Here is a 55,631-nt window from a genome sequence, read left to right on the forward strand (position 1 = left end):
AATTTCGATCTTGTCCATCAGTTTTCCCCGGAAGTTATTTCGAATTTGGAAGCAGTCTGAAACCTCAACCTTGGTTGAGGTCAAGCCGGCGACAAAGACAATTTTGCGGTTCTGAGAAGCGACCCCACACGTTCTTCGATCACCTCACAGAGCAACCGCCAATCGCTAGTTGGACGCTATTATGGCCGAGCCGCCCAACAAAAATGTGCCACCAGTATAGCCCATTCGCTTGCGCGCGCGCAGGCTCTGAAATGCTGTGCGGGCTTGCGCCGCCAATAGCGCATAGGCAGCAAGCACGATCAACACAATCGATGTAGAGGTGGCCATCAGTATGAGGAACTGTGGCGTCAGTGGGAATGCAGGATTCATGAACTGCGCGAGAAAGGCCACGTAGAACAGGATCGCCTTTGGGTTCAGAATACCTGTCAGGAATCCAGCCCTCAAACTTGCAACACGGATCGCCGATGTTGCGCACGGGGTCAGATCGGCTTCGACCATCCGGCGCGCTGCGAGAATTTGAGATAGGCCCAACCACGCCATATAGGCCACGCCTGCCCATTTTAAGACAAGATAGATACCGCTGGATGCCGCCAAGAGCGTCCCAAGCCCGACATAGGCAATCGTCATCATGACAATACCTCCCAGCAAATCTCCGGCAATGCAGTAAAACCCTGCACCAACGCCACGGGAAAGCGACTTACCGATCACCATAAAGACGCTCGGCCCTGGGATCAGCGAAAGCAGCGTGAACGCCGCTACATATGCTAACCAAACCTCAATACTCATCGCGATTGCCTCCTGCCGATGCGCTTTACAGTGCGCGCCCGCGTCCGACGGCGCAACTGGAAACCGGACATTGGTGCAGGGTGCAGCAATAAGTAATAGTGGGCTCAAACAAGTCATCTGACAGTTCCTGTCAGATTCTCGTCGCTGGTTTGGAAGCTGAAAATCGGCTGCGTGGAATTTGCAGCCGTTCGCAGCTGAGTGTCTTATGTTTTCTTCGCGAACATTCTGGAAAGATGTTCTCCTCTAGAAAAGCCGCTTGGAAGGGTTGCGTTTAATCTTCTGACGGCCTGACACGCTCGAACTCGATGACCTGAACTATGCTAGATAGCTCAATGTTCGGGTAATGCTCTTTCATACTTTCGAGCATGATATCATCTGGCCAATCTTCAGCTCTTCCGACGAATGATGCTGCGTCCGAAAGTAGCATATCCGTGCAACGCACCGCTATCACAGTGATGCACTGATCTGGATCATCGTCGTTAACAAACTTTAGAGGCCCGGGGCTGATCCGGCCTTCTTGCCAACGGATCGTCGCCATCTTTGTGCCATCGACGATGGACGAAAATAGCCGAGCTACTGAACCGAGAGTCTGGACGTCTTGAGTCATCCCAAGACGGTACATATGGCCCGTTCTGATGACAATAAGATGGCAGCCATATTTGGGTAATTCGACGAAAGGTAACCGGGGGCGGCGATGCACTGGCTTGTTCGTTTCAGTTGGCGAGTCCAAAGTGCTGCCGTTCATCCAAGTCGCAGCAACTGTCAAAATGGGCTCTTCCGGAACCTTCGCTGTGTAATCTACAAACGGCAAGCCTAGGATGAACCGCCTTTCGCTGCACCACGTATGAACTGGCAAGGTGCGGACCCCTAATTTAACATAAGATTGATTATGCGTTATGTCAGTATTGCTGACGCTTTCTGCTCTCCCCCGCCCTCACTCAGGTTCGGCCCTTAGCGGACCTTAAGTCCGGTGATGGAGTTCTGCGACTTCAGCCCCGTTTGCAGACATTCACGGTGTAGCACTACCGGCGAGGTGAGCGCTCAAAGCCCCAACCCACGGACGAACATGTCCACCGCTTCCTGTCGCATGGCGGCATGGCGCTTCGATGGAATACTAAACAACCCTTTGTGAAGGATCATTCCATCTATCAGACTGGCGAGGACGCGACCTAACTTCTTGGCATCCGCATCGCTACGGATTTGGCTAGCAATCTGTAGGTGCTTGATCTGACCCGTGTAGTGATCTCCCAATCGATCAAAGAAGCTCGCAACTTTTGCACTGAACGCATCTGACGCGAAGCTAGGACCAAAGACTTCGAAGAAAACGCGGATGAACTTCGCATGGTCATCTGGAACATTCATAGTCTGAGACAAGCCTTTGGCAAAGCCGTCGAGCGTTTCCGGCATCTTCTCTCGAAAAAACCGGTCCTCCATGCCTTTGAAGTGTCGATCGACCATAGAGATCGCAATCGCCTCCTTGTTCTCAAAATACAGGTAGGAGTCCCCTTCCCTAGCCCTGCGGCCTCGGCAACATCGGCAATAGTGGCGGCATGATAGCCCTTCTTTGAATACACTTGCATCGCAGCATCAAGGATCCCGTGCTGCATTTCTTCACGGTCAACGACCTTCGGCATCTTCCTACCTCAACTTCGGTTTTCGCGGTTCTGGCATATTTATGACTGGACGTCCAGTCATTCAAGATGTACATGACTGACCAGCCAGTCATAAAAGATTCGGAGATATGAGATGGAACTCACAGCCGAGAGAGACACGAAACAATCTATGATGCGCGGTTTCCGACGCACCTGTCCGAGATGCGGCAAAGGCCATATGTTTGATGGCTACCTGTCGGTGGCGAAGACATGTGATGTTTGCGGACTGGACCTCACACCGCAACGCGCAGATGACGGTCCGGCCTATCTGACGATTGTGATCGTCGGCCATCTGCTCGTGCCGCTCCTTGTTCCGGCTTACACGCTTTGGGATCTGCATCCGGCGTTGATGGCAACGCTATTTTCTGCGCTTGCCGTGGCCCTCTCCCTTTACCTTCTGCCCCGCCTCAAGGGTGCATTGATTGGCTTTCAATGGGCCAAGAAGATGCACGGCTTCTAGATTTTTTGACCGAACGTCCAGTCACTTATGGAGAAAACCATGACCTACTTTGACCAAACGCAACCGACGAACCCTTCCAGCAAGATTGCATGGGACTATTCTGGTCCGACTGACCCACTCGTCGGCAGCGGCGCGACGTCTGCAGAACGTCTGATGGGCTACGGCGGTGCCGGAATCGTCACAGCCCTCCTCATCTGGCTATCCTACACGAGCGGTGTTCCGGCGACCTCTGGCTGGCAATGGGCCGTCTTGGTCTTCTTTGCCTATGACATTGGCGGCGGCGCAGTCGCGAACATGCTGAACTCCTGCAAGCGCTTCTACCACACGCCAGCCAAACCGGGTGAAGGTGCCTTCATTCGTGCCACCAAAAACGTCCGGGTGTTCACTGCAATCCATGTGCACCCAATCATAGCAGCGGCTCTGCTTGGCGGATCAGTGGGCAACGCGGTCGCCTGGTATGTGGTTTTGCAGGTTTCTGTTGGGTTGGTTCTCGCGGCCCCACTCTACCTTCGCAGACCGCTAGCCACGTTGCTGACGGTGCTGGCTGTCATCGCCGCGTCGTCGCTGCTTCCCCTTGGTGCTGGTCTCGAATGGTTCATCCCTTGTCTCTTCATCAAGATGGTGATGGGCCACGCCGTTCCGGAAGAACCTTACGCACCCTCACAATCCTGACCAGCCCATCTGACATAAGGAGTAGTTCCATGTCCAAACGAATTTACGTCCTCAACGGACACCCTGGCGAGACTTCACTCTCCCGTAGTCTGACGCTCGCTTATGCTGAAGCCGCGCAAAGCGCCGGTCACGAAGTCCGCATCACACATCTCCATGATCTGTCCTTTGATAGTGATTTTGGCAAAGGTGGTTACCGGCACACCAAGCCACTAGAACCGGCCCTGGATCAGGTCTTGGAAGACCTCGTCTGGAGCGAACATGTTGTCCTCGCAACGCCCATGTGGTGGGGCGGCATCCCAGCCAAACTCAAAGGTCTGTTTGATCGGGTTCTGCTTCCAGGACGCACGTTCGATACCCGGAGGAAGAGCTTTGGACTACCAACTCCTATGCTCAGCGGCCGAACAGCGCGGGTCCTTCTGACCTCGGACACGAAAAGCTGGTTGCTGCGGTTCGTCTATCACAACGCAATCCTCAATCAGTTGCGCTGTCAGATCTTCAGTTTCATTGGGATCAAGCCGACGCGCTTCACACAGTTTGCCGATGCGAGCCACCCGAGCGAACGCACCATTAACCGATGGCTTTCGGATGTCCGTACTCTCGGTACCAAGGCCGCATAGCCCTCAATAGATTTTGAAAGGAATAGACAGATGAGTATCAGGACCGTTCTTGTTGCAGGTGCCACCGGATACCTCGGTCGCCATGTCGTAACGCAATACATGTCCATGGGTTGGCACGTGCGTGCCTTGGTGCGAAATGCTGACGCGGCGCGCGAATCTGGGCTCGACGCCACGGAACTGTTTGAGGGTGAGGCCACCAATCCGCTCACACTTTGCGGCGCGATGGATGGCGTCAATCTGGTCATCTCAACCCTTGGCATTACACGGCAGCGAGATGGGCTCTCCTATTGGGATGTCGACTATCAAGCCAACGCCAATCTGCTCACCGATGCGCTTGCCGCAAAGGTCGAACGTTTCGCCTATGTCCATGTTCTGAATGCACACAAAATGCAGAACATCCCGCTGGTCGCAGCCAAACAGGCCTTTGCCGACCGTCTACAAGCCTCTCCGATTAAGTCGACGGTGATTGCCCCCTCGGGCTTCTTCTCGGACATGGGCGACTTTCTAAACATGGCAAAGACCGGCCATGTCTTTCTGTTTGGCTCCGGCAATCTCGAACTCAACCCGATTGATGGCGCGGACCTTGCAGAAGCTATTGCCAGCGCGATCTGGGATGGCCGTGACTATGTGCCAGTGGGCGGTCCCGAAACGCTGACCCAGAACGGGCTCGCTGAGGCGGCCTTCACAGCGCTCGGAAAACCCGCAAAGATCACACACCTGCCAGACATCTTTCGGCGCGGTGCGCTCAAGGTGCTGCCGTATGTGACGCCGTCGGCGGTGCACGGACCTGCGCTGTTCTTCCTGTCAGCTCTTGGCATGAACATGGTCGGCGAGCCCCATGGATCAAAGCGCGTCTCAGAGCATTTTGCGGATCTCGTACGTTCGCAGCGGAATGAGCTAGACGCCAAACCCCAAACGCTTCTGAAACCGCAGAGCCTGACATGACCCAGTGCCCAAACCTCCATGAAAGCCCTCACATACGAGCGGTACGGTCCACCCGATGTCATTCGGGTGGAAGAGGTCCACCGCCCCTCCCCAAAGCCAGATGAGGTCTTGATCCGCGTCCACGCGAGCGCTGTGAACACAAGCGACTGGCGCGTCCGGGCTGCCGCCTTTCCGGGCATCACTGCTCTCCCGGCACGCTTGATCTTCGGGTTCTTTCGCCCCCGCAACTCCCGGCTGGGAAGCGAGTTCGCAGGCGTTGTTGAGGCTGTTGGCGCGGACGTGAAGCGCTTCGCTCCTGGTCAGCGGGTTTTTGGCATCACGTCCAAGGGTGGCGCGTCTGCGGAATATCTGACGATCCCTGAAAACGCTGCCCTCGCGGAAATACCCGACGACCTCTCATTCAAGGCCGCGGCCGCCCTGCCCTTTGGAGGCCTGGCTGCACTGGTTTTCCTCGAACAATTCGCGGCTTTGAAAGCAAATCAACGCACTCTAATCATTGGTGCGTCAGGCGGCGTAGGCATTTATGCCGTGCAGATCGCCAAAGCCCTCGGAGCCCATGTCACCGGGCATTCTGGTCCTGAAAGCCAGACACTCGTCAGCTCTCTTGGGGCGGATGTGACACTAAACTACAAGACGACCAAGCTTTCAGAAATCGTTGATCGCTTCGACGTCATTCTCGATACGGCTGGGGTCGTATCACCGGGCCAAGCGCGCAAACTGCTCAGTAGTGGCGGTCTCTTTCTTCCGCTTAACGTCGGAATGCGTGCGTTGGTGGCGGCACTCTTTAACCCTTTCTTCGACTGCAAAGTCCGTCTGGCTGTGAACCCAAACACCGCAAAGGACCTGCTACGCCTCGCAGGACTCGTGCGCGACGGGAAGGTGCAGCCGGTCATCGACACTGTCCACCCGATGTCAGAGGCATCGGCGGCTCATGCGCATGTTGAGACGCGCCACCGGAAAGGCGCAATCATCTTGTCGATCCAAAACCAAGGTGCAGCCGCTGCCCAGCTGAGAGCTCAATAGCCGGCCCACAGCGGACATCTTGCGTGCCGTCACGATGCTGCGGGTGCAGCCCGCTTTCCGGACTTTCGCTGCGTTGCGAAACTCGCAAACGGCTCAACCAGCCTGTTTCAAAGCCGCCCGCAGGAAATCTATCGTAACGCGGACTTTTCGCGGCAGGTACGTGCGCGAGGGATAGAGGACCCACGCGGCGGTATCGAATTCGGTCGCGGTGCATTCCATGTCCGGGAACACATCAACAAGTGCCCCGGTCTGGATGTCTTCCCTGACCAGCCAGTCCGCCAGCAATGTTGGGCCGAGGCCGTCGAGCGCAGCTCGGTGCAGTGAGAGCGCATTGGCGATGATCAGCTTACCAGTCACGGGGACTTCCATCAGGTCTTTGCCCGCAGCCCTAAACCGCCAGCGTGTGCGAAACTCGGGAAGCGCGAACCGTAGGCAATCGTGGGCCTGCAAGTCAGTTGGCATCGAAAGCGGGGCGCTTTCTGCCAGGTATTCCGGTGAAGCCACGACGTGATACTTCGTATCCATCAACTTTGTGCTGATGAGGTCGCCCGTCGGTTCCGGCGCGAGCCGAATGGCCAAGTCGATAGAATTTGCTGCCAAGTCCAGATTTGCGTCGCTGGGAAGAATTTCAAGCGAGATGTCAGGGTATTGTGCCGCGAAGGCCGCCAGATGCGGCACGATGCAGGTATGTGCAAAGGCAACCGAGGTGGTCAGTCGAACGGTACCTGCAGGGTGGCGAGACACCTCGCGGGCTTCATCCTGGGCATGGTCCAACTCCTCCAGCAATGGAACGAGCCGAGCGAGATAGACCTCCCCCTCCTCCGTGACGGACAAAGACCGCGTTGAGCGTTGGAACAGCCGCAACTCCAGATCCGCCTCCACCGCAGCAACGGTGCGTGACACCGATGAAGGGTCCACTGAGAGAACGCGCGCGGCGGCAGCAAAGCTCCCTTGCTGGGCAACAAGCGTGACGGTCTTTAGGGCTTCAGTATCCATTCGTGCGAATTTTGCACGACTGTAATTTGTAGGGAAGCATTTTTTGGTGACTTTGACATGAGTATCTCCGATGCACCGAAAAGCTTCTTGGAGAGCACCTATGCAAATCGAAAACTCAGTCGCGCTGGTCACCGGTGCAAATCGCGGCGTTGGACGCCAGTATGTCGCACAGCTGATCGAGCGCGGCGCAGCCAAGGTCTATGCAGCCGCCCGCAATATCGACTCCCTCAGCGACACGGTCGCCCTTGCCCCCGAGCGCGTTGTGCCGCTTGCACTGGATGTCACCGATACTGTCATGATCGAAGCGGCCGCGCGCACGGCAAACGACGTGACGCTTTTGATTAACAACGCCGGGTCACTGACTTTTGGCGGGGCACTTGATGTGACCGACGCGGGTCTGGCCCAAGACATGGCTGTAAACAACGACGGCCTCCGCGACATGACGCGGGCCTTTACGCCGGTCATCGAAGCGAACGGCGGCGGTGCTGTGGTCAACATGCTGACGCTGTTGTCCTTTGTCAGCGCGCCCGGCTTCGCCGGGTACAACGCATCAAAGGCCGCCGCGTGGTCGATGGCCATGTCCCTGCGCGCCTATCTTCGCCCCAAGGACATTCAGGTCATCAACGCGTTTCCCGCTGGCATCGACACCGACACGCTGGCTGGTGTCGATGCGCCAAAAGACAGCCCGGAGGCCGTTGTCCGCGATGTTCTCGCGGCGGTGGTGGCGGATCAAGAGGACGTCTACCCGGCTTCGGCCTTAGATGTTTTTGACGCGTGGCGCGCGGATCAGAAATCCGTCGAAGCCGCATTCGCCGAAATGATGTGATCCAAAAGAACGAAGGAATAGTCAGATGAACCAAGTCAGCAATAAGACCATCGTCATCACCGGTGCCAGCCGCGGGATTGGTGAGGCCGCTGCACGGCACTTTGGCAACGCGGACGCGCATGTCGTGCTTGCCGCTCGCTCTGAGGCGCAGATCAACGCGATTGCGAAAGAGATCAACGAGGGCGGTGGCACCGCAACTGCAATCCGCTGTGACGTGAGCCAGCCCGACGATGTTGAGAAGCTGATCAACACGGCTGTTGAAGAGACCGGCTCAATCGACGTGCTGATCAACAATGCTGGCATGATTGATCCGATTGCACGGCTCGCAGACAGCGACCCGGACGCCTGGGGCCAGATTGTCGATGTCAATTTCAAGGGCGTGTACCACGGGCTGCGCTATGCCATCCCAGAGATGGTGCGCGCTGGAGGCGGCACAATCATCAATATCAGCTCCGGCGCAGCGACGAGCGCGCTCGAAGGATGGAGCCACTACTGTGCGACCAAGGCCGCGGTTCTGTCGCTGACGCGTGTCGCACACAAGGAGTACGGCGATCAGGGTGTACGGGTTGTTGGACTGAGCCCTGGGACGGTTGCAACGGGTATGCAAGTCGCCATCAAAGCCTCCGGCATCAACCCGGTGAGCCAGCTTGACCTCGATGTACATATTCCACCGGAATGGGTAGCCAAGGCACTGATGTGGCTCTGCGGTCCTGAGGCCGATCCACATCTTGGAACCGACTTCTCCATCAAAACCGACGAAGGCCGCAAAGCTGTGGGACTGTCCCCAACGGCTCAAGAGCAAGCCACCTCCGCTCTTTCGAAACAAGGGCCGCCTCGCTAGCGGCCCATAGCCGACATCCAGCAGCCAACTCGTATGCTGCGGTCGCAGCCCGCTTAGCGGCCATTCGCTTCGATAGCAAAATCTCAAAACCTACGAATGGGAAATGAGCGGCCAAGACGGATTGTTGCAGTTTGGGCAAGCTTTTCCGAGCGTTGGAAGCTATCTAAAATGCGCTTGTGTCAATCTGCCGCTTCAGGCACTGGCGCGTGTTGTAGAGCTTGATACTGCCGCCAACCACCCAGATGGGTGATGTCGTCAGCGCCTTGGACACCTGTTGTCTCAACGAGGAAACCATGTGCCTTCGCACCACTTTCCAGCTCGACTGTGCCGATTGACAGGGGCGCTGGAATTCCTTCCAGAAATCCACCCACCGCCGTTTTTGGAAGCGCCCATACTTCCAGATCGATATGCGATCCCTTTTCAATTCTTAACAGTCCTGGCCGCTGCGGTGGTCCGCCAGCAAGCGCATACAGCCGATAGCGCGGCGCGGTGCGTGTTGCGTTGAGTAACCGCCCGCCTCGCGACGTCAATTCACTGTTCAGTGCCATGCCGGACATATGCGCGCCGCAGACCGCGAGGGCGATTTCCTCATCTGTCGCTTGTATCGGCGTATCTGCGATAGTTTCCCCGGCAAATGCTGCTGCGACACCCGCGATTTTCGCGTCATCTCCACTGGGAGCAAGCAGTGTGACAGACCCTGGACGCCCGTCACTTCGTCGGTCGGCCGGGACCGCGATGCCGCACATATCGAGCAGATTCACAAAGTTCGTATAGGTGCCAAGGTTGGAATTTGGTGTGACGGGGTCCGCGTCGAGATCGGCTGTGGAATAGAAGGTCGGGATGGTGGGGACGCAGAGCATATTAACGCCTGCCATCGTATCGCGCGCCGCACGTTCAAGGTCTTTGAGGCGATACATCCCCCGAAAGGCATCGGCTGCGGAAAGCTGTTCGGCAGCGCCAATGATTTTGGCCGTGGTTGGATGGAGCGCATCAGGCTGATCGCGCATCAGATCTTCGACGACTGTATAGCGTTCAGCAACCCAGGCACCTTCGTAAAGCATCTCCGCGACAGCATAAAATGGGCTGAAATCAAGCTCAACAATTCTGGCTCCAAGCGACGTGAGCTTTGCGAGACTTACTTCAAAAGAGGCTGCTTGGACATCATCGCCAAAGAAAATGCGTGAAGCCGCGTCTGGGACGCCAATGGTCAGGGATGGCGGACAGGGCTGTACCTGTCCGGCTGTGATTGGCTTTGAATAAGCATCGTCAACGTCCTCGGCACAGGCCACCTGAAAAGCCGCAAATGCGTCTGTAACACTGGCGGCGAAGATCGAAATCGTATCAAGCGTGCGGCAGGCTGGTACCACGCCTGTAGCAGAAAGCGCCCCAAGCGATGGTTTGAGACCGACGATATTGTTCAGCGCTGCTGGCACACGGCCTGAACCTGCCGTGTCTGTTCCAAGGGAGAACGTGACGAGGCCGTGGCCTACCGCCACACCCGACCCGCTCGATGAACCGCCCGGAACGATTTCAGGGTCAACTGCGTTACGCGGCGCACCGTAAGGTGAGCGGACACCGACAAGGCCGGTTGCGAATTGATCAAGGTTGGTCTTGCCGATGACCAAGGCCCCTGCAGCACGCAACTTTGCCACGACAAAAGCGTCTCGCTCCGGCGTGTAAGCATAGGCGGGGCAAGCTGCCGTCGTCGGGATTCCCGCGACATCGATGTTATCTTTCGCCACGAATGGCACGCCCCAAAGGGGTTGCCCAGCCGCGCGTGCGGGCAAAGCGTCTGCCTCTGCGATCACGTCTTCCATGGGTCGCAAATGGATGAAGATTGCAGGATCGTTCACCGCGTCGATCCGACGATAGACTTCGCGGACAATATCAGATGGCGTTGCACCCCCCGAAAAAGCGTCTTGCAGGGCTGTTAGCGTCAAAGGCATGTCATGGATCATAGATCAGGGCTTTCGATATTTAGGCGGCAACGGGATTTGGCGGTTGGGGCGCGGCTTCAATCAAAGAACGGGTATATGCGTGACTGGGATTATCCATAACGGCAGCCGTCGGACCGCGATCCACGATTTCGCCGTGCTTCATAACGAGCACTTCATCGCAAAGCAGTCGGACCACATTCAGGTCATGGCTCACAAACAGATACGACATTCCCATCTGCGCGCGCAGGTCGACAAGCAAATTCAGAACGATCGCCTGAATGGAGACATCCAAAGCCGCCGTTGGCTCATCAAGGATCAATAGCTTTGGCTCCAATGCAATTGCGCGGGCGATGCCAACACGGGCCTTTTGACCGCCGGACAACTGATGCGCGAAACGGCTCAGAAGCGGCTGTGGCAGGCCGACCAGTTCTGCCAGTTCGGCGATCCGCGTATTCAGCTTGCCGCCACGCATTTTGGCGATCCGCGCAAGCGGTTCAGCAATTGCCGAGGCCGCCGTCCCGCGCGGGTTCAAACTGTCTGTCGCATCCTGAAACACCATCTGGATCTCGCCGCGCATAGGGTGACGCATGAACCGGGCTGAGGGTGTGCCCGCAATGTCCTGCCCATCGAACAGGATGTTTCCGGACGTCGGGTCCTGAAGGCGGACGACCATCTCGGACGTCGTGGACTTGCCACTGCCACTTTCCCCCACAAGGCCAAGGGATTGACCGCTTTTGATTTGGAAAGAAATGCCTTTGACGGCCTGCACCGGACCCGATTTGCCGGGATAGGTCTTTTCCAGATCACGCACCTCAAGAAGGGGGCGATCATGGACTTTATGCGCAGGCTCAGCGGTGCGGGACTCCGGGGGAAGCAAGTTGCGGATGGATGCGCCAACACGCGGCGTCGCGTCCACGAGTTTGCGGGTATAGGCGTGCTGCGGGTCCGCAAACAGCTTCTGCGGGTCCCCTTCCTCGACGATCAGCCCATCTTTCATAACAACAATCCGGTCGCAATATTGCGACGCAAGGCCGAGGTCATGGGTGATGAGGATCATGCCCATGCCACGTTCGCGGGCCAGATCGCCCACAAGGTCCATAACCGCCTTTTGTGTCGTGATGTCGAGCCCTGTGGTCGGCTCATCGGCAATGAGGAGCTGCGGCTTGCAGGCCAGTGCGATGGCGATGACGATCCGCTGGCACATACCGCCCGACAGCTCGAAAGGGTATGCATCATAGCGCGCCGTAGCATCGTTGATCTTGACCGCTTCCAAGGCTGCAATGGCCTTGGCTTTGGCGTCTTGCCTCGTGGCTTGCGCGTGACGGATCAGGACGTCCTCGACCTGATGGCCGACACGCCGGATGGGGTTCAAAGCCGCACGCGGGTTTTGGAAAATCATCGAGATTTCACGCCCGCGGATGTCGCGCATGTCCTTCTCGGACGCGGCACGCAGGTCCAACCCGCCATAAACGACTTTGCCCGTGCGGATTTCACCGCCCGCATCAAGGATGCGCATCAGCGCGTAGGATGTAACGGATTTGCCCGACCCGCTTTCGCCGACGATGCCAAGGGTTTTACCCTTTGGAACTTCAAGAGAAATGCCGCGCACTGCATTGACTTCGCCTTTGCGGGTCTTGAACGCGACAGAGAGGTCTTTGATCGACAGCATAGGCTTCAGGTCCTTTTCCGTGGATCAACGATGTCGCGCAGACCGTCGCCAAGCAGGTTGAATGTGAATACGGCCAGCATCAGCCAAAGACCGGGGAAGACCGCGAGCCACCATTCACCCGAAACGATGAAGTTTGCCCCTTCGGCGACCATGATTCCCCATTCCGGGGTCGGCGGTGCCACGCCAAGCCCAATAAAGCTAAGGCCCGCCGCATTTAGGATGGCCCAGCCAAGGTTCAGCGAGACCTGCACCATCATCGGTGGCAAGGAGTTCGGGAAAATATGGACCGCAAGCACGCGCAGATCGCTGTTCCCGGCCAGCTTCGCTGCCTGCGCAAATCCGGAATGGCGACGAATGTTGACTTCGGCCCGCACAAGACGTGCATAAAAGGGGATATTAATGATCGCCGTGGCGTAGATGATGTTCTCGACGGTGTTGCCAAGGGCCGCAACGACGCCCATCGCCAGCACAAACAGTGGGAAAGCCATGATCGTATCAAGGCAACGGTTCAGAACAGCATCCAGCCAGCCGCCCCAATACCCCGCGATGGATCCGAGGATTGAGCCGATCACAAAGCTGAGTGCAACTGCGGCAACCGAAATCGTGAGGTCCAGTCGCGTGGCGACGATGACCCGGCTGAATACGTCACGTCCAAGGTTGTCTGTCCCAAACCAGTGGTCCCAGCTTGGTGCCTCCAACGCGCGTGCGGCATTTGTGGCCAAGGGGTCGTAAGGGACAAGCGCCGGACCAAAAATGCACAGCCCAGGAAGAATGCGAGCATCGCAAAGGCTAGCATTGTGACTGGGTTGTCGCGCAGCACATAGACGATATGTCCAAGCGTCGTGTCGCCCTTGCGGCGCGTCGTGTCGGGAGTTGATGCAGTCATATCAGCCATCAGTTCAGCCCAATCCGCGGATCAATCAGCGCATAGGCGATATCGATCACAAGATTCAGGGCAACAAAAAGGAGTGCCATCGCAAGGACGAAGCCTTGCACGGCGGCATAGTCGGATACCACCAGGGCTTCGACCGCGTAGGAACCGATGCCGGGCCAGGCGAAGACCTTTTCGACCAGCACGTTTGCGCCGAGCGTAAAGGAAAAAACCATCCCGAGCGTTGTGACGACGGGCAAGAGCGCGTTTCGGAACGCATAGCCAAACAGCACTTTGCGGTCGCTGAGCCCTGCCGCGCGGGCGGTACGGATAAAGTCCGAGGACAGTGCCGACAGCATCGCAGCCCGGGTCATGCGTGCGATCGGTGCCAGTGTGAACAGCGCCAGAGTCGTCGCAGGCAGGATAAGCTGCTTCAGCGCACCCAGCCAGGTTTCCCAGTCGCCCGCAAGCGCGGCGTCGATCAGGTAGAAACCCGTCACATGCGGTGGCGACAGATAGATAAAGTCGAGCCGCCCAAGAGGTGAAGGTGCAAGGCCCGCAAGATAGTAGAAGATGTAAATCAGCAAGATGCCGGTGAAGAACGTCGGCATTGAAACCCCCGCCGTCACAAGGACACGGCAAAGGTGATCGACCCAAGTGCCCGGCCGAGTTGCTGCAAGAACGCCAAGCGGGATCGCAATGGCGCATGAGAGCAGAAGTGCCACCAGCGTCAACTCCAGCGACGCGGGCAGACGCGCGCCCAAATCTGTAAGAACGGCCTGTCCGGTTGTCAGCGACGTTCCCAAATCGCCACGGATCAGATCGCCAACATAGTAAAAGAACTGCTGAAAGAGCGGTTTATCGAGACCGAGGGTCTCGCGGATTTCTGCGATGGATGCCTCATCGGCGGCAGGACCGGCAAAATAGGCAGCCGGATCACCGGGAAGGGCGCGCGTGAGCAGGAATGAAATCACGACAACGCCCATCACCACGGGGATTGCCTGGGCCACACGGCCCAGGATCATTTTGCTGCGTGCGGCCATCAGCTTGTGGCCGTGTTCAGTGGACGCACGTCAAGCTGACGGTGGAACCAGAACTCATACCCTGCCGCATCGTTCATTGCGACGTTCAAGGCTGGCTGCCAAAGCGGAATACGCGGCAGGTCCTCAAACGCAATTTCAAACATCCGCTTGATGTTCGGCGCATAGGCAGGATCATCCATGGGGATGTGCAGCGTGCTGTCGACCAACGTCTCGATTTCTTCGTTGAGATAGTTGGATGAGTTGAACAGGTGACCGTTCTTATACGCCCAGAAGAAGTAGTAATCAGGGGTGTTCAGCCAGCCACCGAAGTTCTCAAGATGCAAAGGCAGGCGCTTTTCGACCAGCGCCGCAGTGCGCCAATTCGCTCCTGGGATTTTCTCGATCTGGGTGTTGATCCCGATCGCCCCAAACGCCTCTTGCAACAAAAGCGCTGTCGGTTCCATCCAGTCTGCCAGACCAAGGCTGATTGAAAGCGGCACTTCAAAACCAGAGGCAAAACCAGACGCGGCCATGTGTTCTTTTGCTTTGGCCAAGTCAGTCATATAGGGCGACTTGCGTGGCCATGCCGTATCGGTGATCTCAGCCTCACCTCCCACATGGGCGCACCCCGCCCATAGGCTGCGGTTTGGAAGATGGCTTCATAAGGAATGGCATATGCCAGCGCCTTGCGCACATTCGCGTCCTGAAAAGGCTCGAAATTGAAGTTCGGGCAGAGGCAGTGGATGCAGTTTTCAATCGGAGTGGAATAGACATCCACCCCGTCCATCGCATCAAGTTCTGCCGCGTCCTTGTTGGGGATGTTGAACGACATCTGCACATCGCCCCGTTCAATCAAAGCACGGCGGGTTGCCGGGCTTGGCACCTCGCGCACGATCACGCGCTCAAAGCTGGGCAGCGGTCCTCCGACCCAAGCGTCGTTGCGTTCATAAACAAGCTGTTGACCTTGATCCCAACGCGCGACCTTGAAAGCACCAGAGCCTGCAGGCGTCATGTGCAGGTATTCCATGGCCCAAGGATCGTCATCAGTCGCATTGGCCATTGCCACTTCGGAGTTGATGATGAACGGCACAGGCACGGCAAGGTCCGGCAGCGTCAATTTGGAAGGCTTGTCCAAAGTGATGACAAAGGTTTCGTCATCCACGGCCGCGAACTGATCCGGACGCTCGAGCCCGCCAGCCTTCATCTGCACTGTTGGGAAGCCCCCTGCGGAAACTGCGCGGTCGAACGACCACTTCACGTCCGCTGCCGTGACCTTGCGCCCATCCCAGAACGTCGCATCCGACTTGATCTTGAAGGTCATTGTGAGGCCGTCATCGGAGATGGTCCAGCTTTCGGCCAGCTCAGGCACAATCGTGTCATAGTCGTAAGACAGCCCGCCACCGGGCGCGTCTTTCGTGCCAAAGCTGACAAGCCGGTCATAGCAATTCACGGCCACCTGATAGGAGGCGCGATTGGTGCCGGTGCGGTGCAGGTCAAGACTGTTAATCGTTTGGCCTGAAACGACAACGATGGTGCCGCCGGTCTGCGCGTGAGCGGGCATGGCTTTGAGAAACGGCAACATTGCCGCGCCCATCGTAGTGCCGGTCAATTTGAGGAAATTTCTGCGAGAAGTGTCCGTCATGGCAAGTCCTTTGCGAGCAATGAGAAGATTGCCATTTGTTTGACACTGGCCAGTGCTGCACACAAATGCTAAAGCCGAAGCAGAGTGATGCAAAAAATGCAGCGCTTAGATGTCACTCCTGCCGGGACACGTATCATGCGCCATTTGCTCATCTACGACATGATCGAGGCAGTGCATCGCTCTGGGTCCATTCGGAAAGCTGCAGAGGATACGAACATTACCGCCTCCGCCCTCAACCGACGCATACAGGCGTTCGAAGAAGAGTTTGGCTCAGAAATTTTCGAGCGCCTTCCCAGAGGCATGAGGCTCAATCCTGCGGGGGAGCTGCTCCTTCACCATATCCGCCTTCAAAGGCAGGATCTGATACGCGTCCATAGTCAAGTGGCGGACCTGTCAGGTGTGCGGCGCGGGCACGTCAAGATCGCCTGCTCCCAGTGCGCTTCTCCCGTACTTTCTGCCGCGCGAGATTTCAAAGTATCGTGCCGAGTTTCCCGATGTCACATTCAGCGTGAACGTGCGCGACCGCATTCAGGCAGAACAGGATCTGGTGACCTTCGAAAGCGATCTGGCACTGGTCTTTGAACCAGCGCATATGGTCAACTTTGAAGTGCTGCACGCCGTCCATCAGCCGGTTATGGCCGTGATGTCGGCCGCGCATCCATTGGCTGATCGCAAGAGCCTGCGGCTGCGGGAATGCCTAGAATACGATCTCGTTTTGCCTGCCCGGCAATTTGGCGTGCGCGTTCTTCTTGATCAGGCCGCAGCGCGACTTGGTGGAAAGCTCGAACCTGCGCTTGAAACCGATAGTTTCGACATGGTGCGCCATTTTGCAGCCTACGGTCACGGGATCGGGTTTCAGATCCCCGTTGGCTTGAACGCTCTTGCCCGACCGGACATGTCTTTCGTTCCAATCGCAGAGCGAGACGTGACGGGAGGAGAACTCTACCTCGGACATCTCAAAGGACGCACCCTGCCAGTCGCCGCACTAAAGTTCGCAAATCAGGTCATGACGGCTCTATCGTAGGCATAAACGCGATGTCGGGTTAGGAGTGCTCTGCGACAACGTCATGCTCTTTGTAACTGCCGAACCTCTCTTACTGCGAAAGCATGCAGCATGATATCACTGTGATTGTATTGTGCTCTCTGTCGCCGCAAAGCCGATCGCGGCATGTGATCGGGATCAACGGACCGCCCCTGCTAACGGCCCATTCCTGCCGTTCACTGACCGCCCAAGATGCTGCGGTGCGGCTCAGCGGAAACGGACATTGGATTTGCTCCGCCATTGCATGCAAACGAACATCGGTGACTGCAAAAGCGCGAGAAAACCAAAAGTAGAAAAGGCTCGATTCTAAATCTTCACCCATGCAGAATTTCGTTTGGACGACCTGACACAGGCATCCACAAATTCAACGCCGCGTAACCCGTCTTGGACGGTTGGAAAGTGTAGATCGGGAGATGCCTTTTCGCCATTTCGGTGAGCGATTATCGCATCCGCAGCTTCGGAATAGATGTTCGCGAAACCCTCAAGGTAACCCTCAGGATGACCGGGCGGGATCCGACTTAAGCGCGCAACTGCTTCTCCGGCGCCCGCGCCATTGCGTGTAATCAGACGCTTGGGTTCACCAAAGGGCGTGTGCCAAAGATAGTTCGGATCTTCCTGCGCCCATTCAAGCCCGCCGGTTTCACCGTACACACGAATGCGAAGCGCATTTTCATTGCCCGGAGCCACTTGAGAGCACCAGAGCATGCCTTTAGCACCTCCTTCGAAACGCAGCATGACGTGGCCGTTGTCGTCCACGCGGCGCCCGGCACAAAGGCGTCAAGATCAGCAACCAAGCTCTCGACTTCTAACCCCGTGATGAAACGCGCCAAGTTATGGGCGTGGGTGCCAATGTCACCTGTTGATCCGCCCGCGCCTGACCGTTCGGGATCAGTGCGCCACTCAGCTTGTTTGAAATCCTGCTCGACCGTGAGCCAGTCTTGCGGGTACTCGACCTGGACAACCCGGATTTTACCTATCTCCCCTTTCGCGACCATCTCTCGCGCTTGACGGACCATTGGGTAACCGGTGTAATTATGCGTGAGGATAAAGAGAGCGTCCGAAGTCTCTGCCACTTTCACGAGCTTTTTTGCATCTGCCACGGTCGACGTCAGGGGCTTGTCGCAGATCACGTGAATTCCCCGCTTTAGAAACTCGCGCGCGGCGGCGTAGTGTACATGGTTCGGCGTGACAATGCTGACCGCTTCGATCCCGTTTTTCAACCGTGCCTCGCGGATCGCCATCTGTTTGAAGTCGTCATAAATGCGTGGCAACCCGAGCGCTTCGCCGGAAGTTTGAGATTTTTCGGGGGTCGAAGAGAGGGCGCCCGCCACCAACTCATACCGATCGTCGATGCGCGATGCGATACGGTGCACGGCACCGATGAACGCGTCATTGCCGCCACCGACCATGCCAAGTCTGATCCGTCCCATCATGAAATCCCCAGAATTTTGCGATTAGCCGCCTCATCCGTTCCACCATCAGCGAAATCGTCGAAAGCGCGATCCGTCACGCGAATGATGTGGTCCGCTACGAACTGAGCGCCTTCCCGCGCGCCGTCTTCTGGGTGCTTTAGACAGCATTCCCATTCAACAACAGCCCACCCGTCGAAATCATTGGCTGCCATTTTGGAGAAGATTGCCGCGAAATCCACTTGGCCGTCCCCAAGCGAACGGAAACGTCCGGCCCGATCAACCCAAGGTTGATAACCAGAATAGACGCCTTGTTTGCCAGTTGGATTAAACTCTGCGTCCTTGACGTGGAACATCTTGATCCGGTCTTTGTAGATGTCGATGTGGTCGAGATAGTCGAGGCATTGCAGTACAAAATGAGATGGATCGTAGAGCATGTTGCAGCGCGCGTGGTTGCCGACGCGCTCAAGGAACATCTCGAATGTAATCCCGTCATGCAAATCTTCGCCCGGGTGGATTTCATAGCAGATGTTTACGCCGTTTTCTTCGGCATGATCGAGGATCGGACACCAACGGTTTGCAAGCTCGTCAAATGCGGTCTCAATCAGTCCTGCAGGGCGCTGAGGCCAAGGATAGACGTAAGGCCAAGCCAAAGCGCCAGAGAATGTCACATGATCGCTGATCCCAAGATTGGCAGAAGCGGAGATGGCCTTCATCACTTGATCAACGGCCCATTCCTGACGTGCTGCCGGATTGCCATGGACGGACGGATCCGCGAACCCATCGAAGGCAGTATCATAGGCGGGATGCACAGCCACGAGCTGGCCCTGGAGATGGGTCGATAGCTCCGTCACTTCAATGCCGTTGGCGGCGGCTTGTCCCTTGAATTCGTCGCAGTAGTCTTTGCTTTCCGCGGCTTTCGCGAGATCGAAAATACGTTCATCCCAGCTTGGCACTTGCACGCCTTTGTAGCCGCAATCTGCGGCCCATTTCGTGATAGCGTCCCAAGAATTGAACGGTGCGTCATCGCCCGCAAATTGCGCCAGGAACAGCGCCGGGCCTTTGATTGTTTTCATGAGTGATCCTCCCAAATCAGTATGCGCCTAGCTCGGCATGTTTTCCTTCAGATAAATGTCGATCCGAATGCGCTCTTGTGCGGCGTTGATCGGAACGCTGGCGGCCTTTGCGCGCATTATGCGCACGGCACTGCGGACGAGATGGCCCGAGTCCTGGCTGATCACCGCATCAAGAAGCCGATTGTTTAATGCATCACGGGACAAGGGCGTAAGCTCATGCGCCACAACGTTCGGGCGCTGAAATTCGGGATTTTTCCTAAAGAAACTCAAGAGGCCTTCGTTGCCGGCCGCTGAAGAGTAAATGCCAATGATGTTTGGATTGTCCGCCAGAGTGCCCGGCATCAGTTTTTCTATGAGTTCAGGATCGTCCCGGCCTTCAAGGGAAGCAAGGATATTTAGTTTGGGAAAGTCCCGGGCCATGATTTCATCAAAACCAAGGCGCCTTTCAAGATGGTCGCGGGCCAGCATGCTGCCCGTGAGAACCAGGATGCTACCCTCTCGAGGACCGATAAAACGCCCCAAGAGCTGTGCCGCCGTGCGCCCTGCGGCGATGTTGTCTATGCCAACATAAAAGTCGCGCTCAGAGCTTGGAATATCAGCAACCAATGACACAACCGTTACGCCATTGGCGCGGAGATGGGCGATGGAATCTCGGACAGACGGGGTTTCCGGTCCGAAGATCGCCACGCCATCTGTGCGGTTCGTGTCGATTTGCTCTAGGGCGTTCGCCAAAGCAACCGGATCAAAGGCTGCGACACGCACAAAGGACAGGCGCGTGCGTTCGTGGCGAATACTCTGGCTCAGTTGCTCGATCTGCGTTTCAAGTGACGTAAGAAACTCGTTGTGGTTGGACGGCAGAATGAAAACGAAATTGTAGATGCGCCCGCGCGCAAGATTGGCGGCGGCCGTATCGCGCACATAGCCAAGATCAGCGATGGCTTTGTTCACCCGCGCGACTGTCTTTTCGCGAACACCGGGACGTGCATTCAGAACTCGGTCTACGGTGGCCAAGCTGACTTCAGCGACACGGGCGATGTCGTTTATTGTCGGAGCAGCCTTGGTGTGAGTGTCTTGCGTCATTGTATCCTGTTTGGTCGTTACATGGCTTTGGCCAGCCCTTCGAATAGACGCGCGACTGCCTCGGCGCCAGGGTCATTATAACCAATCAGATTCTCCTCGGGCACGTAAGACGCGCGCCCCGCCTTGGCACGGCCCATGGACGCTGTAGCATTCGCGCCGTCACGGGCAGCGCGCGCAGCATGCGCAATTCCGTCCGGCAAGGCCTTTAAGGCGGGCTCAAGTGCGTCGATCATCGTGCGATCTCCTTTGCTGGCTCCTCCAACCTGAGAGATGCGATCAAGCCCCGCAAGAAGCGCCTTGGGTATCGGTTTTCCACAGGCGCAGGCATCGCCCGCTGCCCCAAAGAAGATTGCGAGGATTACGCCGGAAGATCCCCCATAGTCTGGCTCAACTCTTCTCCAACGGCACGGAAGAGCTGCGTGGGATCGGCCAGAGGCATCCGGTCGAGCGCGCCCTTTAGAGCTTTGGCGGCGGTGGTGAGTGTGCTGCCGGTGTCCCCATCGCCAGATTTCGCATCAAGCTCGTTCAATTCAGTCTCTGCCGCCATCAAGAGATCACAGCACTGATCTAGCACCGCCTTCGTCTTGGGGTTTTCAGACGGGATCGGCTTGATCAGGCTCAACCCATCGGGGAGCGGCCTTATCGCAGGCTCGGAAATCGCGTTCATGCCAGGCCATGCGGCTGGGCCAACCGATGCCTCCAGATGGGTCTGATTGACGTCGTCTACGGGCAGAACCGAGACGGAGAAACCATGCATATCAAGCGAGGTCATCAAGGGCGCGGGTCCGATGATGTGTTTGATGTTCTTGGCTTTGGGTGACGTTGCAAGCTCATGCGCCAATACGCTCATCTCTAGCGGCGTCGTCGATCCCAGATTGTTGAGGATCGCGACATGCGGACCAGAGCCGATCTTTGGCTCCAGTTTCTCCAGTACCAGATCCATCGCATCTTTGGCATTCTTGAACACCACTTGCTGAACGCCCGCCTCCCCGTGAATGCCAAGTCCAAGTTCCGCCATGCCGGGCGCGATGCGGTCTTCCTTGGCGGAACCGGGAACCGTGCAGGTGTCTAGCGACTTACCGATGGAGGCCATATGCGTGATTGTCGTCTGCGCCGCTTGGGTCACTTTTTCCAGATCGGAACCGGCTTGTGCAAGTGCGCCTGCTATCTTGTGAACAAAAAGCGTGCCGGCCACACCGCGAGGTTGGGGCAGGTCAGGCAAAGCGATGTCGTCATCGACCACAACCATGGAGACCTTATGTCCGAAGGCCCGCGCGCGTTCAGCGGCAAGGCCAAAATTCAGCCGGTCGCCTGTATAGTTCTTCACGATCAAAAGGCAGCCTGCGGGGCCCGTGACGGCAAGAATGCCTGCCAATACCGCATCAACAGAGGGCGAGGCGAAGACTTCGCCACAGACTGCGGCGGTCAACATCCCCTCGCCCACAAAACCCGCATGGGCAGGTTCGTGCCCCGATCCACCACCGGAAATCAGAGCAACCTTTGACTTGTCCCAGTCGGCGCGGCACACAACCTTGATATGGGGATACCCATCGAGGCGGGCGAGCCTCCCCCGGAGGTTTCAAGAAGCCCATCAATCGCATCGGTGACAAGCGTTTCTTTCTCATTGATGAACTGAGGCATGTCTATGATCTCCCTAACGAATTCTGTTGCCATCGGCGTCGAAGCAAAGTGGATTTCTGGGCGCGATTTTTATGTGCCCCCCGGGTTCGTAGTCGGTCGACGGATCGGCGATGGTGGTGATCGGATGGCCCTTTAGGATCAGGTGCAGACGGTTCTGATCGCCCAGATGCTCCACCCGCTGAACCTCTGCCTCTTGCCCGAAACCTTGCTGAATATGTTCAGGCCTTAGTCCAATCTGCATCGCGCCCATGGGGGCCGCACCAAAAATATCGGCGGGTAAGATATTGATGCGGGGCTGCCCGAGGCGGCTCGCGACATAGAGCGAGTTGGGGTTCTCATAAATCTCACGCGGGGTGCCGAATTGCACAAGGCGACCATTATCGAGGACGCCGACATGGGTGGCCATGGTCATGGCCTCGATCTGGTCATGGGTCACGTAAAGCAGAGTTGCTCCAAGATTTGCCTGTATGCGTTTGAGTTCCACCCGCAAGTCGGTACGCAGCTTCGCGTCGAGCGAACTGAGCGGCTCATCCATCAGGTAAATCGCCGGGTCGCGCACCAACGCCCGCCCGATGGATACCCTCTGCATTTCGCCGCCCGAAAGCTCTGTGGCCTTGTTTCCCAGCTTGTGGCTGATCTGCAGCACTTCGGCGACGTCCGCGACTTTGCGCTCAATTTCGGCAATAGGCGTATTGAGAATTGGTGATTTCAGCGGGAAGGCGAGATTGTCCTTCACCGTTAGATGGGGATAGAGCGAATATTGTTGGAACACCATCGCCACGTCACGTTGCGCAGGGGTTTCACCTTCTACATTACGCCCATCAATCCAGACCTCGCCGCCGTCCGGTTTTTCAAGGCCCGAGATGAGCCGCAGAGTTGTTGTTTTGCCCGCACCTGTCGGCCCGAGCATCACGACAAACGCACCATCGGGAATGGTCATTGAAATGTCAGACACACCAATGTCTTTGCCGAAGGATTTGGTCAGGTTTTTCAGGATCACCTCAGCCATGGGACAAGACCCCCTGATTAAGCTCCGACAGTAGCGCCGCCCCATTGGAGGCATCGAAAAGCGTGACTTTGGGGGATTCGAAGGTGAGGCCGACCTTCTCACCAACCTTGGCCACCTGCGTGCTGTCGATGCGGGCTTTCACTTCACCATTGGGTGTGTCGAGCGTCACGATCTGGGTGGTGCCGAGATATTCGGTCGCCAGCACTTCGCCGCGATAGTCGCCAGCATCAGTAAGCGAGATGTGCTCGGGACGCACACCAAAGACGAGGTTGCCGGAGGATCCTTGCATTTGGCGCGGCACGGCAAGCGAGTGTCCATTCAGGGCAACGGCGGTTTCACCTTCAGATACGGCACCGTTAAAGTTCAGGAAGTTCATCGAGGGAGACCCGATGAAGTCTGCGACGAACATCGTGGCAGGTTTGTCGTAGATCTCCTGTGGGGTGCCGAATTGTTCGACCACGGCGTTGTTCATCACGACGATTTTGTCGCCCATTTGCATGGCCTCTAGCTGGTCGTGGGTCACATAGACGGTTGTGGCGTTCATACGATCGTGGAGCGCGCGAAGTTCCTCAGCCATATGCTCACGAAACTCAGCATCCAACGCACCGAGGGGTTCGTCCATCATGAAGGCTTTGGGATCGCGGACAATGGCGCGCCCCAAGGCAACGCGTTGCCTATCGCCACCGGACAGACCGCCGACAGGCCGGTTCAGTATGTCCGTGATGCCAAGGATGCCCGCGACCTCTTCGACTTTGGCTTTGACCTGCGCGCGGGGCATGCCCTGGCTCACCAGAGGGTAGCTGAGGTTCTTGCGCACGTTCATATGCGGATAGAGCGCAAACATCTGAAACACGAATGCGATATCGCGCTCGGACGGGGGCCGCTGGCCTATCTCTTCGCCGTCGAGATAAATTTCCCCCGACGTTGGCAGCTCGAGCCCTGCGATCATCCGCAGGGTCGTGGTCTTGCCGCAGCCGGACGGGCCAAGCAGCATAAAGAACTCGCCGTCTTCGATCGTGAAAGAGCTTTCTTTCACAGCGACGAAATCGCCGAACTCCTTGCGGACATTCTTGATTTGGATTTGCGCCACGAAAGTTACTCCGGGAAGTGGCTGACGATGATGAACATCACCGTACCAACCAGCGTGGTTATGAAGGAATAGGTGAAACCCCAGAGCACAAAGGGCTGCATGAGCATAAAGACCCCAAGGCCGATCAGGATGGTTGCGACCATCTCCCATGGGCCGCGGCGAAACTTTAGAAGTCCGGCGAAAAATGCGCTCATGTCAGGTCCTCGTGTGGTTGGCGTGTCGCCATGGGGTTTGTCCAACGGCTTCGGGTCATTTGCGCACCGCTCCGAATGTGATGCCTCTGAGCAGGTGCTTGCGCAAAAGGATGGTGAAGATCATGACCGGGATCAGGAAGATCGTGGCACCAGCTGCAACGGCAGGCCAGTCAAGGCCGCCCACACCGATGATAGTCGGGATAAATGGCGGCGCTGTTTGGGCCGTGCCGGAGGTCAGAAGCACCGCAAAAGCGTATTCGTTCCAGGCAAAGATCAGGCAGAAGATTGCGGTCGAGGCAATGCCGGTTGCGGCCTGCGGCAGGACCACTTTGTAAAAGGCCTGAAAGCGGGTGTATCCGTCGATCAGGGCTGCTTCCTCATACTCGCGTGGGATTTCGTCAATGAACCCTTTGAGCAGCCAGACCGCGAGCGAGATGTTCACCGCCGTGTAAAGCAGGATCATCCCCAGATGCGTGTCAGACAGTCCCAGTTGCCGATACATTAGGAAGATTGGTATCGCGACGGCGATGGGCGGCATCATCCTTGTTGATAGGATGAAGAACAGCAGGTCATCTGCGAGGGGGATTTTGAATCGGCTAAACGCATAGGCCGCAAGCGTGCCCAGGAAAATCGACAGAAATGTCGAACCGAAGCCGATGATAACCGAATTTAGGAACCGCTCCCCGAATTTCGATGGGCCGACAATGACCATATCGTATTGCCGCACGATTTCGTCACGCCAGTTTTCAGGCGGATTGGCGTCAAGATATTCCTGCGTTTGACGCGTGCGTTGCGTGAAGAGGTTCACGTACCCCTCAAGTGTCGGCTCAAACACGACCTTGGGCGGGTAGCTGATCGCGTCAGCTGGTGACTTGAACCCGGTCAGCATGATCCAGGCAAGCGGGATCATCGTGATCAGCGCGTAAAGGATTACCAGCGTGCCAGCAAACCATTTGGAGCGTTTGGACGGCTCGGTGACGGAAAAGCTGCTCATCTTTCTTTCACCTTGTTCAGGGCTTTGACATAGATCGAGGCAAGGCCGAAGACCGTGACAAAGAGGATGATTGCATAGGCAGAGGCATAGCCTGTCCGCCATTTCTCGAACGCTTCTCGCTTGAGATTGATCGAGGTGAGTTCGGTGGTCGAACCGGGACCCCCACCAGTCAGTTGCACCACGAGGTCGAACATCTTGAAGTTCTCAATCCCACGGAACAGCACGGCCAGCATCAGGAAGGGCAGCACCATGGGGACGGTGATCGTGAAGAATTGGCGGAGCTTGGAGGCGCGGTCGACCTCTGCCGCCTCGTAAATGTAGTCAGGGATCGATCGTAGCCCCGCAAGGCAGATCAGCATTACAAAAGGTGTCCACATCCAAGTATCGACAATGACTATCGACCAGGGGGCTAGGTTGACCGATCCGAGCATTTCGAAACTGGATGGTTCTTTGCCGGTGAAGAAGGCCACGATGTAGTTGAACAGTCCGATTTGAGGTTGGTAGAGGAACTTCCAGAAGTTCCCGACAACCGCAGGCGACAGCATCATCGGCAGCACGATGATCGTGGTCCACAAATCATTGCCCTTGAATTTCTTGTTGATCAGATAGGCCAGCGTGAACCCGATTAGGACCTGAAAGAAGATGGTCCAAAAGAGGAAATGCGCAGTGGCCTGCATGTTCAGCCAGATATCGGTATCGGTCAGGATACGCTCATAGTTGCGCAGACCGATGTTTTTAACCTCACGGCCAATGCGGTTGGCCTTGTAGTTGGTGAAGCTGAGTTGGATCGTCCAGATAAGAGGAAAAATGTTGATCGCCAGCAGCAGAAAGATCGTCGGCCCAACAAAGATCCACGCAATGGCGCGATCACTGAGGCCTTTGATCTTGCGTGCGACCCGAGTGGGTGTGGCACGTGCGGCGCGGGACACGGGGGTGTCGGACATGGGCGGCTGATCCGGTCATTAGGTTGCAGGGAGGGCGTGCCCCGGAGACAGTCTCCGGGGCAGCCCATCAGCGTCGTTGGCCAGCTACGGCCAACAGGAAGGTTTTATAGTTTGCCCTCATCTTCGAAGACTTCTGTCCAGTCTTCGATCAGCTTATCAAGCGCTTCTTGTGCTGTGCCCTGGTCGGCCACAACATAGTCGTGGACGCGTTTCTGCATGGCCAGAAGCAGTTCGGCATATGCTGGCTCTTGCCAGAAGTCCTGCACGGCACCCATCGCATCGAGGAAGTCACCCGCAAACGGTTGGCTGTCGACAAAGCCTGGATCGTTCAGCACGGAATTGTGCGCCGAATAACCGCCAAGCTCCCACCATTTCGCCTGCACATCGGGTTTTGCAAACCACTTGATGTATTCCAGCGCCGCGTCTTGCTTGTCGGAATAGGCCACCACCGAAATGCCCTGCCCGCCGAGTGTGGAACCGGCCTGATTTTGCGGCGGGTTAACGAAGAAGTCGATCTTGTCGCCACCGGTATTGGGGTCGGCATAGAGGCCCGGGAAGAACGCAAACCAGTTCATCGCCATCGCGACTTGGCCAGACTTAAACGCATCGAGGCTCTCACCCATATAGGAGTTTGTATAGCCTGGCGGTGTCGCCGTCTTGTAGAATTCCTTATAGAATTCAAGTGCTTCAACGGCCTCCGCAGAATTCACGGCTCCTTCCATGTCATAGGCACCGGGGGTGTTCTCATATTTGAAGCCCCACGGATAAAGCGCGGATGTCACGCCCATCGTGATGCCTTCCGATCCACGCTCGGTGAAGATCGCAGCACCATAAACGGTCTTGCCGTCAATCTCGCGGCCTTGGAAGAACTGTGCGATCTCAAGCATTTCCTTCTGGGATTGAGGTTCGCCAAGATCGCGGCCTGTTGCCTCTTTGAAGGCGGCCTTGATGTCGTCACGTTCAAACCAGTCCTTGCGATAGAACCAGCCATTGGCATCGCCCATTGCGGGAAGCGCGTAGTAGTTCGGTGTACCCTTGGGCCATGTCGAATAGGCGTAGACAGTCGCAGGCGCGAAATCGTCCATTGAAATGCCTTCGGCATCGAAGAAGTCGTTCAGCTTCACGTAATGGCCGTTTTCTGCCCCGCCACCGATCCATTGACTGTCACCAATCAGCAGATCACAAAGCTTCCCGCCGGAGTTCAACTCGTTGAGCATGCGGTCGGCGAAATTGGGCCAGGGAATGAACTCAAAGCTCATGGTGTGGCCCGACTGTGCCTCAAACTCTTTGCTGAGCTCGACAAGCGCATTTGCGGGATCCCATGCCGCCCAACAGAGCGTCAGATCGTCCGCTTGTGCCGTACTGGCAAATGACGCAGATGCAATCGCCAGTAAGCTGGCCGATGCCAGTTTCAAATTTCTCATCATTTTTCCTCCCAAGGTAAGTCCGAACGAATGCGACTCGCTCGAATCGTCTATCAGACTTCCCTGACGCTAGATGAGGTACGCACCTCAAGTCGAGAAAAAAATGAGGTACGCACCTCATTATGGCGCGCAAATATTGAATATTAAATAATATTTTAGCGTTTTTACTACTCGTGTATCGCGCGGAAATCCGTCGCGCCTGCGAAGGGCGCCTACAACAAATTAGGTCTACTATGCCGATGAACCGGAACCTGGCGAGCTGTGAGTTCGGCGTCCCAGCTTCTTGTATTCGAATTGCGACACTCTTGATTGCTCATTATCCTGCAGATGATTGAAAGTCCGCTTTTCGAAAAAAACAGAGGCGACTTTTGCATTTGCAGCGAAAGTCTGGTCTCCGCCCGGCCTGACAAAGACGAGGCCACTATACGCGTGTGATTTCGGGAGTAGCCTCTCCTCTCCAAGTGAAGATCCAGGTGTCGCCTTGGCGGACGTTCTGAACCAGGTGTAGGCGGAACGCGACGAGGCAGCGTCCTCCGTCTCGGCGTGTCGACGGATAGAGCAGCCCATTGCCGCCTGAACCCAGCACGTCCTGCGCAAGCCTTTGGCCGATCGGATAGGCGATGCGAGGGTCCGGGCTCAGGACCTCCTCCCCTGCCCTGTCTGTCAGATCGTGCATCCGCGTCGTGAAACCAGCCAGCAGTTCGCGATAGGCCGTAAGGTTCTCAAAGACGCCCGTCGCTTCCAACTCGCGCGTCAGATGCCAGGACACTTCGGCTTGCGCTGTTTTGACCGCGTCCTCGCCGTAGCTTGCATACCAAGCCCCGCGTTCTGGACCGTTGAACCGGTTACCTGTCGCGCGAGTGTAGCAAAACGCTGCATTGACGTAGGTCCATCCATACCCGGCCGCCGCGGTCAGCAACTCGGCGGGGTCGAGCCCGCCCGGGACCGGCAGCGTGACCGTCCGGCGCGCTGACGTCAGCCCTTCGATCGCTTCAAGGATCGCCAGATCGTCCTCATCGTCGGCCAGCGGCGCCATGGCCGGCTGGTCGATATAGGCAGTGGAGATCAGGCGGATTGTAGTCGGATCGGTGAAGTCGACTTGATCGAGGTCTTCGGCTCGGATCACACTCCACCCCGGAGTGCATCGATATGCTGCCTGACCTTCATCATCGCCGGAATGCCGCCATCGCACATGACCTGAACCGGGCTCCTTCCATTGAAACCCGAACCGGCGTTCGCTGTTTTCGGCCAGCCATAGGTCAGCGGACCATTGAACAAGAGCCGAAGCCCCTTGAAGAGACCGATCAGAAGGCTCGCCCGCGTGACTTTGTCCTGATCCAGCACACCTTTGTAGGTGCCGGCCTTCATTCTGCTCCACGTCGCACTCGGAACATCAAAGAGTGCCGCCGCTTCGGCATTCGACAAACCCCATGCGTCGGTTGCGCGGACGACAGCCTTGACGATTGCCGCAATCTCTTCAGCCTCGGCAACAGGTTGCACGGTGCCATCTTCGGGAGCGAACTGAACTGGTTCCAACATGGAACTTCTCCATATGATGCATAATAAGTAGTCATATGAGGCGAAATAGTCAAGGAATGCTTGGTGGTGAGTTCGTTAGCGTTTCAAATTCTGGCCAGCGATATCCGACAAGAGACAGACGTCTGCACCAACAGAGTAAAGCGCACTCTTACTCCCTCTCGAGGTGACGATCGCTGTCATCACATAATGCAAGACTACAAGATCGACACCTCGATTGACGCGCATCAACAGGTCCCGAATGCCCATATGTATTGGATTCCCAGCAACATGATGCTTAATGCTATCAGCGGAATCGCGCCGATATCATAACATCGTCGCTGCTCGGCTGAGACGTGGCTTGGGGCGGCTGACCTTTTCAATACGAAGGGGTAGAGGCTGGCAAGGGGGAAGGAATGACGTTTGATCTGGGGAAGACCGCGCCAAATGTGGTCACCGAAGGTCGTTTGCGAAGCCTGATGGCAGAGGGGTTCAATGCAGAAGTCATCTGCACATCGTCCGCCACCCGAAAAGCCGCAGTTTGGTATGGGAAGTGGGTCATTCGCGGTGTGAGCCAGGACGGCTCATCTGAACGCTTGCTTGTTCTCTCAAGAGCCTCCGCAGATAAGGACGAAGTCCAAATCCGCGAATTCAAAACCGCAAACGGTTTGATCTCATTCCTCTCTGATCTTGGATGCAGTCACGCCAACATCCCACTCAAAGAAGGCGGACGGTCAACGCATACCCTGCAGCCTGGCGACGCAGAGTGACGCCGCTCAACGGACCTTGGATACGCTCTCGAGAAAGCGGCCGTATTCTTGGCTGACCTCTTGGGCTTCGGTAAAGGCGCGAGTTCGTTCTTCATCAAGGCACAGGAAGTATCGCTGGATTTCAGCGATGTAGGTTTCGAAATCCTTCTGGATGATATCTGCGAATTCGCGGGCTTGTGCTGGATCGCTCGGAACGAACGGTCGTGGTGGCGCAAGGCAGGTCATCGCATACGCCTGAGATCCGCAGAAAACCGCTGATACTATAAAGATGAAAAGAACCGCTGATGAATTGACCGCAGCCATCGATCATTCTTTCGCTCTTAGAAACAAGGGATTAGACCGTCATCCGACGCCAAATCAGCCTAGTTTCAATATTATATTGATATCAATATTATAATCTCATATCGTAAGCATATCCGTCACCAGGGCCCGGCCTGCAAACCACGAGGTACGTCCGCAGACATGGGGTCTCAGTCAAGCGAAGGTGCTCCGAATGTGGTTACAGAGACTCTGTTCAAGACCCTCATTGAGAGTGCGTGCAGCGCAGAGGTCGTCTGCGTCCAAACAGCCGAGAAAAAATCGTCTGTCTGGTATGGCGCCCGGATTATTCGTGTCGTTGATCCGGCGCGAGAATTCGAGAAATTCCTTGTCCCTGCAAGGCACTACACAGCCCACGGTCCTGAGATCGTTCCAAGAACCTTCAAGACCGCCAACGGCCTCATCTCCTTTCTTGGAGGTCTTGGCTTCACGCATATTACGATCCCGCTTTACGAAGGCGGGCGCGCATCGCACACGCTTCCACCTGACACCGCGTCTGACCCGTCGCATCGTTAGTATCTTCGCAATCTGCTTGGCACCTGCAGCCGTGCAAGGCGAAGGGATGGTCCTCGTCATGCAGGGCGACGGCTCCCTTCGGGCCTCAACGTCGCAAAGCAGCTTCGCGCGAAACTACAACGACGGGATCGGCCAAGGATCGGCACGCGAGGAGCTGGCAATCCTTGGGGATGACGAAAACGCATCCGCCGATGGATTCAGAACTGGCATTGTCAGCCGGAGGACTCTTGCCCCCACCCCGGAATTCCTTTCAGCGATTGACGACACCGCGCTCCGCTATGCCGCTCACCCCGGCCTGAGGCGCGCCGGGATCACCGTCACTGAGTGGCGTCTGGTCTTCCGTTCCAATATCGAGACCGAAAGCGCCTACAACCCGGCCGCCCGCAGCCGGGTCGGAGCCATTGGTCTCGGTCAACTGATGCCGGACACGGCACGCGCGCTTGGCGTCGATCCCCATGACTGGCGCGAGAACCTCGACGGCTCAGCCCGGTATCTGGCGCAGATGATGGCCGAGTTCGGCGATGTTCGCCTCGCCCTCGCCGCCTACAACGCAGGCCCCGAAGCCGTGGCCCGCCACGAGGGCATCCCACCCTACCGAGAAACGCAAAACCACGTCAGCCGCGTGCTGGCCGTGTTCAACCGGCTTGAAGGAGAGACCTCGTGAAACCAAACCCGAATGCTACCCTGGCTCTGGCTACGCTCCTGTTTGCCATGGCCTCCCCTGCCCTGGCGCAGAGCATCGACCTGTCACCCATCCAGACCCTTCTCCAAGGGATTGTCGACGCCATCACCGGCCCACTTGGTATCGTGATTGGCACGCTTGCCCTGATCGGTGTCTTCCTCTCCTGGCTCTTCGGCATCCTCGATTTCCGCCAGGCACTGTGGGTCCTTGTTGCCATCGCAGGCATCGCCGCTGCGCCGACCATCGTCGCTGCAATCTGGACAACCTGAGGATCACCAAGATGGCAGCGGAACAGTCCCCCCTTTTCACCGGGCTCGTGCGTCCTCCCAAATTGATCGGATTGCCGATCATGTACGCCATGGTCTGGCTGTTTGGGTCCGTTTTACTGTTCCTGTGGATCCAGCATTGGGCCGTCGCTATTGCGGCAGCAGCGGCCTATCCAGCCCTTTGGAAAGCGGCGGATTGGGACCCCAATTTCCTAGACGTGGTGGCCACCACTCTGCAGGAAACCCCACCGACTGCAAACTGTCGAATACACGGGGGCGACAGCTATGCCCCGTGACGACGCCCAAGTGCAGGACTCGCTTCTTCCGACATGGACCAGCAGGGAAAGACAACTGGCCCATATGCTCCCTTACGTGAGCCTGGTTGACGACCAGACAGTTCGAACGCGTGGCAATGAACTCTTCCAGTGCCTCCGTCTGAAAGGCGTCAACAGCAACACGACAGATGATGTGTACCTCGACAAAACACGGGCGCTCTTTGCGCAGATCATCGCCCAGATCGGTCCGGATTTCGGGTTCTATGTGCACAAGGTCTCGAAGGGAATTGAGCACCACCTGCGGCCAATGGAAGGCGATGATTTCGCTGCAGCTGTCGATACAGAATGGCGCAGATTTCTGGATCAGCGGGGCCTCCGGGACAAAACGCTGACTTTGACCGTGGTGCACCGCCCTGCCCTCGTGTTACGTCTGCCCTTCTCGACGCGCAAATCCGTTTCGCTGCTTGCGGCCCAGACGGAGAAACGCTTGCGCCGCCTGGGCGAAGTTGTCGGCTTCCTGAAATCGACCTTCGCGGACATGTCCCCGCGTCTCCTCAAGGCGAGCACGGGTAAACTCCTGGGCTTTCTTGGAAGCTTGAACACGGGCCGGGAACTGCCGCTCTTCCTGTCCTCCAAATATGGCTTCGTGGCGCATGATGTTGCCAACTGCCGGGTGACCTTCAAAGACTCATCCTTTGTCGTTTCCGATGGCGCGGTGGGGACCCGTTACGGGACCACCTTCGCCATCAAGACCTATCCCCCGAAGACCGCTTGCACGATGTTCGATGACCTGAACCTGCCGGTCGACATGGTCGTCACCCATTCGTTTACGCCAATCAATTCGAACATCATGGCGTCGCGGATCAAGCGCCAGCGGCGGCTGATGCGCGCCGCCGATGACGGCGCAATCTCATTGGAAGCCCAACTCGCCGACGCACTCGACGATCTGGAATCCAAACGCCTCAGTTTTGGCGATCACCACATGACTGTCACTGTCTTCGGTGACACACCGGAAGAACTCAGCGCCATTGCCGGGGAAGTGCGCAACATCGGGGCGTCCGAAGGTGTCAATCTGATCACCGAAGCCTTCGCGGCAAAGACCCATTTCTTCGCACAACACCCCGGAAACACTGCTGCCCGGAGCCGCAAGGCGGCAATCACCAACCGGAACTTCTCCGATCTCGCTGCCTTTCATCGCACCCAACTCGGAAAGACCAACGATCAGGTCCCTTGGGGCCAGACAATCACGATGTTCCCCACACCGGAGCAATCCGCCTATCGCTTCAGCTATCATGAACAAGGCGCCCCGACCGCAGAGCCAACTGGCGGGCACACACTGATCCTCGGTCGTCCCGGATCAGGCAAGTCAGTCCTGTCTGCCTTCCTGCTCACGCAGGCGCGCCGCATCGGGGTGCGTGTCTTCGTTTTCGATTATCGCCAGGGCATGGAGATGGCTGTCCGGGCAAACGGTGGTCGCTTCTCTGCTGTGAAGGCCGGCGAGCCGACCCGGCTCAACCCCCTTCGTACCGAAATTGATGAGCGCGGTCAGGCCTGGTTGTCAGATTGGCTGGCGGCCTTGATCCATCGCGAAGACAAGCCGCTGTCACCAGCCCAAGCCAATCGTATTCAGGAAGTGGTCCGCCAAAACGCAACCGCGGCCCATGACGACCTTCGAAACTGGTCTGATCTCGCATCGCTCTTCGGATCAACGGATGACAACGGCGATCTGCACGAGCGGTTTCTGGAATGGGCACAGACCGGGCGATACGGCTGGATCTTCGGACAGACCCAGAAGGATACGTTTTCTCTCGAGGGCGAGATCGTCGGCTTCGATCTCACCGGCATCCTCGACAGCGAAAGCGAGAAAGAACGCATGGCCGTTCTGTCCTACCTTTTTCGACGGGTCGAACGGAAAATCGAAGATCGAAAACCCACAATCATCGTCATCGACGAGGCGTGGAAGGCGCTGGACAACCCCTATTTCGCCGAGCGGTTGTCCAACTGGCTGGTCACCGCTCGAAAGCAAAACGCGGTGGTCGTGATGATGACCCAATATGCCAGCCAGCTGGAGCAGACGCGGACCGGCAAAACCATCATCGAAGCCGTTCCGGCACAAATCCTGCTGCCCAATATCCGGGCCAATGCGTCCGACTACGCAATGCTCAATCTCAACGACAAGGAACTCGATGTCCTGCTGAACACCGGGAGCAACTCACGTCTTGGATTGGTGCGGGATGATCAGGGCTCCGTTGTCGTCGACACCGATCTCAGCGCTCTGGGTCCCCTGCTCACTATCCTCGGTGGGATGGAAAAGGGCGAGCAACTGGTTGGCACGGACTACCGAACACGTCCCGACTTCTGGAGGCTGCCATGAGATTTCTCGTTCCCTTCTTGATCCTGATCTCAGCCCTCGCGGGATGCGAGCAGTACAGACCGTCCGAGGCCAACTGCTTCAGCTTCGTGGCGCGAGGGCCTGCGGAGAAAAACTGTGACTTTGAGCCCTTGGGCGATGCCGATCTCAGCACGGGGTGGTTCGAGTGATCTCCAGATGCGCGGCATATCTCTGCTTTGTCTGTATCAGCGTGGGAACAGCGCAAGCTCAAGGCGTGCCAACCGTGGATGCGGGCTTGGCGGTGCGCAACCAGGCGGCAAATGCGCATCGCGAACGTGATTTGGCTGCCCAACGTGAAAAGCTCACCGTCAAAGAGCAGATCACCGAAATCGAAGGCGAGCAATTCAGGGTGCTCCAGCAGATCCTCGACGCACAAACGAGCTTCGGCGGCCAGGGCCTTCCCGGCACCATCGACGCGCTCGAAACCGGCGGAAAGCCGGAGCAATCTGCAGATTATCTTTACGGCGCGGATGATCCCAATCCAGGCGCTGATCAGATGTTTGGCGATGCCGCACTTAATATTGAGCAGCTGATCATTCGCGTCGCACAGGAGACGCACGGTCTTGGGGGCGTCGGCCGCGCAGGACTGAGCGTCCGCCAATGGCGTGCATTGCTACAAGCTCTGATCTGGCAGGAAAGCCGGTTCACCATCGGCGCGCGTTCACCGGTCGGCGCATTCGGTCTGACACAGATCATGCCCGGCACCGCGGGCGATCTCGGCATCTATCCGGAATACTATGACAACCCCTACCTGCAGGTGCATGGCGGCGCGCGGTATCTTGCGGCACAACTGGCGCGCTTCGACGGCAACATCATCTATGCGCTGGCCGCCTACAATGCGGGTCCGGGGCGCGTCATCGAATACAGCGGCGTGCCGCCGTTCACGGAAACCCGGCACTACGTCACCGTCATCCCGCAAAAATACAACGCCTATCTCGCCCGCATGGGCGGCGCTGAAGCGCTTGGCACCATCGACCCGGCCTTGCTCGCCAACTCGAACCTTTCCCTGACAAGCGCAGGTGCTGCGACCTACGGCAATCACTCGATGGCCTCTATTCAAGCAGCCGCCATGCGGATTGCCAGCATCGTCGAGCGGATCGGTGAAGCGTCGGACCTGCAGGAGTCGATGGCGTTGAACGCCTATGCGCGCGCTGAACTTGTTCGGCTCATCGCCGCGCGCACACGCTTGCAAGCGACCCGAACACGACCCTCGAGCGCGGCAGAGATCGCCATGGCCTCTGCGCAGCTTGAGGAACAGCAATTCATGGATTTCACACTGGAGGACTTGGAATGACACATCGCACTTTAAGTTGGGCGCGACGCAGTCTTTGCCTGACCACATGGGGTCTGGTGATGGCAACGGCCCCTGCCCCATTCCTCACTGTTCCGGCGACCGCCCAAGGCGTGCCGACAGTCGACACGCAAAACATCACGCAAGAGATCCAGCAACTCCGGCAAATGATCGAGGACGAGGTCCTGCAGAACGAACAACTCGTCCTGTTGCGCGAGCAATTTGCCACGCTTCAGGAGCAGCTCGCCCAGCTTCAAGATACCTATGCTGCGCTGACCGGGCTGATGGAACTTCCGACTGTCATCCGCACCGAAATGGAGGACGAGCTGAACGGACTTCTTGATCAGGAATTCGGCGACATCCTGGCAACCATTGATGCTATCCGGGAGGGCGACTTTTCCCGGCTTGCGGGCAACAGCGCAGGACGAATCGAAACGCAAATGACACGCGTTCTGGCCGAGGCCGGGTTTGACGAAGACACGCTGCGCGAGATGGCGACGAGCGGCAATGACGGGGCAAGTCGCACCGCGACGCGCGCCACAACGGGTGCTGTCATGTCCGCAGCAGCCCAGACCTCCTATGAGGAGGCGGGCCAGTCTCTACAACGGGTGGATCGCCTCGTTGGCATGATCGGCGACATGGAAGAGCTGAAAGACAGTGTTGATCTCAACACACGCGTTACGGCGGAACTGGCAATAGCGCTGGTCGCAATGTGGCAACTCGAAGCCGTGCAAACAGTCGGGACCGGACAAGCCGGCGTGATCGACGCAGCCACCATCGCCGAAGAACAGCGGTACATGGATTTCACTCTGCCCGAGCTAGAGGCCAGATAGGAGACACTGGCCAGTGACGCGCGAAGCCGAAATTGTCGAAGAAGAACTGATTTACGGGGCGCGCCGCCGGGAGCAGCTATGGCAGCGACTTGCCTTTGCTGGTTTGATCTTCGGCGTTTTAGGCTGTCTTTCGGCCGCAGCGGTCTCAATCCTCGACGTCGATCCGGCTCCCGTTGTCGTCCCGTATGACCCCGAAACCGGTCTGGCGCTTCCCAATGCCTCGGTGGGCGCCGTCTCAGTCACAGAAAACCAGGCCATCATCGAGAGTGCCGTGTTTCGCTACGTGACCGACCGCGAAACCTACAATCAGCTCGACAACGATGTCCGCGTACCCAGCATTCTCGAGCGCTCCGACGGGGCCGCCGAGACCTCGATGCGCAACATCTGGAACAGCGCAAACACCGACGCCTATCCGCCCAAAGTCTATGGAGCCAATGCCCGCCTCGATGTCGAGGTTCTCAGCATCAATCGGATCGGGAGCAATCGCGCGACGGTGCGCTTGCGGAAGCGTCTGACCTCACCTCAAGGGATTCAGGCTGGTCTCTTCACGGCCACCTTGCTCTTCGAGTTCCGTCCCGAGGAGCGCCGGTCCATCGACGATGTCTGGACCAACCCCTTCGGCTTCACCGTCACGGAGTATGCCATTCGCTCCGACAGGTTAGAGAATTGACAATGCGTTTGATCCTCCCAGCTCTTTTGTCTGTCTCGGTATCGGTTGCGGCAAACACCGCTTTTGCCGAGGCCATTCCAAGATCAGGGCCGAATGACAGCCGCGTCCGTGTGGCAACCTACCAAGACGGGCAGGTCTATCGGCTCAAAGTCAGCCTGACCCATGTGACGACGGTTGAGTTTGGACAAGGCGAAGCCATCCGCTCAATCATTGCTGGCGACACTGAAGGTTTTCAACTCGACGGGGTGCCCGGCGGGAGGGCTTTTGCAGTGAAACCCAATGCCCGAGGGGTCCACACCAACATCACCGTTTATACCAACCGACGCAGCTACTACTTCAATGTGACCGAGAGCTCGTCACCCACATTCTACGTGGTCCAGTTTCGGTATCCCGACGAAAACCGGCGTCCTACAAACGCGGTTGCGCAGCGCGCTCCGAACTACAACTACGCCGCCAGCGATCGGACGAATTTCACACCGTCTTCGGTATGGGATGACGGCACTTTCACCTTCTTCCGATTTCCGCGCAATGCACCCGTTCCCGCGATCTTCCAGCACAACAATGGTCGCGAACGAACGGTCAACAGCACCCAAGTCGAGGATGGCGTGCTGCGGGTCTCCGGTGTTGGTCGCGAATGGGTCCTCAGGTTGGGGGACGAGATCGTCTGCATTCAGTCGACCAATACAGGGGCATCGTCATGAGTGATATCGATGATCTCAGCAAGCGCCTTGCTGTACTCGAAGGCGCGCAACCGTCCAAACCGCGGTCGCGGCCTTCTTTTCTGGTGGCACTTCTTGGAACGAGCGCGATCGCTGTTCTGGGCTTGCTCGTTTACTCAGCTCTGCAGGAAACACCAGAAAACCCGCTTCCGACCGCGCAACCAGAAGAGTTTCAGATGACAGGGGATGGGTTTGGCGAAATCGAGCCCTTCGTGCCCCCAGCCCCGCCGGAACCCGAAGTCGTGGTTGTCGAGTCGGACCCCGAGCCGAATGCGGAGTTGCTCGACCAACTTGCAGCCCTTCGTGCCGAGATCGAAGCGCTGCAGAACGCACCGGAACCGGTTGTTGAAGAAGACACCGCGGCCGCAGACGCCATCAATGCACTGACGGCACAGATTGCCGCCCCGGAAGAAGCCTCACAACGAGCCCAGGACCAATTTGCAGAAGAACTGGCCGCGCGAGATCGGGAGCTTCAACAACTGCGGATGGACCTCGACCTCGCAAAACTGCAGACCCCCGCCCCTGCGCCTGGACCGTCAGAAGCCGATCTCTTGGAAGCCGAACGCCTGTGGTTACAACGAGAGGAAGAAGCAAGACGCTTGGCTGAGCTGCAGCGTCGACGGGACGAGGAAGCGGCCTTTCAGGAAGCGCGGATCAAGTCACCGACCATCGCGTTTGGCGGCAACAGCAAGGGCGAAAGCGAGCTGGCGGAACGGACCTTCGAAGACGTGACCGACTTCGTGCTGAACGGCGCCCTACCCTCAACCGTCGCCCAAGCCGAGGTCATCGCAAATCCCGGCAATACGATTGTGCAAGGCACGATGATCCAGGCCGCAATGGAGACGGCAATCTCGAGCGAACTGCCCGGGCAGGTCCGCGCGGTCATCACCGAGGACGTGCATTCGTACGACGGGTCCCGCATTTTGATTGCAAGAGGATCGAAGCTGATCGGCCGATATCGTTCGGGTGCAGACATCGCACAAAGCCGCATCACGATCGCCTGGGATCGGATCATCCTGCCCACCAACCAAACAGTCACCGTCAGCTCGTTTGGAGGCGATGAACTCGGGCGCGCCGGTGCTACGGGGTTTGTCGACACACGCTTCAAAGAGCGTTTCGGCTCGGCGGCCCTCATTTCGTTGATCACGGCCTTACCCGGCGCCACAGCGGCGCAGGTCGAAGACGAAACGTCTGCCGAGATCCTTGAAGATGTGGGCGACGACTTCGCGGACAGCGCCGACAGTGTCATCGACGACTACCTCTCCATCGGCCCGGTGATCTATGTCGAACAGGGTGCAAGGATTACCGTGATGGTCGACCGTGATCTGGAGATTTTCTGATGTCGGGCGCCTACCTTCAGGCCTCGCTCGACAAGCTCCCCGATGCTTCTCGCGAGGACGTCATTGAGATTTGCATCAACCCTGACGGTTCTGTCTGGGGCGAATTCCAGGGCGACAGGTTCATGTCGCCATTGGAGAGCAGCCTGACGCCGACCGAGATCAAGGACATCGGAACCCAGATCGCATCGGCCTCAAACTCGACAATCAGCAAAGACAAGCCCATCGTATCGGTGAGCATCAAGTACCGAGACCGCCCGGTGCGCGCACAAGTCATCATGCCACCGGCAGTCAGCGAGGGCATGTCAATCTCGCTGCGGTTTTTCACCTCCCTGCCTCTCCACGACGTCGAGCTGAAATTCCTTTTTGGGGCCGAACGCAGCCTCGAGACAGACAGGTTGAACAGAAACCGGGAACTTCGAGATGTCGTCAAAGGCGGCGATATCTACTCCGCAATCCGCTTCTGCGTCGCGCACAAGCTGAACATGATCGTCTCGGGCGGCACCTCGACGGGCAAGACTGTAGCTGCGCGTAAGATCCTGTCGTTTGTCGCGCCAGAAGAACGCATCATCACAATCGAAGAAGCCGCTGAACTGATCCCCGCGCAACCAAATGTCGTGACCCTGCTGGCCAGCCGGGAGGGAAGAACACGCAACGCTGACACGTTGCTGACGTCTACGTTGCGCATGCGCCCGGATCGCATCGTCCTGGGCGAAGTCAGAGGCTCCGAAGCCATGACCTTTCTTGAAGCGATCAACACCGGCCACGGCGGGTCCATGACCACGTTGCACGCCGAAACGCCCCAGTTGGCAATTCAACGCCTAGCGATCGCCGCTCTCAAGACTGAAGTGCCGATGACCCACACCGACATGGTACAATACATCGAAAGCTCAATTGACGTGATCATCCATGCCGCGCGCCATGCAGGCGACCGCGGGATCACGGAATTCTATTTGCCCGGACAGACGGGAGGAAACGCAACATGAAGACCTTTGAACACGAAGTCCTGACGTTTGATGCCAGCGACAAGAAGGGTTTCGAGACAATGAAGAGCACCTTGTCGACCTGGGGCGACGCGGGATTTGAGATCGTGTCTGTCGTCGGATCTTCGGTCAACGCTTCATACTTCACAGTATTTCTGAAACGCCCACGGTCAGCAGACGAACCATTCGCTGAGGAGACTGGAACATGATATTCAACAGGTTTGCCTTGGCACTTGCGATTGTCCTCTCCGGCGGCCCGGCAAAAGCGCAACTTGCTTCAGAACCCGGAGACGAACTCTTGGTTTGCCCGGACCGTCCACCTGAACCCGAATTGGTATCCAATATGGGTTTGAAAGAGTCGCACAAGGCCATTCTCATTCAGCGGATGTATCGCGCAACCTCGTATGTCGCGATACTGGAAACTGGAGAGTGCTCCTGCGCGAACCGTTTTCCAGCCTGGGACACGGTTGTCGACTACTATCTGGCGAACTACGCACGCCTCGAAGCCCGCTTCGAAATACAAGAGCGTACTAAATACTACCGGAATTCAATTGATAAGAACCGGCCAGCAGTCCGGGATCTGTGCATTGCGCAAGACAGCTGGGACTGACCGATGAGCATCGTCACGTTTTTTGTCGAAACGGCGGATGGTTATCTCGAAGATGCGGCGGAGACCCAATTTGGCGCCGTAGCGTCAACGGTGGGCAGCATCCTTCTGGTCGCAATGACGCTCTTAGTCATCCTAGTGATAATCAACATGGCGTTTCAGGTGCGCTCAATGGACGGCCGAACTGCCTTCTGGCTGGGGGTGAAACTCGTACTCGTCGGCGTGTTCGCCACAAGTTGGGTCCAGTTTAATGCCTTCGCGACAGCCATACTTAACGGGCTCGACAGTATCGCTGGCTCATTAGTGGCCGCCGTTGGCGGTGGCGCTCCAGGACCTTCGGGCACCTTCGCTGAGGAGTTCGACGCCATCATCGCTGAGTTTGCCGCGTACCTAAACTCAATTGGCGACGGTATGCATTGGATGGCCGGCGCCGTCATGGGTGTCGTCGGTACAGTTTTGCTGTCGCTGCTTGGCGGACTAGCAGCATTCTTCCTCGTCGCATCCCGGTTGATGATTGCGCTGCTTGTCGGTCTCGCGCCGATCATGATCTTTCTTACGCTTTTTGACGTCACAAAAGACTACTTCGCACGATGGTTGTCTGCGCTGATCTCGTTTTCCATTTACCCGATCGTGATCGCTGGGGTCTTTGCGACGATCATCGGCGTTTCCGACTCTTTGATCCGAGAACTGGGAGACCCAGACGGGGCATCTACAATTGGGGCGGTGGTACCCTTCTTCATGATGATCTTCATGGCCAAAGGGTTTGTTGTTGCGACGCCCTTCCTAGTTCGCGCGATTTCGGGAAACATTGTGATGCCGGCGCTATCAGGGGGCTTAGGAGGTGCTTACGCTTTCGGCCGGGCCGCCGCCGGAAGTCAGCAAGCTTACAATCGCTATCAAGTTGGAACTGCTTCTTCCATCGAATACGCGGCGCTCCGCGGACGGCAGATGTTGGGCATACAAAACCTGTCGGGTAGAACAGGCTTTCCTCAGCCTGCAAACAACTCTGCACCAGCTAATCCTTCTCCGGCTTCAACTGGAACTGCGGCGCGTATGGAAGCTCAGAAAGCTCGGGCACAACGGCTGGCAGATGCAAAGAAGAGCTAGGCGGGACCCGTCTGATATTGGCACGCCTCCACCGAGTTGATCGCCGAAGCGGACCTTCAAGCAGCTCGCGGCGAATGGCGGCGAAGAGCCCAACTTAACTTGATGCTGCCAGACGTACGAACGTCTGGTTTGCTCAAGTTTCGCGGCAATTGTGTTTCTGCGCTGACCCTCAAAAGTCATATGACATAGACCGCGAAGATCGCGATCCATGTGCTCAAAGTCTTGCGCCGTTTGCTACTCATCCCCCCGCTTGGGTTTCTGTCAACAGGGCCCCGTCCTGCCGTTGCAGGTTACCAGTTCGGAACTCAAAACGTCTGTCACTGCATGACCATCCGTTGCCCATACGTCTCGTGCTACGCGCCAGACGCCGTCCTCGCCCAAACGATAGATGTTAATACCATTTCCGGTTTCGACAGAAGCATCGCCGCCGCCACGCGGCAGGTCTGCCACTTTGTAACTATACCGCTCAAATGCCCAATCCCCGGCAACAACAAACTCCAGAGATGTTTTCTCCCAGGCTGTCTCAAACGCATCGAAGTATCCGCGAACCCATGGTTCAACTTCAGCCTTGCCAACCATTGCCGACGAATTGGGTGCAATCAAAACAACGTCATCCGTCACCGTCGCAAGAAAGGCGACCGGATCATTGGCATTGATCGCAGAAATGTATCGGTCATTTGCCAGATGCGCGGCGTCCTTAGCCGGATTTGCGATAAGGGCCGTTCCTGAAAAAACAATGAGGGTTACCACAGCGGCAACAAAGGTGTTCGAAAGTGTCATATCTATCTCCTGTCTTGTTAGTTCAGCTATCTCCAATTTCACTGGCTAGCTGCTCATGCACCACAGTAATATGTTGAATTCTTCAAATTAGTGAGTCAGGAATAATACCAAACCATTAAGCAAGACTATCAAATGGATGAAATCAATTGGAGCAGGCTTCCCGCTTTGACAACGCTCCGTGCGTTTGAAGCAACAGCGCGCTTGCAGGGCTATTCCGCTGCGTCTCGAGAGCTCAACGTAACGCCTGCTGCGATTGCTCAGCAGGTTCGGAAACTTGAAACAGAGGTTGGTATGAGCCTTGTTCGCCGGGAAGGCCGTGGTCTGGTTCTCACGCAAGCCGGGGAACAGTTGGCACAGCCATTGAAGGAAGCATTCTTACTGATCGCGAACGGGATTCATGATGTGAAAGCCACTGAAGACAAGCGTGGTGTGCGTGTCTCTACGACCGACTATTTTGCCAGTACGGTCATCCTCCCGCAACTTAACGATTTTTGGATGAAACATCCGACGCTGCAGACGTCCTTCTCGCCGGATGGTAACACCGCCCCAGTCGATCTTGAGAATTTCGATATTGTGGTTCGTGCTGGCGGCCCAAACCGGAAATGGGACAACTGTCAGACCTTCAGATTGCTTGAGACGCCAATGATAATTTGCGGTGCACCAAGCTTGGTTGGCGACGGAAATGTCGATGTCTCCACTCTCCCTTGGATCGCGGACCGAGGGATCGGAGGGGGTGTCTTTCAAGAGGCCGTAAGACGGGCGGGATGCAACCCGGAAGAGATATCGCTTGTGGACCCTGGTAGCGCCAAACTTGAGCTGGACGCTGCACTCATGGGCTACGGCGTCCAAGTCACTCCGGAATTGACGATCAGGGACCAACTGGCAGAGGGGTCGTTGGTGAGGGCTGATGTGTCCCTTGATATGCGCGGGGTGTACTATGCGATCTGCCGACAAGGCCCGATATCAAAGCAAACTCAAAAGTTCCTTGATTGGTTGATCAATATCTGCGCGCCGCTGTCCTGCACCACTTAGACATCGTGAATTCCTGAAACATACTTCGTCTTTCTAACGCCTTGCTGTGGTTCGATTGGAGAAGGTTGACGGATCAATGCACTTCTCATTTAACGAAAGCAGTCGATAGCGCAACCGCAGCGAAATGGCGCTTTGTCCCGCACAGCGGACCCTGGAAAACGGACTACGAAGGTCCCCTCCAAAGTGGGTGGCACGGCGCCTAGACCTCGTGCCTGAGCGCCTGTTCTCTGAACTCGGCCTCGATATCCTCACTATCCCGCACACGTTGTTTTGCGATCTCGCGGATGTCGACATCATCCTCGAAGTCCTCGCTCAATAGAGAAGCTTCTTCGTTTGAATCGGTCTCAGCATCGGCTTCAGAGGCAATTTCTTTCCCCGCCGCTGCGCCCCCGCCCTGCCCTGCCGGGTCCTCCGTACCAATTTCCGCAAGTACAGAGATCGTCGATTGGACGGCAGCTTTCGCGTCTGCTTCGTCACCGGCGATCATGTCAGTCAGCTTGAAACTCTGCTGTACGGTAAGGTCCAGCTCAACCTGATCTGAGGTTAATCCAACCTCCCGAAGCGCCTTCGCACCCTTCTTGCGCCGACTGGTGGCAAGCGTCGTGCCCGTGGACGCCGTAGTTTGTGCGGCCGCGATGGTTGCCTCAACCACCTTTGACGGTGCTTTGCGACCAGACCGCGCCATTAAGGCTTCCGGCATGGCCTCAACTTCTTCCGCGCGGGTCGCCGCCCGTTCCGCCTGCCCCGCCTCAGTTACCTGGACCCGCGGTTCTTCTACAGGAACTACTTCCGGAAACGGCAGCTCGCCCGACTGTGCTTTATGAATGCTCTTGAAGAATGGGTCGTCGAAATACCGAATGCGCTTTGCCCGCACCGGCATCTGGGCGTCCACAACCATGACGATGTCATCAAGCGACATGCGCCGGGCTTCATCCTTGGGCAACAGCGATGTCTCTTCCGTGCGTTCAGACATGCTGCGCCCTTCGAACGGATTGCGGCCGATGGAGCGTGAGCGAGTGACCACGCGTTTGGTGGTCATGCCGACCGCGCCACTCAGCTCCTCGACGGTCTTTTCATCGGACGGTGTGAGATAGAGTTTGATCCCGGCATTCCCCTGCAACGCGCGGCGGGTGTTCTCGCCGTAAATTTCATCGAGCGCAGGGATGGTCTGGGTCACGATCGCCAGGTGGCCGCGATAAGATCGCAATGTCTCGATGCTCTCGACCACGTTGGGCATTTTCCCGAGCCGATTGAATTCATCGAGCATAATCATCACCGGCCAAGGCTCGTCTGGACCCGGCTCCCGATCCTGCAAGGACGCAATCAAATCGGAGAAGAACAACCGGATCAGCGCCGCCATCGGGCGCACCATGTTCGGGGCCACGACCAGGTAGACCGAAAACGGCTTCTTGCGAATGGTCCGGAAGTCGAAATCTGACGTGGAGGTCGCGGCATCGATGGCGGGGTTGCTCCACTGATCGAGGCCGGAGGTCATCAGGAGCGAGATATAGGAGGTCAGCGTGTCGTTGTTCGTTGAGGCCATCCGCTCGAAGATCAGCTTGGCCGCCGTGTTCTGCACCTCGTCGCGCCGCTTCATGAACTCCTTGCGCTTGTCCCCACCGGAGGCCGTGATGCGGTAGATTTCGCCAAGCGAGGGCCGCTTGCGCTCGAACGAAAGCAGGCCCGCCGCAACAAAGAGATCGATCCCGCCCTTGAGAAGGCCGGAGGTGCGATCGTTATCCGTTTGCAGAAAGAGCGTCGCGAGGAGTTGCAGCTCCATTTGCTGCTGGTTGGGGTCTCGGAGGCCGGCGATCCGCAAGAGCGGATTGTAGCGATGCGACCGGCGATCATTCCAGTCCGTCGGGGCAAAGCGATAGACATCGTCCCCTTCCGCCGCCCGGTGACGGGCCGTTGCCTCGAAATTCTCGCCTTTCACGTCGAGAACCACGGCGCTGCCGCGGAACGTCAGCAGGTTCGGGATCACGAAGCCGGTGGTCTTCCCACGCCCGGTCGGGGCCACGCACAGCACATGGGGATAGACATTCGAGGACAGATACCGGCCGCGACGTTTGGGCGAGGTCATTTTGCCGAGAATGAACCCGCTGCCCGGCGCCGTGAAAAAGCCGTTGCACTTCAACTCCCCGGCCCGCTGCCAATGGGTCTTGCCGAACTTCGTCAATGCGGTGCCGGAGAGGACCGCGCTCAGGAGCATGCCCGCAAAGGCCGTACCGCCAATGATGAGATTGGCCAGTTGAAAATCATTGGGACGCACCTGACGGAGGCTCAGGTAATTCCTGGCGAGCCAGAGAAAATCGATCTCCGCGCGCAAGCCAAGGTCGCGAAACGTCAGGAACGCACTCGCAAAGACATATCCAAATCCCGCGCTGAGAAGGGTTAGGAGGAGAATGCCGAGCGCGATCCGACCCCTATCCATGGGTTTGGCCTTTCTCGGTATGGCTTTGCAAGCTCTTCAGACGCTGCGCGTCATATTCCTCCTCGGCGATTTCCGAGACCACTTCGCGCACGGCATCGCTGTTTGCGGTCGCCTCATCCGATTGCAGGTAGGCTTTCGCGGCGTAGAGCCGGTCCAGCCGGTTGTCGATCACCTCGTCGAGCACATTGGCATCGCCCTCGCGCAAGGCGGCGATCCTGTCATCGTCAAGGAGACGCTCCACTTCCGCCCGATAGGCCGTTCTGCCCTCTTCATCGGCAAAGGGTGGAGTGATCTTGTCTGCGCGTTCATGGGCAACGACGCCGGCCAGGACGGAATTGTCCGGCAACCTGTGGGTTGCGTCCGCGACCGCGTTTCGATCAGCTGTGAGGGCATCATTGCGTCTGGCGGCAAATGTGGCCGCATAGGTTGCCCCGAGACCGCGCACCAGATGCGCCGGCATGTCGGGATACCGTTCCCGCATATCGGTCGCGACGGCCTCGTCGATCTGCATCGGCCCATCGGACCGCGACAGGATGCGATCAATCTCGGCGTCGATCCGGTCCGCTTGCGCCTCATCAATGATGCGGATATTGAGCGGATCGCGCGCATCGATCACATTGCTTGGCCGTGTCGGCAGATCGGGATGTCGCTGCAGATAGGCCCGCTGCTCGATCTCAAGGCGAGCTTCGGCCCGGAGGGTGACTTCATCCGCGCGCTCGGCGATGTCCCGCTCGGAAAGCCCCTGCCCGCGCATGTCTTGCCGGATCGCGCGGGCGGCATCATCCACGCTTTCTGAATCGTAATGCATGTCTGGAGCACGGTCGTCTTCGATGACACCATCACGGCGCAGCACTTCCGCTCGCTCCAGACCTGTCCCGAGGGCGATATGTACCTTGTCGAGCTTGTCGACGGCGACCTTCAGATCTTCGCGGCGCTCGAGATTGAGGCCCTGCGCCTCCGCGATTTTCTGAAGGTCGTCGGCATACCATTCTCGTTCCAGGGCCGCCGTATCGGCCCCCTGCTCGATGCGCGCAACGACCACCTCGGAGGAAATCCCGGTCCCGCGCAAGGCAGTGTCAATCTGCGCCCGCGTTCGGGTCTCCCGCAGCTTCTCCACCAGGCCCGCGTTAATGTTGGCCTCAGAATAGATGCCGGTCTCTGTCGGCCTCTCCGTCAGTGTGCCAGAGCGCAATCCGAGCGGCTGCATATGCGCGACCGGCCTCAGCGCGGCCACCATCTGCTTTTGCAGCGTCGGGCGGTCGGCTTCAGGCGCCTGTCGGATCAGGGCGGCAACGCGGTTCATCTCATCGGCGAAGCGACTGTTCAGATCGTCGAAACTCTGGTCCTGGCTCATATAGATGTCTCCGGTTTGCGGGAGTTTGCCCTGCCGCGCGAGAAGCGCGCTGGCCTTCAGCAAGGCGTCTTCTATGTCTTCGCAATTTTCAGGCGACGCCTCGGCCGCGAGCGATCGATACACCTGGGCATTGCCCGCGATCTCACCGAGGGCGCGGTCAAGATCCTCTCCGACCCGTTCCCGCTGGTGGACGGCGCGCCCCTCCTCTTTCGCGGCATAGACCTCGCGTGTGCGGGGCGGATAATGGATTTCGCCGCGATCGACGCGCCGGGTCGCCTCGAGACGAACCCCGTACTTCTCCGCCTCTTCGACCATCGCGAGGCGAAAGGCGTCGTAGTTGAAGTGATGATCCCGCCCCAAATAGAAGAACTCGCCTTCCTGCGACCGGCGATTGAGAACCACATGGGCATGTGGATGGTCACAGTCTTTGTGGACGGCGATCAGGTAGTCGAAGTTGCGGTCTTCGTTCTGGAAGAAGCGTTCGCAGACATCACTGGCAATGTCGCGGACATGGGTGGCCTTGGTGCCGCGCGGAAACGACATCAGAAGATGGCTGGTATGTCCGAGCTTGGGATTGAACCCCTCATCCCACCGGGACGTAAAGCGTTCCACCACGGAAGTAATCTCCTCACCCGAGAGCTGCGTCTTGCCATCATGGACGCCGCGACTATCAACGATGTGGGAAGACTTCGTTGTCAGATAGGCCAGCTGGTTCTGAAGCTGGGCTTTGGTGTGCGTGCCGCCCGTGCGGATCGGTTTGAAGACCGCGGCCCGGTGCCCGTAGGCCGCACGCACCATCTGCGCACGCCGTGTCCCCAGACCTTGCATCGATCCTTTGATGCGGCTCCAGCCGTCGCGAAAGATTTCGCCTGTTACAATTGTGACGGCATCACTCCGGGACATCTGAGAAGTCCTTCAGTGCGCTGTGAGCTTCAAGCGTGACATGGCTCACCCGCCGGCGGGCGAGCGCATCGACCTGGTCCGCGAAGTCCAGAACGAACCCGGACAAGAGCCGCAACTGCGCAAGGCTGGGGTCGCCGAAGACCGGTGCGATTCCTTTGGCACGCGCCTCGTTCAGCCGCTTTGCAATCTGGGTGACGTTGTTACCGACGCGATTGAGTGCCGCCCGGAACGACTTGAGTTCCTCTGCGAGGTGCTGGTCCGGTTGGAAGACGCCGTTCGCTGACTGGATGAGAAGACGAACACCTGCCGATCGACTGGACACGCCATGCCGTGTGAGCACCTCGTCGAAACCCTGCAATTCCTCCGGCGTGAGCGAGACGCTGACCTGTTTGGTGCGAGTACGCGTGTCCCGACGCCGGTCCTTTTCAGTCCGAAGCGTGTAGTAGACGGTGCGCTCACTTACCCCGAACTGCGCGGCCAAATCGGCGTGCGTCACACCCTTCTGGCGTTCGCGAACGATCTCCCGTCGCTCTTCGGGGGTCAATCTGCGCCGTGATGCCATACTGCAAATACACTCCCTATTTCCTGCCACTCTCATACAGGCCATCTGGAGTTTCAAATATTATAGTATTGCAGTCAATACACCTTTCTCAGCGAATGACGACAAGAGGGCCTGTATTCCGTTTCAAGCCGAACGCGTCAGCGTTAGGGCTCCTCCATTTCATCACAACTGACTCTCTTGTCTGGAACTCGGTTTGGAAAAATCGCGCGCTGAGCGCCTTAAGCGCGATTTGGAGCCTCTACCCTACCAGCGAGCCTTGATCGGCCTGTATCCCCTCTCTGGCGCTCGCTACGCGCCGCTTGAACTGAACTGACGAGGCGGACCGGGCCATTTGAGCCAGGATTCCGGCAGAAATGATGGCACATGTAACCTGTGATATCGGATATACATTATCAATTATGGCAAATCATATATCGTTTATGTCCACGGCGATCTCTTGCCGAAATGCGCGAAGTGGGCCCATGACCGTCTGCCGGGACATCTACGACACTCGAGGCGGCCCCGAAACCCGCACTTTTACGGTTCATGGCAAATCACACATGCAATATCAGGCATGCAACATCGGATATGCGCACTTAGAAACACCAAGATAGCCATTCAAAATCGTAAACCCACTATCACACATCATGTCTCAAACATCCATTATGCCACATCCTCTATCATTTATGGCAAATGGCACATGATGCATCAGTTATCCTTGATGCAACATCCTCTCTGGCATATACCGTATCCAAAATCATAAAGAAGACCCTTGAGGATGCAGGATCATGCCCAACGAGCAGTTGAAGGTCATCGCGATCATGACGCGAAAAGGCGGTGCGGGAAAGACAGCGCTCGCACGCGCTTTGATGAGTGCCATCATCGCTGATGAAAAACGGTGCATCGCCATCGATGCCGACCCGCAGCAAGCACTCTTCCGCTGGTGGGAGAGCGTCACCACCGAAAACCCGGATGTCGCATCGACGGCTCCAGGCCTTCGGGTCCTAGGCATCGAAAGTCCCTCCGACCTCGAAGCGATCATCGACGACGCCTATGAAAACGATACGGCCGACTTTGTGATCATCGACACGATGGGGGCAGGGGGCCAATGGGCTGACGAACTGGCCGTCCACAGCGATCACATCGTGTTGCCGATGATGCTGTCGGACACCGATATGCGGATCGCCACCGACACCTACAATTGGTACCAGGGCCTCTTTGAGCGCGCCGAAGACCCCTCAGTCCTCCCGAAACTCACAGTCGTGCTTTCACGCGTCGACAAGAACCCCTCGAACGCCATGCGCGCCATGGCGCGTGAAGCCAATGCAAAGTTCCCGGTCATCGAAGAGCTCTTCATGGATCGCAAGCAACATGCCGATGTCGATCGCGAGGGTCTCTTCCATCAGATATCGAAATGGCGAACCGAAGACCCGAACCCGCTGATGCGCACCCATGCCCGTCTCTTCGACGAGGCGCTCGATGAGGCGCGCGAAATCCTCTCACTGGTGCTGGAGGCTGAATAATGGCGCGCAAGAAAATCACCTCACTCCTCGGCGACGACCCGGTTTATAGCAAACAGTTCGGAGACAAACCGAAACCCACCGAACCCGCGCCCAAACCAGACCCAGTTGAGGCCGCGAAGCCTGCAACTGAACCCGCCGCGGACCCCAAACCCATTGCGGAGAAGCAGGCCCCGACCTCAGCGCCGCCAGCCAAAGTTCCAGTGCCCTTCCTCAAAAACCGCGCCCGAGAAGAAGCCTGCACCCCAAAAAAGACGCCGAAGAAGCCCGAGACCCGTGCCGTACACGTTCGCGCCGCCCCGAAAAAAGACCATGGCCCCGGATTGGACGCTCTGGAAGCTGCCGGCCTGCCGGCCTCCGATGTTGTGCGCCTTGCCGGCAAGCGCGCCATCGACAAGTTCGAACTTAAGCCGAAATACGTGGCCCCGGACGACGCCGAGCGTCTTCCAAGCAATATGAGCTTTCGGACCATGAAGACACTCGACGCCCAAGTCCTCGACAGGTTGCGGGATCAGGCCGACCCGCTACGCCTGCGCTCGGACGCGGCAGTCATACAGGGCCAGTTGGAACCTGTGTTCTGGTCAGAACTTACAAGCCTCATCAAGGAACTGCGCAAGCAGTATTCCTGAAGGCGCGGCGTCGCCGCGCCGCGATTTTTCTCTAAAGGGGGAAGGAGTTTCGGCTTCCTTCCCCCTGAAACGAAATAGACAAGACCGTGTTGTCGGCTGCGCCTCCGCCCGCACCACTCTTGTCGATTTGGTTTCACCCCCATCCTCTCAAGCTCCGCGCATACTCGCGGGTAAGCAGCAGCTTACCCTGTCACGATTTGTGATGCGGGGAAGGAAAACACTGCCTGTGCGACGAACCTTGAGAGACAGCGATGCCGGACAACAGAAGATCTGAAGCGCACCCCATCAAGAAGATCATCGATCAGGAGACCGGCGCACATGTCGGCTGGCTCTATGAATGGAATACCGGCGACCTCGAGCCGATGTGGAGCAATGGTCCGAAACCCAACGTGCGATACGAAGACATACCCCCAGATCAGATGCCACATGGGTAGGATCATCGCTCAAGGAGCGCGGCGCGACGCGCCAGGCGGGGCAGGGGGCGGCAGCGCTGCCCGCTGCCGCGTCACCTCCAATGGCAAGCGACAGAAAGAGCGAGGGGGGCCGCCTAAGCGGCCTGCTGTTGCTCCTCAACGCGCGCTTTAATGAAATCCACCGCTTTCTGTGCCTCTGCAGCGGCCTTGAAGATCAGCCCCTTGTCCGATCTGAGGGATTGCAACCATCCTTCGATATAAGCGGCGCTTTGGTCGAAGGCAGGCGCGACCCCCAGCTGAACAGCCAGAAAACACGCACCGATCTCCGCAACGAGTTCCTCGAACGCGTATCCGGCACGGTCCTCGAAACGCTTGATCCGGTCGAGCCGTGTCGCACTCCCGGTCCAATGAACGGTCTCATGTCCTAAAGTCCCGTAATACCCGCTCGTGTCAAAGAAGGTACCAATCGGGGGCATGTGAATATGGTCCGGACCCGGCGCGTAGTAGGCCTTCGGTGTTTCGCTCGTGATGACCGTCGCGCCTGTGGCGGCAAAGAAGGCCTCCAGTTCAGGCACCGGTTCGGTGCCAAGATCGCGGGGCGGGGCAGGGCGGACATAGTAGTCTTCCGGCAAACCCTCGATCTGATCGGCGTTAAAGACCTTGTTGCACTTGGCGTAGCGACTGGTCTGGAGCTCAAGTTCGCCGTCGATGTCTTTCTCGAAGGTCCCGTAGAAAACCGACCGCGTGGCCGTCTCTCCTTTGCGCACACAGGCCCCGAGCGAAAGCGCTTGCCGATAGGTCATCCACCGGGCCGACGCATAGCCTTTGATGAGAGACGTTGCCCAGAGCATCAGAACATTCACCCCCCGATAGGCGGTGCCATCGTGTCGCAAGGGCAGGGCGGCTCCGGTGGCATCCCCTGTCCACGGCTTCCGCCACGGCGGCGTTCCCTTCTCGATCTCGGAAATGATCGTATCCGTCACATGCTGTTTGATGTCGATCTTGGCCATGTCTCTCGCTCCTCATCCTGAATGCGGGTTTCAGGCACCGCGCCTGTCGCGGCTGTCCTGCAAACCTGCTCACGGCGAGTGCGGAGGGGGCGAGACCAGATCAAAAATGGGGAGGGGGATCGCCCGGGATCGCAGCGCGGCAGAGCCGGGACCGATGTTGGGGAAACCCCATTTTGGCGTCTGGTCCGAGGGGAAGGCCGCGCCTCCCCCTGAAACTATTTGGATTGATTACCTGGCTGAGACGGCTGCGCCTCTGGCAGCCCATTGAGGCCGACAATTCGAATGTCGTAGACCAAGCTTTTTGAACTCCAAAGGCGCGCCGACTTGACGACTATGCAGCGGCGCGTTCCATCGACTTCTTCACTGCGAGCGTGAGATTGTCGAAGTCCTCGGCGGCCATGGTCACACCGTATTCGGTCCCGCCATCCTGGTTTTCCCATTGCGATTGGCGAAGTGTCCCTCGGGCATTCACCAGATCGCCGGGAGCGACATTCTCGAGCGCCCATTTCATCACGTTGGGATTGAAGATTGTCACCTCATTCCAGTAGGAATTGGCACGGAAATCGCCCCGATCATCCTTGCGCCCGTACTCGGCAGCGATCGTGATCCGCACGGTCTTACCAACTTCCTTGACCTTGCCGACGCGGCCGAGAATCTGAAACTCCGCAAATGTGCGCATGACCATCTCCTGTGTCGGGCTGACTGCCCCGAGTCAATATTCGCTCTTTGCACAATATTATAATATTGAGAAGCTCACAATCGAGCCGCGGCAAAATAGCGGAAATTCGCCAACGCCCGGTTGTCTACAGGCGTAGGAACCAAGCGCTGCGGAGAATCCAGAAGGTGCGCGTCACGATTTGACCCAAGCGACGGCTTTATTCGGGGCAGATCAGCTCCAGGGACGGAAAATAGGTACGGTACCGCCGCGCATCCCGCGTCAGCAGAGGCACAGACAGTACCGTCGCATGCGCACCGATAAAGAAATCAGGCAGAACGTTCTGCTTCGTCCCTTTGGACCGCCGATAAGCGGAGAAGGCTTTCCCAGCCAGGAACAGGGCATCTCTTGGCATCATTTCGTGGCGGAGCCCGACGGCCTCGATGAAAGCATCGAGCCGTTCCTTCTCGCGATATCCAACGGAGAGCTCGGAGTAGACGCTGTCATTGATGAGGAGATCGACCTGAAGCGCTGCGGCTTCCAATTGTGAAATGGACCACTCGGCGAAGGTCTCATCATCCGTCACAACATCAAGAAGAACATTCGTGTCAACGAAGATCACCCGTCGCCCCGCGTCAGCGCCATGATCTCATCGGTGCTAAGCTCTGTTCGCGCATGGCCGCGAAGGGCACCGAAGCGCGAGACCGGCGCGGCCTTGTCCTCCGGAACAATCTCGACTCGGCCATCCTTCGTACGATTGAAGGTCACCTTGCTGCCTGCCTTCAGTCCCAAAAAGTCGCGAACGGCTTTCGGGATTGTGACCTGACCTTTGGTTGTGAGCGTCGTCGGCAAGTGCGCCTCCAGTAATACCTTTGTTCAGACAGGTATTACTTTTCAGGCTGTTTTGCAAGCTCTGACGCTGGATCAAGCCGATGGCCTGCCCTTTGTGTCTGTACGCAGCGCGCAACCCGGAAACCTTGCTCTGGTGTCACGAACGTGCGTGAGGGCGGCAAAGATGCCGCCCCTCTGCTCGATAGGGTCTTATTCGGTGACCTGGCCATCGTCTCCGTCCGCCTTGGGCGGGAAGGCGACCAGCTCGGTGACCGCAACCGGGAAGTCGAGCTTGATGGAGAGCACGGTCTCGCCATTCTCGCGGGTGTTCTCGAAGACCGCGCCGACGCGGCGAAAGCTGGTTTGGTCCTTGCCGTCTTTCTTGAAGGTGACGGGAACGGTGAGGGTGAACATCTTGTTGGACATTGTCGATCTCCTTGTTTCGATGCGGGTGACCCGGCGGATCGACCAGGGCAGATCGCGCAAGCGGAAATTCGGAGGGTCCGCCCATAGGTGGAAACCGCATTTCTGCTTGCCGGAGCAAAGCGACGGGCACGCGAGCGGCCGAGATCCGCAACCCGTAGATCGAAAAGAAACAACGCAGATCGACACGCCCCAACGGTGTCAGACCATCCTCATCTCGGAGCCATGAGAGACGGGGAACCAACCCCGCAGCCGATATCAAACCCGGTCTTCGACAGAGGCCCGTGCGATACGCGAAACGCACCACCATTTGCGCCACACCGGGGCCATTTGTCGTGAGGGGCCTATCGGTCCTCCAAGGCGGGTCGAGATGCGTGTTTAGTCCACCTATGGCCTAATGAGGGGGCAGAGGACCTGCCCAAACAGGGTGGACGACATTCAGGCGAGGCGATGGAAACAGCCTGCCCTAGGGATCGTCACCCGCATGGGCGAAGACAGCCTGTCTGGCTTCGTGCGCAGCATAGAGCCCGGTCGGCTCTGCCGAAGGGCCAACTATTCAACGAATCAGGAAAAGACCTACCGATCCTTCGACAACAGACCCCGCGGGGTAATGGCTGTCAGATTGTCAGGTGTCCGCCGCGTCATTTCCATGCCATCGGACGACACCGCGGCCTCGACAAACTCGGTCTTCTTCAACACACCGCCATCTGCCTCGACCCATGTGGTGCTGTCGCCGTCCTCGCGCGCGATCGAACCGTCATGATTGATGCGGATCGACACGCCGCCGACCTTGACGGCGACGGAATGCGCATCCGCGATGATGCCCTCCCAGGCGCCGTCGAAATCCCGGCGCACCACCACCATGTCGGGCCGTAACTTGATCTGCACATCCTGATCGGTATCGCCATCGGCACTTTTGAGCATCAGGAATGTTTCCCGGATGTCCGGATCGGCGTGAATGCT

Annotated in this window: 58 protein-coding genes and 3 pseudogenes (1 of these 61 running past the window's edge); 27 read left to right on the forward strand and 34 right to left on the reverse strand. The window is 57.5% G+C overall.

Annotated features, from left to right (window positions below):
- Positions 1 to 165: 165 nt before the first annotated feature.
- The 4 genes from ACZ1HM_RS21330 to ACZ1HM_RS21345 form a co-directional block, all read right to left on the reverse strand.
- Entirely contained in the window at positions 166 to 786 is a 621-nt protein-coding gene (locus ACZ1HM_RS21330; RefSeq protein WP_472744737.1) for a LysE family translocator, read from the reverse strand.
- Positions 787 to 1,057: 271 nt separating this feature from the next.
- Complete coding sequence (locus ACZ1HM_RS21335) at positions 1,058 to 1,552, reverse strand: ASCH domain-containing protein (RefSeq protein WP_472744738.1); 495 nt, start codon at positions 1,550 to 1,552, stop codon at positions 1,058 to 1,060.
- A 275-nt stretch (positions 1,553 to 1,827) separates the two neighbouring features.
- A complete protein-coding gene (locus ACZ1HM_RS21340; RefSeq protein ID WP_472744862.1) occupies positions 1,828 to 2,244 on the reverse strand; it encodes a hypothetical protein in 417 nt (138 codons plus the stop codon).
- Complete coding sequence (locus ACZ1HM_RS21345; RefSeq protein ID WP_472744739.1) at positions 2,145 to 2,420, reverse strand: helix-turn-helix domain-containing protein; 276 nt, start codon at positions 2,418 to 2,420, stop codon at positions 2,145 to 2,147. Before ACZ1HM_RS21345 ends, ACZ1HM_RS21340 begins: the two co-directional genes overlap by 100 nt.
- A 112-nt stretch (positions 2,421 to 2,532) precedes the next feature.
- Here ACZ1HM_RS21345 and ACZ1HM_RS21350 point away from each other — a divergent pair, with 112 nt between their 5' ends.
- Genes ACZ1HM_RS21350 through ACZ1HM_RS21370 form a run of 5 tightly spaced genes read left to right on the forward strand, consistent with a single transcriptional unit; the run spans position 2,533 to position 6,155 of the window.
- Positions 2,533 to 2,898, forward strand: coding sequence for a DUF983 domain-containing protein (locus ACZ1HM_RS21350; RefSeq protein WP_472744740.1), 366 nt, complete (start codon positions 2,533 to 2,535; stop codon positions 2,896 to 2,898).
- Between the two features lie 39 nt (positions 2,899 to 2,937).
- Entirely contained in the window at positions 2,938 to 3,570 is a 633-nt protein-coding gene (locus tag ACZ1HM_RS21355; RefSeq protein WP_472744741.1) for a hypothetical protein, read from the forward strand.
- A 29-nt stretch (positions 3,571 to 3,599) separates the two neighbouring features.
- Positions 3,600 to 4,187, forward strand: a complete 588-nt coding sequence (locus ACZ1HM_RS21360; RefSeq protein ID WP_472744742.1) for an NAD(P)H-dependent oxidoreductase — start codon at positions 3,600 to 3,602, stop codon at positions 4,185 to 4,187.
- A gap of 30 nt (positions 4,188 to 4,217) precedes the next feature.
- A complete protein-coding gene (locus ACZ1HM_RS21365; protein ID WP_472744743.1) occupies positions 4,218 to 5,132 on the forward strand; it encodes an SDR family oxidoreductase in 915 nt (304 codons plus the stop codon).
- An 18-nt stretch (positions 5,133 to 5,150) separates the two neighbouring features.
- Positions 5,151 to 6,155 (forward strand): NAD(P)-dependent alcohol dehydrogenase, encoded by a 1,005-nt coding sequence (locus tag ACZ1HM_RS21370; RefSeq protein WP_472744744.1) that lies wholly within the window; start codon positions 5,151 to 5,153, stop codon positions 6,153 to 6,155.
- 93 nt (positions 6,156 to 6,248) lie between these two features.
- Here the strand turns inward: ACZ1HM_RS21370 and ACZ1HM_RS21375 are convergent, their stop codons facing one another.
- Entirely contained in the window at positions 6,249 to 7,151 is a 903-nt protein-coding gene (locus ACZ1HM_RS21375) for a LysR family transcriptional regulator (protein WP_472744745.1), read from the reverse strand.
- Between the two features lie 100 nt (positions 7,152 to 7,251).
- On the opposite strand from ACZ1HM_RS21375, the gene ACZ1HM_RS21380 reads away from it, so the two are divergent.
- Positions 7,252 to 7,977 (forward strand): SDR family NAD(P)-dependent oxidoreductase, encoded by a 726-nt coding sequence (locus tag ACZ1HM_RS21380; RefSeq protein WP_472744746.1) that lies wholly within the window; start codon positions 7,252 to 7,254, stop codon positions 7,975 to 7,977.
- A 25-nt stretch (positions 7,978 to 8,002) separates the two neighbouring features.
- Positions 8,003 to 8,818: an SDR family oxidoreductase gene (locus tag ACZ1HM_RS21385; protein ID WP_472744747.1), complete on the forward strand. Its 816-nt coding sequence runs from the start codon at positions 8,003 to 8,005 to the stop codon at positions 8,816 to 8,818.
- Positions 8,819 to 8,997: 179 nt separating this feature from the next.
- On the opposite strand, the gene atzF is transcribed toward ACZ1HM_RS21385, so the two are convergent.
- The 6 genes from atzF to ACZ1HM_RS21415 form a co-directional block, all read right to left on the reverse strand.
- The gene (gene atzF, locus ACZ1HM_RS21390; protein ID WP_472744748.1) at positions 8,998 to 10,776 is read right to left on the reverse strand and encodes an allophanate hydrolase; all 1,779 of its coding nucleotides are present in this window, start codon (positions 10,774 to 10,776) and stop codon (positions 8,998 to 9,000) included.
- 19 nt (positions 10,777 to 10,795) lie between these two features.
- Positions 10,796 to 12,424, reverse strand: coding sequence for a dipeptide ABC transporter ATP-binding protein (locus tag ACZ1HM_RS21395; protein ID WP_472744749.1), 1,629 nt, complete (start codon positions 12,422 to 12,424; stop codon positions 10,796 to 10,798).
- Between the two features lie 5 nt (positions 12,425 to 12,429).
- Complete coding sequence (locus ACZ1HM_RS21400; protein WP_472744750.1) at positions 12,430 to 13,146, reverse strand: ABC transporter permease; 717 nt, start codon at positions 13,144 to 13,146, stop codon at positions 12,430 to 12,432.
- A gap of 172 nt (positions 13,147 to 13,318) precedes the next feature.
- A complete protein-coding gene (locus tag ACZ1HM_RS21405) occupies positions 13,319 to 14,338 on the reverse strand; it encodes an ABC transporter permease (RefSeq protein ID WP_472744751.1) in 1,020 nt (339 codons plus the stop codon).
- Positions 14,338 to 14,880 carry an ABC transporter substrate-binding protein gene (locus tag ACZ1HM_RS21410; protein ID WP_472744752.1) on the reverse strand — a complete coding sequence of 181 codons (543 nt, stop codon included), beginning with the start codon at positions 14,878 to 14,880 and terminating at the stop codon, positions 14,338 to 14,340. Before ACZ1HM_RS21410 ends, ACZ1HM_RS21405 begins: the two co-directional genes overlap by 1 nt.
- Entirely contained in the window at positions 14,877 to 15,959 is a 1,083-nt protein-coding gene (locus ACZ1HM_RS21415; protein WP_472744753.1) for an ABC transporter substrate-binding protein, read from the reverse strand. The genes ACZ1HM_RS21410 and ACZ1HM_RS21415 overlap by 4 nt, the downstream gene beginning before the upstream one ends.
- Positions 15,960 to 16,118: 159 nt before the next feature.
- Between ACZ1HM_RS21415 and ACZ1HM_RS21420 the strand changes: the two are divergent.
- Together ACZ1HM_RS21420 and ACZ1HM_RS21425 are read left to right on the forward strand one after the other, a co-directional pair.
- Positions 16,119 to 16,223 (forward strand): annotated as a pseudogene (locus ACZ1HM_RS21420) (helix-turn-helix domain-containing protein); the annotation flags it as partial.
- A 133-nt stretch (positions 16,224 to 16,356) separates the two neighbouring features.
- Entirely contained in the window at positions 16,357 to 16,983 is a 627-nt protein-coding gene (locus tag ACZ1HM_RS21425; protein WP_472744754.1) for a LysR substrate-binding domain-containing protein, read from the forward strand.
- Positions 16,984 to 17,307: 324 nt separating this feature from the next.
- On the opposite strand, the pseudogene ACZ1HM_RS21430 reads toward ACZ1HM_RS21425, so the two are convergent.
- From ACZ1HM_RS21430 to ACZ1HM_RS21485, 12 genes and pseudogenes are all read right to left on the reverse strand, one after another.
- Positions 17,308 to 18,431: pseudogene (locus tag ACZ1HM_RS21430) on the reverse strand (Gfo/Idh/MocA family protein).
- Positions 18,431 to 19,486, reverse strand: coding sequence for a sugar phosphate isomerase/epimerase family protein (locus ACZ1HM_RS21435; protein ID WP_472744755.1), 1,056 nt, complete (start codon positions 19,484 to 19,486; stop codon positions 18,431 to 18,433). Before ACZ1HM_RS21435 ends, ACZ1HM_RS21430 begins: the two are co-directional and overlap by 1 nt.
- Positions 19,487 to 19,513: 27 nt before the next feature.
- Positions 19,514 to 20,566 carry a LacI family DNA-binding transcriptional regulator gene (locus tag ACZ1HM_RS21440; protein ID WP_472744756.1) on the reverse strand — a complete coding sequence of 351 codons (1,053 nt, stop codon included), beginning with the start codon at positions 20,564 to 20,566 and terminating at the stop codon, positions 19,514 to 19,516.
- Between the two features lie 17 nt (positions 20,567 to 20,583).
- Positions 20,584 to 22,207: pseudogene (locus ACZ1HM_RS21445) on the reverse strand (dihydroxyacetone kinase subunit DhaK).
- Between the two features lie 13 nt (positions 22,208 to 22,220).
- Positions 22,221 to 23,216: an ABC transporter ATP-binding protein gene (locus ACZ1HM_RS21450; RefSeq protein WP_472744757.1), complete on the reverse strand. Its 996-nt coding sequence runs from the start codon at positions 23,214 to 23,216 to the stop codon at positions 22,221 to 22,223.
- Positions 23,209 to 24,306: an ABC transporter ATP-binding protein gene (locus tag ACZ1HM_RS21455; protein WP_472744758.1), complete on the reverse strand. Its 1,098-nt coding sequence runs from the start codon at positions 24,304 to 24,306 to the stop codon at positions 23,209 to 23,211. Before ACZ1HM_RS21455 ends, ACZ1HM_RS21450 begins: the two co-directional genes overlap by 8 nt.
- A gap of 5 nt (positions 24,307 to 24,311) precedes the next feature.
- Complete coding sequence (locus tag ACZ1HM_RS21460) at positions 24,312 to 24,500, reverse strand: hypothetical protein (protein ID WP_472744759.1); 189 nt, start codon at positions 24,498 to 24,500, stop codon at positions 24,312 to 24,314.
- 55 nt (positions 24,501 to 24,555) lie between these two features.
- Positions 24,556 to 25,494 carry a carbohydrate ABC transporter permease gene (locus ACZ1HM_RS21465; RefSeq protein WP_472744760.1) on the reverse strand — a complete coding sequence of 313 codons (939 nt, stop codon included), beginning with the start codon at positions 25,492 to 25,494 and terminating at the stop codon, positions 24,556 to 24,558.
- On the reverse strand, positions 25,491 to 26,438 hold the full coding sequence (locus ACZ1HM_RS21470; protein WP_472744761.1) for a carbohydrate ABC transporter permease: 948 nt from the start codon (positions 26,436 to 26,438) through the stop codon (positions 25,491 to 25,493). The genes ACZ1HM_RS21465 and ACZ1HM_RS21470 overlap by 4 nt, the downstream gene beginning before the upstream one ends.
- 104 nt (positions 26,439 to 26,542) lie before the next feature.
- Entirely contained in the window at positions 26,543 to 27,862 is a 1,320-nt protein-coding gene (locus ACZ1HM_RS21475) for an ABC transporter substrate-binding protein (RefSeq protein ID WP_472744762.1), read from the reverse strand.
- 421 nt (positions 27,863 to 28,283) lie between these two features.
- A complete protein-coding gene (locus ACZ1HM_RS21480; protein WP_472744763.1) occupies positions 28,284 to 28,988 on the reverse strand; it encodes an RES family NAD+ phosphorylase in 705 nt (234 codons plus the stop codon).
- Entirely contained in the window at positions 28,985 to 29,401 is a 417-nt protein-coding gene (locus ACZ1HM_RS21485; protein ID WP_472744764.1) for an antitoxin Xre-like helix-turn-helix domain-containing protein, read from the reverse strand. Before ACZ1HM_RS21485 ends, ACZ1HM_RS21480 begins: the two co-directional genes overlap by 4 nt.
- 392 nt (positions 29,402 to 29,793) lie before the next feature.
- Between ACZ1HM_RS21485 and ACZ1HM_RS21490 the strand changes: the two genes are divergently transcribed.
- Positions 29,794 to 30,147 (forward strand): hypothetical protein, encoded by a 354-nt coding sequence (locus ACZ1HM_RS21490; RefSeq protein ID WP_472744765.1) that lies wholly within the window; start codon positions 29,794 to 29,796, stop codon positions 30,145 to 30,147.
- Positions 30,148 to 30,153: 6 nt separating this feature from the next.
- Here the strand turns inward: ACZ1HM_RS21490 and ACZ1HM_RS21495 are convergent, their stop codons facing one another.
- Positions 30,154 to 30,450, reverse strand: coding sequence for a hypothetical protein (locus ACZ1HM_RS21495; protein WP_472744766.1), 297 nt, complete (start codon positions 30,448 to 30,450; stop codon positions 30,154 to 30,156).
- 577 nt (positions 30,451 to 31,027) lie between these two features.
- Here ACZ1HM_RS21495 and ACZ1HM_RS21500 point away from each other — a divergent pair.
- From ACZ1HM_RS21500 to ACZ1HM_RS21565, 14 genes are all read left to right on the forward strand, one after another.
- Positions 31,028 to 31,645, forward strand: a complete 618-nt coding sequence (locus ACZ1HM_RS21500; RefSeq protein WP_472744767.1) for a lytic transglycosylase domain-containing protein — start codon at positions 31,028 to 31,030, stop codon at positions 31,643 to 31,645.
- The gene (locus ACZ1HM_RS21505; protein ID WP_299590309.1) at positions 31,642 to 31,932 is read left to right on the forward strand and encodes a TrbC/VirB2 family protein; all 291 of its coding nucleotides are present in this window, start codon (positions 31,642 to 31,644) and stop codon (positions 31,930 to 31,932) included. Before ACZ1HM_RS21500 ends, ACZ1HM_RS21505 begins: the two co-directional genes overlap by 4 nt.
- Positions 31,933 to 31,943: 11 nt before the next feature.
- Complete coding sequence (locus ACZ1HM_RS21510) at positions 31,944 to 32,225, forward strand: VirB3 family type IV secretion system protein (protein ID WP_472744768.1); 282 nt, start codon at positions 31,944 to 31,946, stop codon at positions 32,223 to 32,225.
- A complete protein-coding gene (locus tag ACZ1HM_RS21515) occupies positions 32,215 to 34,578 on the forward strand; it encodes a VirB4 family type IV secretion/conjugal transfer ATPase (RefSeq protein WP_472744769.1) in 2,364 nt (787 codons plus the stop codon). Before ACZ1HM_RS21510 ends, ACZ1HM_RS21515 begins: the two co-directional genes overlap by 11 nt.
- On the forward strand, positions 34,575 to 34,745 hold the full coding sequence (locus tag ACZ1HM_RS21520; RefSeq protein ID WP_472744770.1) for a hypothetical protein: 171 nt from the start codon (positions 34,575 to 34,577) through the stop codon (positions 34,743 to 34,745). The genes ACZ1HM_RS21515 and ACZ1HM_RS21520 overlap by 4 nt, the downstream gene beginning before the upstream one ends.
- A 65-nt stretch (positions 34,746 to 34,810) precedes the next feature.
- Positions 34,811 to 35,890, forward strand: a complete 1,080-nt coding sequence (locus ACZ1HM_RS21525; protein ID WP_472744771.1) for a lytic transglycosylase domain-containing protein — start codon at positions 34,811 to 34,813, stop codon at positions 35,888 to 35,890.
- A 59-nt stretch (positions 35,891 to 35,949) separates the two neighbouring features.
- On the forward strand, positions 35,950 to 36,720 hold the full coding sequence (locus ACZ1HM_RS21530; protein ID WP_472744772.1) for a type IV secretion system protein: 771 nt from the start codon (positions 35,950 to 35,952) through the stop codon (positions 36,718 to 36,720).
- Between the two features lie 13 nt (positions 36,721 to 36,733).
- Positions 36,734 to 37,390: a VirB8 family type IV secretion system protein gene (locus ACZ1HM_RS21535; protein WP_472744773.1), complete on the forward strand. Its 657-nt coding sequence runs from the start codon at positions 36,734 to 36,736 to the stop codon at positions 37,388 to 37,390.
- Between the two features lie 2 nt (positions 37,391 to 37,392).
- The gene (locus ACZ1HM_RS21540) at positions 37,393 to 38,091 is read left to right on the forward strand and encodes a TrbG/VirB9 family P-type conjugative transfer protein (protein WP_472744774.1); all 699 of its coding nucleotides are present in this window, start codon (positions 37,393 to 37,395) and stop codon (positions 38,089 to 38,091) included.
- Entirely contained in the window at positions 38,088 to 39,449 is a 1,362-nt protein-coding gene (locus ACZ1HM_RS21545; protein WP_472744775.1) for a TrbI/VirB10 family protein, read from the forward strand. The genes ACZ1HM_RS21540 and ACZ1HM_RS21545 overlap by 4 nt, the downstream gene beginning before the upstream one ends.
- The gene (locus ACZ1HM_RS21550; RefSeq protein ID WP_472744776.1) at positions 39,449 to 40,432 is read left to right on the forward strand and encodes an ATPase, T2SS/T4P/T4SS family; all 984 of its coding nucleotides are present in this window, start codon (positions 39,449 to 39,451) and stop codon (positions 40,430 to 40,432) included. The genes ACZ1HM_RS21545 and ACZ1HM_RS21550 overlap by 1 nt, the downstream gene beginning before the upstream one ends.
- On the forward strand, positions 40,429 to 40,638 hold the full coding sequence (locus tag ACZ1HM_RS21555) for a hypothetical protein (RefSeq protein ID WP_120505482.1): 210 nt from the start codon (positions 40,429 to 40,431) through the stop codon (positions 40,636 to 40,638). Before ACZ1HM_RS21550 ends, ACZ1HM_RS21555 begins: the two co-directional genes overlap by 4 nt.
- Positions 40,635 to 41,039: a hypothetical protein gene (locus ACZ1HM_RS21560; protein ID WP_472744777.1), complete on the forward strand. Its 405-nt coding sequence runs from the start codon at positions 40,635 to 40,637 to the stop codon at positions 41,037 to 41,039. The genes ACZ1HM_RS21555 and ACZ1HM_RS21560 overlap by 4 nt, the downstream gene beginning before the upstream one ends.
- Before the next feature lie 3 nt (positions 41,040 to 41,042).
- A complete protein-coding gene (locus tag ACZ1HM_RS21565; RefSeq protein WP_472744778.1) occupies positions 41,043 to 42,143 on the forward strand; it encodes a TrbL/VirB6 family protein in 1,101 nt (366 codons plus the stop codon).
- A gap of 261 nt (positions 42,144 to 42,404) precedes the next feature.
- On the opposite strand, the gene ACZ1HM_RS21570 is transcribed toward ACZ1HM_RS21565, so the two are convergent.
- Positions 42,405 to 42,923, reverse strand: coding sequence for a YybH family protein (locus ACZ1HM_RS21570; protein WP_472744779.1), 519 nt, complete (start codon positions 42,921 to 42,923; stop codon positions 42,405 to 42,407).
- Positions 42,924 to 43,055: 132 nt separating this feature from the next.
- Here ACZ1HM_RS21570 and ACZ1HM_RS21575 point away from each other — a divergent pair, with 132 nt between their 5' ends.
- The gene (locus ACZ1HM_RS21575; RefSeq protein WP_472744780.1) at positions 43,056 to 43,955 is read left to right on the forward strand and encodes a LysR substrate-binding domain-containing protein; all 900 of its coding nucleotides are present in this window, start codon (positions 43,056 to 43,058) and stop codon (positions 43,953 to 43,955) included.
- Between the two features lie 199 nt (positions 43,956 to 44,154).
- On the opposite strand, the gene ACZ1HM_RS21580 is transcribed toward ACZ1HM_RS21575, so the two are convergent.
- The 3 genes from ACZ1HM_RS21580 to ACZ1HM_RS21590 are packed head-to-tail and all read right to left on the reverse strand — an operon-like array spanning position 44,155 to position 49,208.
- Positions 44,155 to 46,389: a type IV secretory system conjugative DNA transfer family protein gene (locus ACZ1HM_RS21580; protein WP_472744781.1), complete on the reverse strand. Its 2,235-nt coding sequence runs from the start codon at positions 46,387 to 46,389 to the stop codon at positions 44,155 to 44,157.
- A complete protein-coding gene (locus ACZ1HM_RS21585) occupies positions 46,382 to 48,646 on the reverse strand; it encodes a relaxase/mobilization nuclease domain-containing protein (RefSeq protein WP_472744782.1) in 2,265 nt (754 codons plus the stop codon). Before ACZ1HM_RS21585 ends, ACZ1HM_RS21580 begins: the two co-directional genes overlap by 8 nt.
- A complete protein-coding gene (locus tag ACZ1HM_RS21590; protein WP_472744783.1) occupies positions 48,633 to 49,208 on the reverse strand; it encodes a ribbon-helix-helix domain-containing protein in 576 nt (191 codons plus the stop codon). The genes ACZ1HM_RS21585 and ACZ1HM_RS21590 overlap by 14 nt, the downstream gene beginning before the upstream one ends.
- Positions 49,209 to 49,975: 767 nt before the next feature.
- Here ACZ1HM_RS21590 and ACZ1HM_RS21595 point away from each other — a divergent pair.
- Both ACZ1HM_RS21595 and ACZ1HM_RS21600 read left to right on the forward strand, forming a co-directional pair.
- On the forward strand, positions 49,976 to 50,710 hold the full coding sequence (locus tag ACZ1HM_RS21595; RefSeq protein WP_472744784.1) for a ParA family protein: 735 nt from the start codon (positions 49,976 to 49,978) through the stop codon (positions 50,708 to 50,710).
- Positions 50,710 to 51,336, forward strand: a complete 627-nt coding sequence (locus tag ACZ1HM_RS21600; protein WP_472744785.1) for a hypothetical protein — start codon at positions 50,710 to 50,712, stop codon at positions 51,334 to 51,336. Before ACZ1HM_RS21595 ends, ACZ1HM_RS21600 begins: the two co-directional genes overlap by 1 nt.
- Before the next feature lie 547 nt (positions 51,337 to 51,883).
- On the opposite strand, the gene ACZ1HM_RS21605 is transcribed toward ACZ1HM_RS21600, so the two are convergent.
- The 6 genes from ACZ1HM_RS21605 to ACZ1HM_RS21630 form a co-directional block, all read right to left on the reverse strand.
- Positions 51,884 to 52,759 carry an ArdC family protein gene (locus ACZ1HM_RS21605; RefSeq protein ID WP_472744786.1) on the reverse strand — a complete coding sequence of 292 codons (876 nt, stop codon included), beginning with the start codon at positions 52,757 to 52,759 and terminating at the stop codon, positions 51,884 to 51,886.
- Positions 52,760 to 53,090: 331 nt separating this feature from the next.
- Positions 53,091 to 53,438 (reverse strand): single-stranded DNA-binding protein, encoded by a 348-nt coding sequence (locus tag ACZ1HM_RS21610; RefSeq protein ID WP_472744787.1) that lies wholly within the window; start codon positions 53,436 to 53,438, stop codon positions 53,091 to 53,093.
- 196 nt (positions 53,439 to 53,634) lie between these two features.
- The gene (locus ACZ1HM_RS21615; RefSeq protein ID WP_472744788.1) at positions 53,635 to 54,036 is read right to left on the reverse strand and encodes a type II toxin-antitoxin system VapC family toxin; all 402 of its coding nucleotides are present in this window, start codon (positions 54,034 to 54,036) and stop codon (positions 53,635 to 53,637) included.
- Positions 54,033 to 54,266, reverse strand: coding sequence for an AbrB/MazE/SpoVT family DNA-binding domain-containing protein (locus tag ACZ1HM_RS21620; protein WP_472744789.1), 234 nt, complete (start codon positions 54,264 to 54,266; stop codon positions 54,033 to 54,035). Before ACZ1HM_RS21620 ends, ACZ1HM_RS21615 begins: the two co-directional genes overlap by 4 nt.
- Positions 54,267 to 54,455: 189 nt before the next feature.
- Entirely contained in the window at positions 54,456 to 54,671 is a 216-nt protein-coding gene (locus ACZ1HM_RS21625; protein WP_050532604.1) for a hypothetical protein, read from the reverse strand.
- Positions 54,672 to 55,244: 573 nt separating this feature from the next.
- Positions 55,245 to 55,631: the 3' portion of a hypothetical protein gene (locus ACZ1HM_RS21630; protein WP_472744790.1), read on the reverse strand. Its footprint extends 129 nt past the window's final position; the window shows 387 of its 516 coding nt (coding positions 130-516); its start codon lies off the right edge, out of view; the stop codon is at positions 55,245 to 55,247.

Source organism: Sulfitobacter sp. GN1-4, from assembly GCF_055693825.1.

Excerpts from the sequence above, each read along its gene's own strand:
- ACZ1HM_RS21460 (WP_472744759.1), bottom strand. The coding sequence starts at position 24,500 with ATGAGCGCATTTTTCGCCGGACTTCTAAAGTTTCGCCGCGGCCCATGG.
- ACZ1HM_RS21365 (WP_472744743.1), top strand. The coding sequence starts at position 4,218 with ATGAGTATCAGGACCGTTCTTGTTGCAGGTGCCACCGGATACCTCGGT.
- ACZ1HM_RS21370 (WP_472744744.1), top strand. The coding sequence starts at position 5,151 with ATGAAAGCCCTCACATACGAGCGGTACGGTCCACCCGATGTCATTCGG.
- ACZ1HM_RS21575 (WP_472744780.1), top strand. The coding sequence starts at position 43,056 with ATGGATGAAATCAATTGGAGCAGGCTTCCCGCTTTGACAACGCTCCGT.
- ACZ1HM_RS21560 (WP_472744777.1), top strand. The coding sequence starts at position 40,635 with ATGATATTCAACAGGTTTGCCTTGGCACTTGCGATTGTCCTCTCCGGC.
- ACZ1HM_RS21550 (WP_472744776.1), top strand. The coding sequence starts at position 39,449 with ATGTCGGGCGCCTACCTTCAGGCCTCGCTCGACAAGCTCCCCGATGCT.
- ACZ1HM_RS21345 (WP_472744739.1), bottom strand. The coding sequence starts at position 2,420 with ATGCCGAAGGTCGTTGACCGTGAAGAAATGCAGCACGGGATCCTTGAT.
- ACZ1HM_RS21360 (WP_472744742.1), top strand. The coding sequence starts at position 3,600 with ATGTCCAAACGAATTTACGTCCTCAACGGACACCCTGGCGAGACTTCA.
- ACZ1HM_RS21340 (WP_472744862.1), bottom strand. The coding sequence starts at position 2,244 with ATGGTCGATCGACACTTCAAAGGCATGGAGGACCGGTTTTTTCGAGAG.
- ACZ1HM_RS21405 (WP_472744751.1), bottom strand. The coding sequence starts at position 14,338 with ATGGCCGCACGCAGCAAAATGATCCTGGGCCGTGTGGCCCAGGCAATC.
- ACZ1HM_RS21570 (WP_472744779.1), bottom strand. The coding sequence starts at position 42,923 with ATGACACTTTCGAACACCTTTGTTGCCGCTGTGGTAACCCTCATTGTT.
- ACZ1HM_RS21625 (WP_050532604.1), bottom strand. The coding sequence starts at position 54,671 with ATGTCCAACAAGATGTTCACCCTCACCGTTCCCGTCACCTTCAAGAAA.
- atzF (WP_472744748.1), bottom strand. The coding sequence starts at position 10,776 with ATGATCCATGACATGCCTTTGACGCTAACAGCCCTGCAAGACGCTTTT.
- ACZ1HM_RS21595 (WP_472744784.1), top strand. The coding sequence starts at position 49,976 with ATGCCCAACGAGCAGTTGAAGGTCATCGCGATCATGACGCGAAAAGGC.
- ACZ1HM_RS21410 (WP_472744752.1), bottom strand. The coding sequence starts at position 14,880 with ATGACTGACTTGGCCAAAGCAAAAGAACACATGGCCGCGTCTGGTTTT.
- ACZ1HM_RS21330 (WP_472744737.1), bottom strand. The coding sequence starts at position 786 with ATGAGTATTGAGGTTTGGTTAGCATATGTAGCGGCGTTCACGCTGCTT.
- ACZ1HM_RS21565 (WP_472744778.1), top strand. The coding sequence starts at position 41,043 with ATGAGCATCGTCACGTTTTTTGTCGAAACGGCGGATGGTTATCTCGAA.
- ACZ1HM_RS21440 (WP_472744756.1), bottom strand. The coding sequence starts at position 20,566 with ATGACGCAAGACACTCACACCAAGGCTGCTCCGACAATAAACGACATC.
- ACZ1HM_RS21385 (WP_472744747.1), top strand. The coding sequence starts at position 8,003 with ATGAACCAAGTCAGCAATAAGACCATCGTCATCACCGGTGCCAGCCGC.
- ACZ1HM_RS21415 (WP_472744753.1), bottom strand. The coding sequence starts at position 15,959 with ATGACGGACACTTCTCGCAGAAATTTCCTCAAATTGACCGGCACTACG.
- ACZ1HM_RS21435 (WP_472744755.1), bottom strand. The coding sequence starts at position 19,486 with ATGAAAACAATCAAAGGCCCGGCGCTGTTCCTGGCGCAATTTGCGGGC.
- ACZ1HM_RS21450 (WP_472744757.1), bottom strand. The coding sequence starts at position 23,216 with ATGGCTGAGGTGATCCTGAAAAACCTGACCAAATCCTTCGGCAAAGAC.
- ACZ1HM_RS21355 (WP_472744741.1), top strand. The coding sequence starts at position 2,938 with ATGACCTACTTTGACCAAACGCAACCGACGAACCCTTCCAGCAAGATT.
- ACZ1HM_RS21500 (WP_472744767.1), top strand. The coding sequence starts at position 31,028 with ATGGTCCTCGTCATGCAGGGCGACGGCTCCCTTCGGGCCTCAACGTCG.
- ACZ1HM_RS21600 (WP_472744785.1), top strand. The coding sequence starts at position 50,710 with ATGGCGCGCAAGAAAATCACCTCACTCCTCGGCGACGACCCGGTTTAT.
- ACZ1HM_RS21545 (WP_472744775.1), top strand. The coding sequence starts at position 38,088 with ATGAGTGATATCGATGATCTCAGCAAGCGCCTTGCTGTACTCGAAGGC.
- ACZ1HM_RS21375 (WP_472744745.1), bottom strand. The coding sequence starts at position 7,151 with ATGGATACTGAAGCCCTAAAGACCGTCACGCTTGTTGCCCAGCAAGGG.
- ACZ1HM_RS21510 (WP_472744768.1), top strand. The coding sequence starts at position 31,944 with ATGGCAGCGGAACAGTCCCCCCTTTTCACCGGGCTCGTGCGTCCTCCC.
- ACZ1HM_RS21350 (WP_472744740.1), top strand. The coding sequence starts at position 2,533 with ATGGAACTCACAGCCGAGAGAGACACGAAACAATCTATGATGCGCGGT.
- ACZ1HM_RS21485 (WP_472744764.1), bottom strand. The coding sequence starts at position 29,401 with ATGTTGGAACCAGTTCAGTTCGCTCCCGAAGATGGCACCGTGCAACCT.
- ACZ1HM_RS21380 (WP_472744746.1), top strand. The coding sequence starts at position 7,252 with ATGCAAATCGAAAACTCAGTCGCGCTGGTCACCGGTGCAAATCGCGGC.
- ACZ1HM_RS21555 (WP_120505482.1), top strand. The coding sequence starts at position 40,429 with ATGAAGACCTTTGAACACGAAGTCCTGACGTTTGATGCCAGCGACAAG.
- ACZ1HM_RS21475 (WP_472744762.1), bottom strand. The coding sequence starts at position 27,862 with ATGAGAAATTTGAAACTGGCATCGGCCAGCTTACTGGCGATTGCATCT.
- ACZ1HM_RS21490 (WP_472744765.1), top strand. The coding sequence starts at position 29,794 with ATGACGTTTGATCTGGGGAAGACCGCGCCAAATGTGGTCACCGAAGGT.
- ACZ1HM_RS21585 (WP_472744782.1), bottom strand. The coding sequence starts at position 48,646 with ATGTCCCGGAGTGATGCCGTCACAATTGTAACAGGCGAAATCTTTCGC.
- ACZ1HM_RS21530 (WP_472744772.1), top strand. The coding sequence starts at position 35,950 with ATGGCAACGGCCCCTGCCCCATTCCTCACTGTTCCGGCGACCGCCCAA.
- ACZ1HM_RS21395 (WP_472744749.1), bottom strand. The coding sequence starts at position 12,424 with ATGCTGTCGATCAAAGACCTCTCTGTCGCGTTCAAGACCCGCAAAGGC.
- ACZ1HM_RS21515 (WP_472744769.1), top strand. The coding sequence starts at position 32,215 with ATGCCCCGTGACGACGCCCAAGTGCAGGACTCGCTTCTTCCGACATGG.
- ACZ1HM_RS21605 (WP_472744786.1), bottom strand. The coding sequence starts at position 52,759 with ATGGCCAAGATCGACATCAAACAGCATGTGACGGATACGATCATTTCC.
- ACZ1HM_RS21610 (WP_472744787.1), bottom strand. The coding sequence starts at position 53,438 with ATGCGCACATTTGCGGAGTTTCAGATTCTCGGCCGCGTCGGCAAGGTC.
- ACZ1HM_RS21495 (WP_472744766.1), bottom strand. The coding sequence starts at position 30,450 with ATGGCTGCGGTCAATTCATCAGCGGTTCTTTTCATCTTTATAGTATCA.
- ACZ1HM_RS21520 (WP_472744770.1), top strand. The coding sequence starts at position 34,575 with ATGAGATTTCTCGTTCCCTTCTTGATCCTGATCTCAGCCCTCGCGGGA.
- ACZ1HM_RS21470 (WP_472744761.1), bottom strand. The coding sequence starts at position 26,438 with ATGTCCGACACCCCCGTGTCCCGCGCCGCACGTGCCACACCCACTCGG.
- ACZ1HM_RS21580 (WP_472744781.1), bottom strand. The coding sequence starts at position 46,389 with ATGGATAGGGGTCGGATCGCGCTCGGCATTCTCCTCCTAACCCTTCTC.
- ACZ1HM_RS21540 (WP_472744774.1), top strand. The coding sequence starts at position 37,393 with ATGCGTTTGATCCTCCCAGCTCTTTTGTCTGTCTCGGTATCGGTTGCG.
- ACZ1HM_RS21590 (WP_472744783.1), bottom strand. The coding sequence starts at position 49,208 with ATGGCATCACGGCGCAGATTGACCCCCGAAGAGCGACGGGAGATCGTT.
- ACZ1HM_RS21465 (WP_472744760.1), bottom strand. The coding sequence starts at position 25,494 with ATGAGCAGCTTTTCCGTCACCGAGCCGTCCAAACGCTCCAAATGGTTT.